This window comes from Citrobacter sp. Awk 4, from assembly GCF_028069725.1.
GTDB lineage: Bacteria > Pseudomonadota > Gammaproteobacteria > Enterobacterales > Enterobacteriaceae > Citrobacter_D.
In genome coordinates, this window is the sequence record NZ_JANEWG010000021.1 from 1 (window position 1) to 57,671 (window position 57,671).

Sequence of the window (57,671 nt, forward strand, 5' to 3'; positions counted from 1 at the left end):
CTTTTCCACCCCGCCTTCATCGCCCCCTTTTGTTTCACAATTTGCTGACATACTATCGAATGGTATGGGCAACCTGTGAACGCATAAGGAGAATAATATGGAGAATCAGGGTAAAGGTCTGACACCCGAACAGGCGCTGGAGCGCCTTAATGAATTATATGATCGCTCAGTAAATGCACTACGGGAAGCCATCTCTCACTATATTGAAAACGGCACGCTACCCGATGCCGCCGCAAGAAATAATGGGCTTTTCGTCTACCCCTCACTCTCAGTAAGCTGGGACGGTACCGCCACTAATCCCCCCAAAACGCGCGCTTTTGGGCGTTTTACCCATGCGGGATGCTACACCACTACCGTAACACGCCCCGAACTGTTTCGCGCTTACCTGCTTGAACAGCTCACGCTTGTCTATCAGGACTACGGCGCACATATCTGTGTCGAACCATCGCACCATGAGATCCCCTATCCTTATGTTATTGACGGTTCCGCATTGACGCTTGATCGCTCAATGAGCGCCGGACTCACGCGCCATTTCCCGACAACAGAACTGGCGCAGATTGGTGATGAAACGGCTGATGGTATTTATCATCCGGTAGAGTTTTCGCCTCTGTCGCATTTTGATGCCCGCCGCGTCGATTTTTCGCTGGCACGGCTGCGCCACTATACTGGTACGCCGGTTGAACATTTTCAGCCCTTTGTGTTGTTTACTAACTACACCCGTTACGTGGATGAATTTGTGCGTTGGGGATGCAGCCAAATACTGGATCCGGACAGCCCTTACATCGCCCTGTCTTGTGCAGGAGGGATCTGGATCACCGCAGAAACCGAAGCGCCGGAAGAAGCTATTTCCGATTTGGCCTGGAAAAAGCATCAAATGCCTGCCTGGCATCTGATCACCGCTGACGGTCAGGGCATTACGCTGGTGAACATCGGTGTCGGCCCTTCTAATGCCAAAACGATTTGCGACCATCTGGCCGTCCTGCGCCCGGATGTCTGGCTGATGATCGGCCACTGTGGCGGATTACGTGAAAGTCAGTCCATTGGTGATTACGTACTGGCTCACGCCTATTTGCGCGACGATCACGTGCTGGATGCCGTACTGCCGCCCGATATCCCCATCCCCAGCATTGCCGAAGTACAGCGCGCGCTCTATGACGCTACCAAACAGGTCAGTGGTATGCCGGGCGAAGAGGTTAAACAACGCCTGCGCACCGGAACCGTAGTCACCACAGATGACCGAAACTGGGAATTGCGTTATTCGGCCTCAGCATTGCGCTTTAACCTCAGTCGCGCCGTGGCGATTGATATGGAAAGCGCCACCATTGCTGCGCAGGGCTATCGTTTCCGCGTTCCTTACGGCACGCTGCTGTGTGTTTCCGATAAGCCATTGCACGGCGAAATTAAGCTACCGGGCCAGGCTAACCGTTTTTATGAGGGTGCAATTTCCGAGCACCTGCAGATTGGTATCCGGGCGATCGACCTGCTGCGCGCAGAAGGTGATCGTCTGCATTCCCGTAAATTACGTACGTTCAACGAACCGCCGTTCCGTTAAGACCAGAAGGTATCTATGCAAAATTCAACACCCCTTTCCGCTCTGCGCAACTTACTGATAACGCAAGGGCTGGATGGCATGATTGTCCCGCGCGCCGACGCCCATCAGAGCGAAGATTGTACGCCGCATGACAATAAACTGGCCTGGTTGACCGGGTTTAGCGGCTCCGCTGGACTGGCGCTGGTGCTCCGCGACCGGGCGCTAATCTTCGTCGACGGGCGATACCAGGTGCAGGTGCGCGCTGAAGTCGATCTCAACGATTTTGAGATTCATCATTTGCATGACGAACCACTGGCAGACTATCTGCAGGCGCATGTCCCGTCTGGGGCGCGTATCGCATTCGAGCCTCTATTGATGGCTAACAGCCAGTTCGAAGCACTCTCGACGACGCACTGCGAACTGGTCGCCTTAGAGAGCGATCCTTTCGACACCGTATGGCATGACCGTCCCGCACCACCTTGCGGACTGATAAGGGAAATGCCGATTGAAATCAGCGGAGAAAGCAGCGCGCAAAAACGCACGCGGATTATCGACGCGATGTCAAAACACCAGGCGGATATTCTCGCTATCACCTTGCCGGACAACATTGCCTGGCTGCTGAATGTCCGCGGCTCAGACCTGAATATGGTGCCGGTGCCTTTCTCTTTTGCTCTGTTGCACCGCACGGGTGAGCTGGAGTGGTTCGTCGATAGCCGAAAAACCACATCACTACCGGATGCATTGCTGGAGACGTTGACGCTCTCAGCACAGAGCGATTTCCTGTCTCGCTGCCAACAACTTGCCCCCGGAAAACGCGTTCTGGTCGATAAAGATTACGCGCCGGTTGCGCTACGTTTTGCCATTGAACAGCACGGCGGCGAAGTCATTTGGTCGCCCGATCCCATTACCTTTATCAAAGCGCATAAAAACGAAACAGAGCTGGCAGGTTACCGGGAATGCCACCAGCAGGATGGTGCCGCCTGGGTTAACTTTTTGGCATGGCTGGCACATGAGGTTCCCCTGCGCGAAGCGGCGGGCAATCCCGTGACCGAACTGGAGGCCCAGGCAAAACAGCTGTTCTACCGTCAACAGCAACCGGGGTTTATTGAACAAAGTTTTGGCACGATTTCGGCCTCCGCAAGCAACGCCGCCATGTGCCATTATCACTCAAGTGAACAAACCAATACGCCGATCACATCGCAAGCGATGTACCTGAACGATTCCGGCGGTCAGTATCACAATGGAACCACCGATACCACCCGTACGATGGCGTTTGGTCCTCAGAATGCGCAGCGGAAGCTACATTACACAGCTGTACTGAAGGGTTTCCTGTCACTGATCACCCTGCAGTTCCCCAGCGAAACTCAGGGCCACCAGCTTGATGCGTTTGCCCGCAGGGCGCTTTGGGAACTCGGCCTCGATTACGATCATGGCACCGGTCACGGCGTCGGTCATCAGTTGTTGATCCACGAGCAGCCCCACCGCCTGGCTAAAAAAGTGAATCCGTGGCCGCTGGTTGCAGGCAATATCATGACCATTGAGCCGGGTTATTACCTCGCCGGGCAGTATGGTATCCGTATTGAAAATCAGGTTGAAATCGTAGAAAGTCGCCCTGGATTCTGCAAGTTTTCCACGCTGACACTGGTACCCATCGATTTGAATCTTGTGGAATTACATCTGCTGAGTGATGCTGAAAAACAATGGATCGATGACTACCATCTGCAGGTCAGAGAGACCTTGTCTGGGCGGGTGGACAGCGAAGCGCGTCCGTGGCTATTTGCTGCAACGGCCCCCATTCGGGTACAGGCAAATTAAGCCTGCCGAAGAAAGCAAAGTACCCACAGGCGCAATACCGATCCGTTAACGATCCGTTAACCGCGCCTTTATCTGCGGCTCGATGACGGCTTCCATAACAGGGAGCCGTTTTTTTTATGCCGCTTCTTGATGTCCTGCTCGACCTCTGTAATACCCCTTTAGCCCTATTCTTCCCAGGAATATCATGTTCTGAGAGCCAGCCTGATTTGTGACGGGCGCTCCATTCCCCCTTTTAAACCAGATTGTTCCCCCGGAAATAAGGCAGAACGCACAGATATAAAGGTATTTTGGAATGTCCTTTCCAGGACTATTACACCCGAAACACGGGTAATGATTGTCACGGATGCAGGCTTTCAGAATACCGGTTTTCGCTCTATGAAATATCTGGGATGGGATTTTGCCGGGTGGCTCAGGGGGAATACTCAGTTTCAGTTAAAGGAAATTTACTTTGCCACGACAGCCGGGATAAACAGTTATTCTCTGGCAACAAAACGGAAAGTCAGGTGCTGATTTATGATCGTAAGACGAAAATCACGCCGACACTGGATCTGCCGATGGTCGCAACGAACTGAAAAAAATGATGTTCGAGGGGGTTAATCTTCTGATTGAAGCGCGCTGATCGAGCTGAAATATACCAATAGAATATACCAACAGCCCAAAACAACAAGGGGTTACCTTTCGGTAACCCCTTGTTTAATTTGGCGGAAGCGTAGAGATTCGAACTCTAGAACCCTTTCGGGTCGCCGGTTTTCAAGACCGGTGCCTTCAACCGCTCGGCCACGCTTCCAATGAGGCGCACTATAAACATCCCGAACTGACCTGTAAAGCACCAAAGCGTTCGTTTGCCTGAAAAACAGTCAAAATGCTGTTAATAGCCTGAAATAACAGCAGATTGACCATTTATTCAGCACATAAAGCATCAATGCTTTTTGATGTACATATCTTTGCTGTAGTAATTTCCCAGGCTGTCGGAGACAAATCCGCCCACCCACGGTTTCACCAGGTGGGTGCGAACGTAGTGATAAACTGGAATTGCCGGTACATCTTGCCCAAGCAAGTCCTCAGCCTGCTGGTAATACTTGCCTCGCTCCGCGACCGTTGCTGCTTTCGCAGCGTTCCGTAACGCCTCGTCATACGCAGGATTACTGTACTTGCTCGTGTTCTCACTGTCGCCAGTACGGTATGTATTCAGGAAACTTGCCGCATCATCGTAATCCGCGATCCATGCATAACGAACCGCATCAAAATTACCGGTATGCATGGTATCGAGCATCGTTTTCCATTCCTGATTCTGTAATTTCGCCTCTACGCCGAGGTTCTTCTTCCACATCGAACTCGCCGCAATGGCAATACGTTGGTGCGTTTCCGAGGTGTTATAAAGCAAATTGAACGAAAGCGGATGTTCCGGGCCAAATCCCGCTTCGGCTAACAGTTTTTTCGCCTCTGCGATGCGTTTGTCCCGTGGCCAGGAAGCATAATCAGGAGCACGCAGTGTCACGCCGCCAATATCAGGCTGGCTAATAACCCAGGCTTCGCGCTGCCCCTGCCCCATGACTTTCTGCGCGATAATGTCCTTATCCAGCGCCATATTCAGCGCACGGCGAACTCGCGGATCATTGAACGGCGCGCGGGTGGTATTGAACTGATAGTAATAGGTTGACAGTTGGGGGGCGACACGTAGCTCTTCGCCCATGGTTTTTTTCAATTGCGCGAACTGGTTTACCGGCACGGTATAAACAATATCTATCTCCCCTGCTTTGTAGCGATTAACGTCCGCCGCTTCAGAGCTGATGGGCAGCCAGGTGACTTTATTGATAACCGTATGCTTATCATCCCAGTAGTGAGGGTTACGCTCCGTCACGATCCGTTCGTTCACCACCCATTGCGAAAGCGTGTATGCTCCGCTGCTGACGAAATGTTCGGGTTTTGTCCATTTATCACCAAAACGGCCAATCAGGACTTTATCCAGCGGCACCAGAGAGGGATGGGCCAGCATTGCGAGAAAGGCAGCGGTTGGCTGCGTTAGGGTGATTTCCAGGGTTCTGTCATTGACAGCTTTGACCCCCAACGTATCAGGCGCCTTGTTGCCTTGCGCAATCTCTGCGGCATTCAGAACATGCATATTCCCCAGATAGGTCGCATACGGAGAGGCCGTTTTGGGTGAAACTAAACGCTGCCAGCTCCAGACGATATCCTGCGCCGTGATAGCCGAGCCATCTGACCAGGTGATCCCAGGGCGTAAATGGAACGTCCAGACCGTATTGGCTTTATTTTCCCATGAAACGGCAAGTCGCGGTTCAATCGCCCCTTCCGGAGTGACGGCAACCAGTCCATCGAACATATCGCTGATTAAACCAAACTCGACATTGCTTTCCACTTTATGCGGGTCCAGCGATGCCGGTTCGCTACCGTTGTTTCTGACCAGTTCCTGATTTTCTGCCAATACCGTTCCAGCGGGAACATTCGCCGCCCATGCTGCACTGGTTATCGGCATCAGACTGACGGCTAACAGCGTAAACGTAAACACCCTCGGGTTGAGTTGAACCATTCCCTTACCTTATTGATATGTTGATGAGGACATCACCACTCATAATGGGCGTCATGTTATAAAGCAATAATTTTCAGTCACCTATACGACGCCGATCGCTCTGAAACGTATAATTGGTGTGTTAAACTGGTTTGCCTGATTTTTCTGAAATAAAATGCTTATCCTGTGGAAGATCAAATGCGTAAAGATGGGTAAAACCGCTGTGTCCTCGCCAGCGATTTCTTTATCCTCCATCATTAATTACATCTGTCATAAGAGAGTGACTCATGGATCGTATAATTACTTCATCGCGCGACCGTACATCGCTACTCAGCACTCACAAAGTGCTGAGAAACACCTATTTTCTGCTGAGTCTGACGCTGGCGTTTTCAGCGATCACCGCCACGGCAAGCACCGTATTAATGCTGCCGTCTCCGGGTTTGATCCTGACGCTGGTGGGTATGTATGGCCTGATGTTCCTGACCTATAAAACAGCGAACAAACCGACCGGCATCCTCGCGGCTTTCGCATTTACTGGCTTCCTGGGCTACATTCTCGGCCCGATGCTTAATGCCTATCTGTCCGCAGGTATGGGTGATGTTATCGCGATGGCGTTGGGTGGTACTGCGCTGGTCTTTTTCTGCTGCTCTGCCTACGTTCTGACCACGCGCAAAGACATGTCTTTCCTCGGCGGTATGCTGATGGCAGGTGTGGTTGTCGTACTGATTGGTATGGTGGCGAACATCTTCCTGCAACTGCCTGCACTGCATCTTGCTATTAGCGCAGTGTTTATTCTGATCTCTTCCGGCGCCATCCTGTTTGAGACCAGCAACATTATCCGTGGTGGTGAGACCAACTACATCCGTGCGACGGTCAGCCTGTACGTCTCGCTCTACAACATCTTTGTCAGCCTGCTGAGCATTCTGGGTTTCGCCAGCCGCGACTAAGCGACAAAATGTGTCATCCGGCCCCGCTTATGCGGGGCTTTGTTTTTTGGTAAACTGACGACCGTTTTACTCACGCTGTGAAGAATTATGTTGATCTTTGAAGGGAAAGAAATCGATACCGATAGCGAAGGCTATCTGAAAGAGACGGCGCAATGGAGCGAGCCTCTGGCGGTGGTTATTGCACAAAACGAAGGTATAACCCTCTCGGCGGAACACTGGGAAGTGGTACGCTTTGTCCGTGATTTTTACCTGGAATTTAATACCTCGCCCGCGATCCGTATGCTGGTAAAAGCCATGGCCAATAAGCTGGGTGAAGAGAAAGGCAACAGTCGCTACCTGTATCGTCTGTTCCCGAAAGGACCGGCTAAACAGGCCACCAAAATTGCAGGCCTGCCCAAGCCGGTGAAGTGTATTTAGTAGCGAATACTAAAGCCCTTTAACTCGTCGCCAGGGCGATGTGGTTCACTGAGAACCCGGTCAACCCTGGCGCTTCGGGGCCCCCCATCCTTCAGCCACTTAAGCAATTTTTCAACCTGTTCCGCTTCGCCGCAGGCCACCACTTCGACGCTACCGTCATCCAAATTTTTCGCGTACCCGGTTAATCCCAGCCGTTGCGCTTCATGTTGTGTGCTATAGCGAAAACCAACACCCTGAACGCGCCCATGCACCCAGGCGATTATGCAGATTTTTGACATTGCTGTGCTCCTTATCATCGCGGGGCGCGTTGCAAATCCTCGCAAAACTCAGGACAATGGCGCCCATTTCTTTGATTCGACAGAATAGTAAATTATGAGTGTACGTTTAGTGTTAGCCAAAGGGCGCGAAAAATCTTTACTTCGCCGCCATCCGTGGGTCTTTTCCGGTGCGGTTGCTCGCATGGAAGGCAAAGCCAACCTCGGTGAAACCATCGATATTGTTGACCATCAGGGCAAATGGTTAGCACGCGGCGCGTATTCGCCTGCGTCGCAGATTCGTGCACGCGTCTGGACGTTCGATAAAACGGAATCCATCGACATCGCCTTCTTCACCCGTCGTCTGCAGCAGGCACAGCAGTGGCGTGAGTGGCTGGCGAAGAAAGACGGGCTGGACAGCTATCGGCTGATTGCCGGTGAGTCTGATGGTCTGCCCGGCGTGACCATCGACCGTTTCGGCAACTTCCTTGTGCTGCAGCTGTTGAGCGCCGGTGCGGAATATCAGCGTGCCGCCTTGATAAGCGCACTGCAGACACTGTATCCCGAATGCGCCATTTATGACCGCAGCGATGTTGCGGTGCGTAAAAAAGAAGGCATGGAGCTAACCCAGGGACCTGTGACAGGTGAATTGCCTCCTGCCCTGCTTCCCATTGAAGAACACGGCATGAAGTTGCTGGTGGATATTCAGGGCGGACATAAAACCGGTTACTACCTTGATCAACGCGACAGCCGCCTGGCGACCCGTCGCTACGTAGAAAACCAACGCGTCCTGAACTGCTTCTCCTATACAGGGGGGTTCGCAGTATCGGCGTTGATGGGCGGATGTCGCCAGGTCGTGAGTGTCGACACTTCTCAGGAAGCGCTGGACATTGCGAAGCAAAACGTTGAACTGAACAAGCTGGATCTCAGCAAAGCCGAATTTGTGCGTGATGATGTTTTCAAACTGCTGCGCACCTACCGCGATCGTGGCGAGAAATTTGACGTGATCGTGATGGATCCGCCGAAATTTGTCGAAAATAAAAGTCAGTTGATGGGCGCATGCCGCGGCTATAAAGACATCAATATGCTGGCAATCCAGCTGCTGAACCCTGGCGGCGTGTTGCTGACATTCTCCTGTTCCGGGTTGATGACAACCGATTTATTTCAGAAAATCATCGCCGATGCCGCAATAGATGCTGGTCGTGATATACAATTTATAGAGCAGTTCCGTCAGGCTGCCGATCATCCGGTGATCGCTACCTACCCGGAAGGGCTGTATCTGAAAGGGTTTGCCTGTCGCGTCATGTAACTTGAAAAGTGGAATTTTACCCTCAAATAGAGAGTAATAATTTCCCGGGAGGTGACTATGATTGCCAGCAAATTCGGTATTGGCCAGCAGGTCCGCCATTCCCTATTAGGTTATCTCGGAGTGGTCGTGGATATCGACCCGGTATATTCGCTCGAGGAACCGTCACCTGATGAGCTGGCGGTTAACGACGAACTTCGCGCTGCTCCCTGGTATCACGTGGTGATGGAAGACGATAATGGTCAGCCTGTACATACTTATCTGGCTGAAGCGCAGTTGAGTAGCGAAACACAGGACGAACATCCTGAGCAGCCTTCAATGGATGAACTGGCGCGCACGATTCGTAAACAACTCCAGGCGCCACGCCTTCGCAATTGATTTTAGTCCGTGCCCGATGGCGCTTCGCTTATCGGGCCTACGCGTCTTATCCGGCCATGAACGGTAGGCCGGATAAGCAACGCGCCATCCGGCAACCGAACAGACTTACTTTGCCAGTCCCAGACGTGGGATCTCAATCGCCGGACAGCGATCCATCACAACGGCCAGACCCGCATTTCGCGCCAGTACCGCAGCTTGCTCATTAATCACGCCCAACTGCATCCACAGCGTTTTCGCGCCGATAGCAATCGCCTCCTGTGCGACGCCCCACGCAGCTTCTGAATTACGAAAAACATCTACCATATCGACGTGTTCCGGAACATCAGCCAGAGTCGCGTAGCCTTTCTGCCCTAACAGCGTCGTCCCGGCCACCTTTGGTGAAACAGGAATCACATGATAGCCCTGGTCGAGCAGATATTTCATCACGCGATAGCTCGGGCGATCGGGTTTATCACTCGCCCCCACCAGCGCAATAGTACGGGTGGACGTCAAAATGCCAGCAATGTCGGTCTCTTTCATCATCTTTCTCCAGGCTGTTTTGCAAAGTGTACGACAAACCCGACATCCCAACCATTCGCCCCATACGAATGTATGAGAGCAAAAGTTAAAAATATGTCTATATGTTAGTAAAGATGATTACCGTAAAATTTTGATACATTATTCATTATGCGGTCTTTGACCAGGAGAATCCTATGAAAGCCGGCATTGTGACAACCTTCATTGTATTGATTTTGCCGGCCACCGTTTTCGCCACCACCTTACGTCTCTCCAGTGATGTAGATCTTCTTGTTTTAGATGGCAAAAAAGTCTCCAGTTCGTTGTTACGGGGGGCCGACAGCCTTGAACTGGATAACGGTCCGCATCAGCTGGTTTTTCGTGTGGAGAAGACTATTCGCCTCTCCAGCCATGAAGAGCGACTCTATATCTCACCGCCGTTGGTGGTGAGCTTCGATACTCAACTCATCAGCCAGGTCAATTTTCATCTCCCACGGCTGGAGAACGAGCGTGAAACAGCGCATTTTGATGCCACGCCACGCCTTGAACTACTGGATGGCGACGCTATGCCAATCCCGGTAAAGCTTGATATTCTGGCCATCACATCGACGGCCAAAGTCATTGATTATGAACTTGAAACCGAACGCTATAATAAAGCGTCTAAACACGCCTCGTTGCCGCAGTTTGCAACGATGATGGCCGATGACAGTACTCTGCTTTCGGGGATCTCGGAGCTGGATGCCATTCCGCCACAATCTCAGACGCTCACCGAGCAACGACTCAAATACTGGTTTAAACAAGCCGACCCGCAAACCCGAAATAACTTCCTGAAGTGGGCAGAAAAACAGCCTTCTTCATAACGTTTTGGCATCAGTACGCTTTTTTTACGTCTTTCTCTTGCAGCGTCAATAGCTTCCAGTACTCTGTAGCAAGGTTAACTACGGAATTGAACTATGGAACTGACGACTCGCACGTTGCCGGCGCGCAAACATATTGCGCTGGTTGCCCACGATCACTGCAAACAGATGTTGATGAACTGGGTTGAACGCCACCAGCCATTACTGGAAAAGCACGAACTTTACGCTACCGGAACAACAGGAAACTTAATTCAACGCGCGACAGGTATGGACGTGAACGCCATGCTGAGCGGCCCGATGGGCGGCGACCAGCAAGTTGGCGCACTGATCTCTGAAGGGAAAATTGATGTCCTGATTTTCTTTTGGGATCCGCTCAATGCGGTGCCGCACGATCCGGATGTCAAAGCGCTGCTGCGTCTGGCAACCGTGTGGAATATCCCGGTTGCCACCAACGTTTCTACCGCCGATTTTATTATCCAGTCGCCGAATTTCAGCGATGCGGTGGAGATTTTGATCCCGGATTACGACCGCTACCTGGCCGAGCGCCTCAAGTCATAAGTCTACAGGCGGCGCTTGCCGCCTGTTTCTCAAGGTTTCCTCGCTACCGGCACATCCAGGTGCTTCAGATCGTCGACAAAACAAGACGGACTTTCTTTGCTAAATAACACCCACACACGATGCCGGGCACGTGTCAATGCCACATACAGCAATCTCCGCTCTTCTGCATTCGGGAAATCTTCCACCTGCGGCAGCAAAGCCTCTTCCATGATCGACTCGCGCGCCGGCGCCGGAAAACCATCGCTTCCCTCCTGCAATCCGACGATAATCGCATAGTCTGCCTGCTGGCCTTTACTGGCATGAATGGTCATGAAATCCAGCTGTAGTTTTGGCCAGCGCGTCGCAGCCTTTTCCAGACAGGCGGGTTTCAAATGATGGTAGCGCGCCAGCACCAGAATACGCTCATCCTCTTTTGCATAACCAGAAAGCTTATCCAGCAAAGCATCCAGCTGACTTTCTTCCAGCAACGTGACCGCCTTTTTATCTCCTGCCGTCAGACTGTTGAGCGGTTTTGCGAGTTGGTGCGGATTCTGTTGGATAAATCGGTTAGCAATTTCACCGATCCGGCTGTTGAAGCGATATGTAGTATCGAGATCACAGCGATCACCCTCGCCAAACGTTTGATGAAACGCCGTCGTGAGCGAAAGCTGCGCCCCACTGAAACGATAAATGGCCTGCCAGTCATCCCCTACAGCAAACAATGTGCTATGTGGGTTTTGCCGGCGCAACGCGGCCAGCAATGCCGCACGTTGCGGGGAGATATCCTGAAATTCGTCAACCAGAATATGCTTCCACGGGCTGATAAAGCGCCCTTTTTCAAGGCAAACAATCGCCTGATGAATAAGCCCGGAGAAATCGACAGCATCTTCCTCCTTCAGCGCGCTTTTCCATGCTTTCAGTAACGGCGCCATCAATTTGATGCGTTTACCGAACAGGTCGCGGATCTCTTCCGGCGCGCTGGCGATCATCTCGGCCTGTGTGCCGCCATGCATCCGCATCAGACTCACCCAACGATCCAGTCGTGGTGCCAGTCGACGTCGCAGCTTTTCATCATCCCAGAAATTGCCTTCCGGCACGCTCCACTGCATTTCGTCTTCCAGCCATTGCCGCCAGCCTTTTGCCTGTGCCTTTTTCTCACTGCACTGCTGTCGCCATGCAGAAATAAAAAGCTGATGTCTCGCGTCAGTGTCGTTTTCAAGTTTACTGATCGTGGGGACTTTTTTGCTCCCTTGCTGGATGATATGCAGAGCAAGCGCATGGAACGTTCGCGCGGCGATCTCTTCAGTATGCAACCGCTCGCGAATACGTTCGTCCATCTCTTCGGCAGCTTTACGGCCAAAAGCCAACAGCAGGATTTGTTCAGCCGCTGCCTCTCCTCGGGTCAAAAGCCAACCTGCACGAGCGACCAACACCGACGTTTTGCCACTGCCAGCACCGGCAAGAACCAGCAGCGAATGCTCACCGTTTACAACCGCTCTGGCCTGTGCGGGATTCAATGGCGACGATTCTATCTGTTCAAAAAACGCCGCATATTTTGTCAGCATGACATCGGTATAAGCCTGATTATGCGCCAGCCGACAACCTTCGATATCTTTTAGCCATGCCAGGCACTTACGCCATGCATCACGACAATTTTCAAAGGATTCCAGCCGGTTGACAGGCAACGGCAGCGCCGCAAACGCGTGACGAATTTGCTGCTGAATTCCTGACGTTTGCTCACGGGTCAACCATGTGTTTTCCCCCGTTCTCTGCGCAATAAGGTCTAATTGCTCCTGCAACACCCGCGCAGCGACTTCGCTCATCTCCTGGCTCCAGCGTTGCCAGTGCGTTTCCAGGTGATGGTGAAACCGTTGTGTTTCGCTCCATTCTGTACCGTGCAAACGCACCACTTTATCATCCGGGAGGACGAACTCCAGTTCTCCCCAGACCAGGCCGCGCTTGCAATGGATCGCCAGTAACTGATTGAATGGAATAAGGTATTCATGGCGATCGCCAGAGACTTTGATACCGGCATTAAGAATAACAGCCCGATCGTAAGGGTGTTGCGCCAGACGTTTTCCAAGAGAAGTTGCTTTCAGTTCCATGACTCAGTGGATCCACACGAGAGGTTTACTTCTCAGTGTAACCGCCAGAGAAAACGTGCTCCAGCCCAAAAAAACGTTACAATTGCCTGGAATCATAGAAAACCAGATTTGACCGAGGCTTTATGCGTACCGTTCTGAATATCCTAAATTTTGTGTTGGGGGGTTTTGCGACCACCCTGGCCTGGTTACTGGCGACGCTCGTCAGTATCGTTCTGATTTTTACATTACCTCTGACGCGTTCGTGCTGGGAGATAACCAAACTCTCTCTGTTTCCTTACGGCAACGAAGCGATTCATGTGGATGAACTCAATCCAGCGGGTAAAAATGCGCTGATGAACACGGGCGGTACATTACTCAATGTATTCTGGCTAATTCTGTTCGGCTGGTGGTTATGCCTGATGCATATTGCTGCCGGTATTACCCAATGCATTACGATAATCGGGATCCCTGTCGGCATTGCGAACTTCAAAATTGCCGCCATTGCACTCTGGCCGGTTGGCCGCCGTGTGGTCACTGTTGAAACCGCTCAGGCCGCGCGCGAAGCGAATGCGCGTCGCCGTTTTGAATAATCAGGACTGATGGCCTTTATGTTGAGTCCCCTGCTTAGGCGGTACACCTGGAACAGTACCTGGTTATATTATGTGCGCATTTTTATCGCACTGTGCGGCACTACGGCCCTGCCCTGGTGGCTGGGTGATGTCAAACTGACCATCCCGCTAACGCTGGGTATGGTGGCCGCGGCGTTGACCGATCTGGATGATCGCCTTGCTGGACGCCTGCGCAATTTGATTATCACACTGATCTGTTTTTTCATCGCCTCCGCCTCCGTGGAATTATTGTTTCCATGGCCCTGGCTTTTCGCCATAGGCCTGACGTTATCGACCAGCGGATTTATTTTGCTCGGCGGCCTCGGGCAGCGCTACGCGACCATTGCTTTTGGCGCATTGCTGATCGCCATCTACACCATGCTTGGCGCATCGCTGTACGAGCAGTGGTACCAACAGCCATTGCTCCTGTTGGCAGGGGCTGTATGGTATAACCTGCTTACGCTGACCGGGCATCTGTTGTTCCCTATCCGCCCACTGCAAGATAATCTGGCGCGCAGCTATGAGCAGCTCGCGCATTATCTGGAATTAAAATCCCGATTATATGATCCGGATATTGAAGATGAGAGCCAGGCGCCTTTATACGATTTAGCACTGGCCAACGGGCAACTGATGGCAACGCTGAACCAGACAAAAATTTCCCTGCTCACTCGTCTGCGTGGCGACCGTGGGCAGCGTGGTACGCGCCGGACGCTACACTACTATTTTGTTGCGCAGGATATTCATGAACGAGCCAGCTCGTCGCATATCCAGTATCAAACGCTACGCGATCATTTCCGTCACAGCGACGTGATGTTCCGCTTTCAGCGTTTGATGTCGATGCAAGGGCAGGCCTGTATGCATCTGTCGCGCTGTATTTTACTGCGCACGCCCTATCAACATGATCCGCATTTTGAACGTGCATTCACGCACCTTGACGCGGCGCTCGAACGCATGCGTGCCGGAGGCGCTTCAGCAGACTTACTGAAAACGCTGGGCTTTTTACTCGCAAATTTACGCGCAATAGATGCACAACTCGCCACGATCGAGTCTGAGCAGGCGCAGGCGGCGCCCCGCAATGAATCAGAGAATCAGCTGGCGGACGATAGTCCGCACGGATTCAGCGATACCTGGTTACGGTTGAGCCGCAATTTCACGCCAGAGTCCGCCCTGTTTCGTCACGCAGTAAGAATGTCGTTAGTGCTCTGCCTGGGCTATACCTTGATCCAAATTACCGGAATGGATCACGGTTACTGGATCCTGCTTACCAGTCTGTTCGTGTGTCAGCCAAACTATAATGCTACCCGACATCGTCTGGCGTTGAGGATTATCGGCACGTTGGTGGGTGTCGCCATTGGTTTGCCGATATTGTGGTTCGTTCCCTCCCTTGAAGGGCAATTGATCCTGCTGGTGATTACAGGCGTGCTGTTTTTCGCGTTTCGCAATGTGCAGTATGCCCATGCCACGATGTTCATTACCTTACTGGTATTGCTGTGCTTTAACTTGCTGGGAGAAGGTTTTGAGGTCGCTCTGCCGCGCGTCATTGATACGCTCATTGGCTGCGCCATCGCGTGGGCTGCCGTCAGCTTTATCTGGCCAGACTGGCGTTTTCGCAACCTTCCGCGTGTTCTGGAACGCGCAACAGATGCAAACTGCCGCTATCTGGATGCGATCCTCGAACAATATCACCAGGGACGTGATAATCGACTTACCTACCGTATTGCCCGCCGGGATGCACACAATCGCGATGCTGAGCTGGCATCAGTGGTGTCAAATATGTCGAGCGAGCCCGATGTCACCGCAGAAACCCGTGAGGCGGCGTTTCGGTTACTCTGCCTCAATCATACTTTTACCAGCTATATTTCTGCGCTAGGTGCTCACCGTGAACAGTTAACCAATCAGGAGGTTCTGACCCTGCTGGACGATGCGGTATGTTACGTTGATGATGCACTTCATCATCAACCCGCAGACGAACAACGGGTACATCAGGCGCTGGAGGGGCTAAAACAGCGGATTCAGCATCTGGAACCTCTCCCGGACAGCAAAGAACCGCTTGTCGTACAGCAGATTGGCCTGCTGATCGCGCTGCTCCCTGAGATCGGGCGTCTGCAACGACAAATTACGCAATTGCCGTCGAATACCCCTGTTATGTCGTAAGTGACTGAACCCAGTCTGCAAGCTCCTGGCGGCGTGTCGCCGGGAGCGCGGCTTCATGAACCCCGAGAATCGCCCCCTCCAGAGAATAGAGAACTTTCACCGTCAGAGACTTATTTAGATGACGAAGCCTCAGCCAGCTCATTTTCGCCCCCAGATTCCGTAATGTGCTCTCATCTTTAATCCCTGCCTCGTTCAGGAGGATCTCCAGATGAAAGGTCATATTGGGTAAATCCTTCAAACGATGTTGTGAAAAACGGGTATGTTTTTCCTTTACTGCCGCATCCAGTGAATACTGTGATAAACGTACCAGTTGTTGCTGGTCACACCACAGGCTTTCATCCACCCGATAATAATGGAGCATAACCTGACGTCCGCGCTTCATAAATGTCAGCCAGACAGGCGGGTGTTTCACACAATACTGTGCGCTTTGCTCACAGGCACGAAGGTATAGTTCACCATTAGCGACCATCGCAAAGACAGTATCCCCAATACTCAAACTGTAACTGCCAAACAACGAGCGATAGCCAATCGTGCCCAGTGAAGCCAGGTATTCTTGAGATTTATAGATTCGACTATAAGAAAGTGTTCTCATAAAAATCCTTTTAAATCATAAACTAAATGAATAATTTGCAGTAGCAGCTCCGTTAATGACGAAAATAGGCAACTTATTCTCAAGGGGCAAGATGAATTTTGTTTTTACAGCGACAATGAATAAAAATTGCGAGTCTGTTTCCGAAAATAAGGTTGATCTTTGCTGGTTACAGGGTTACTGTACATCCATACAGTAACTCACAGGGCTGGATTGATTATGTACACATCAGGTTATGCAAATCGTTCTTCGGCGCTCTCTTCCACTTCCGGTCGAATTGCGCGAGTCTCTTCGGAGAATGCTACCGCAGGGCTTATCAGTGAAGTGGTCTATCGCGAAGACCAGCCCATGATGACCCAATTACTCCTTTTACCCCTTCTGCAACAATTGGGGCAGCAATCGCGCTGGCAACTCTGGCTGACGCCACAGCAAAAACTCAGCCGGGAATGGGTGCAGTCAGCAGGACTTCCCCTCACTAAGGTGATGCAAATAAACCAGCTTTCGCCGTGCCATACTTTAGAATCAATGATTCGGGCATTGCGCACAGGCAATTACAGTGTCGTGATCGGTTGGTTGTCGGACGAATTGACAGAAGAAGAGCATGCGCAACTGGTAAAAGCTGCCGATGAGGGGAATGCAATGGGATTTATTATGCGTCCGGTACGAGCCCACTCCTTAGCCCCGAGACAGCAATCCGGACTAAAAATTCACTCTAATTTGTATCATTAAGTAAAATTAGGATTAATCCTGGATTTTTTTTTCATGCTTTGCCGATGAATTGAAGCCTAAGGCTTTTTTGGTGCGAACGCTTGCCAGAAGCGGTTTCAGCGAATTTTGCTGCTCAATTTCTCATCTCTAAATGTTAAATAATGTGTATACAAGCCTTTTTTTTTCATATGCCTGACGGAGTTCACACTTGTAAGTTTTCCACTACGTTGTAGACTTTACATCGCCAGGGGTGTTCGGCCTAAGCCGCAGATTCGGTAGAGTAACTATTGAGCAGGTCCCCCGGTGAAGGATTTAACCGTGTTATCTCGTTGGAGATATTCATGGCATATTTTGGATGATAACGAGGCGCAAAAAATGAAAAAGACAGCTATCGCGATTGCAGTGGCACTGGCTGGTTTCGCTACCGTAGCGCAGGCCGCTCCGAAAGATAACACCTGGTATACCGGTGCTAAACTGGGCTGGTCTCAGTTCCATGACATTGGCAACAACCAAATCAACAACAACGGTTCAACTGAAGAAAGCCAGCTGGGCGCAGGCGCGTTCGGTGGTTATCAGGTTAACCCGTACGTTGGTTTCGAAATGGGTTATGACTGGTTAGGTCGTATGCCGTACAAAGGCAACACTCAGACCGGCGCTTTCAAAGCTCAGGGCGTTCAGCTGACCGCTAAACTGGGTTACCCAATCACTGACGATCTGGACATCTATACTCGTCTGGGTGGTATGGTTTGGCGTGCAGACGCTAAAAACAACACTGGCTTCAAAGACCACGACACTGGCGTATCCCCAGTATTCGCAGGTGGTGTTGAGTACGCAATTACTCCTGAAATCGCTACCCGTCTGGAATACCAGTGGACCAACAACATCGGTGACGCTAACACCGTTGGTGGTCGTCCGGACAACGGCCTGCTGAGCGTAGGTGTTTCTTACCGTTTCGGCCAGGGCGAACCAGCTCCGGTTGTAGCTCCGGCTCCGGCTCCGGCTCCAGAAGTACAGACCAAACACTTCACTCTGAAGTCTGACGTTCTGTTCAACTTCAACAAAGCAACTCTGAAACCAGAAGGCCAGCAGGCTCTGGATCAGATGTACAGCCAGCTGAGCAACCTGGATCCGAAAGACGGTTCCGTTGTTGTTCTGGGCTTCACTGACCGCATCGGTTCTGACGCTTACAACCAGGGTCTGTCCGAGAAACGTGCTCAGTCCGTTGTTGATTACCTGATCTCCAAAGGTATTCCTTCTGACAAAATCTCTGCACGTGGCATGGGCGAATCCAACCCGGTTACTGGCAACACCTGTGACAACGTGAAAGCTCGCGCTGCACTGATCGACTGCCTGGCTCCGGATCGTCGTGTTGAGATCGAAGTTAAAGGTATCAAAGACGTTGTAACTCAGCCTCAGGCTTAAGTTTCCGTCTAATAAAAAACCCCGCTTTGCGGGGTTTTTTTTCGCCATGCGACTGTATTCAGAACACCCTGTCAGGGTCACACACTATTCTTTACCCAATAAGGCCTGCAGATCCTGCTTCAGCGTAGACATCTTACTGGCGTACTTCTCTTTATGTTCCGCATCTTCAATCAACTGTACTATCGTCTCTGAAAGCGTTTTACCGCGGCGCTGCGCAAGACCAGCCAGACGTTGCCAGACGATAAATTCTAAATCGATTGATTTCTTACGCGTATGCTGATGTTCAGCATTGAAGTGTCGTTTGCGTCGCGCCCGTATCGTCTGTTTCATACGATTTAACAGCGCAGGATTCATATGCTCTTCAATCCAGGTATTAACCCGAACCGGTTCATTCTCGAGGGTTAGCAACAAATCGACGGCCTCTTTGGCAGCGCTGGCCTCCACGTAACGGGTAATCAACTCCCCTTCACGGTGCTTTTTCACCAGATACTTCCACTTCCAGCCGCTTTCAAGATTTTCAAGTTGTTGATATTTCATTGCGATCTCAATGTTACCGTGTAACTCTTATCAGAATATCAGCTTTTCAAGCTTCTGAAGAAAAGAATATCCAGCCTGTGAACTGTCGCGCGTCATACTGCGTGTTTCCGTTCGCTTTCCACGTGTGCAGTGTTGCCTGTTACGGTATAATCGCATTTTTTACAACAGACTAAAAAACCTCAACTTTGACCATTACGAAACTTGCATGGCGTGATCTGGTTCCTGATACCGACAGTTATCAGGCGATATTTGCACAGCCACACTTTACTGACGAAAACGATACCTTACTCAGTGATACTCAGCCGCGATTGCAATTTGGTCTGGAGCAACTGCTCCAGCCACGTGCTTCGTCATCTTTTATGCTGGCAAAGGCCCCGGAAGAGCTTGAGTATATCAATCTCCTGGCCAGTGCCGTCCGAACGCTGCACACCGACGCCGGTAAGTTGACCGGCGGTCATTACGAGATTTCAGGTCATCACATTCGTTTTCGCGAAGCGGAAAAAGCAGAAGACAATTTTGCGACGTTAACTCAGGTGGTCAGTGCCGACTGGGTTGAAGCCGAACAACTGTTTGGCTGCCTGCGTCAGTTTAACGGAGAAATTACCCTGCAACCCGGCCTGGTGCATCAGGCTAATGGCGGCATTCTGGTTATTTCTCTGCGCACGCTTCTGGCCCAGCCTTTGTTATGGATGCGCCTGAAGGCCATCGTGAGCCGCGAAAAGTTTGACTGGGTCGCATTCGATGAGTCTCGTCCTTTGCCTGTTTCCGTGCCCTCTATGCCGCTCAAAATGAAAGTGGTGCTGGTGGGTGACCGAGAATCATTAGCGGACTTCCAGGAAATGGAGCCGGAACTTGCAGAGCAGGCTATCTATAGCGAATTTGAAGACAATCTGCAGATAGTGGATGAAGAGTCCATGACGCAGTGGTGTCAGTGGGTGACCCAAGTCTCCAGAAGCAATAATCTGCCCTATCCCGGCCCTGATGGGTGGCAGGTTCTGATTCGTGAAGCAGTACGCTATACCGGCGAGCAGGATACATTGCCGCTCTGTCCTCTATGGATTGCCCGTCAGTTCAAAGAAGTTGCCCCGCTATGTGATGGGGAGACCTGTAATGCAGAACAACTTAGTCTGATGCTCGCTCAGCGCGAATGGCGCGAAGGTTTCCTTGCAGAGCGAATGCAGGATGAAATCCTCCAGGAACAGATCCTGATCGAAACTGAAGGTGAACGCATTGGCCAAATCAACGCGCTCTCGGTGATTGAGTTTCCTGGCCACCCTCGCGCATTTGGCGAACCGTCACGTATTAGCTGCGTGGTGCATATTGGCGATGGTGAATTCACTGATATTGAGCGAAAAGCGGAACTTGGCGGGAATATCCATGCCAAAGGAATGATGATCATGCAGGCCTTCCTGATGTCTGAGCTACAGCTTGAGCAGCAGATCCCATTCTCCGCCTCACTGACCTTCGAACAGTCCTACAGCGAAGTTGATGGCGACAGTGCATCAATGGCTGAATTATGCGCGTTGATCAGTGCGCTGGCTGATGTTCCGGTTAATCAGAGTATTGCCATTACCGGTTCTGTTGATCAATTCGGTCGGGCGCAACCGGTCGGCGGTTTAAACGAGAAAATTGAAGGCTTCTTTACGATTTGTCAGCAGCGAGAATTATCAGGCAAGCAAGGCGTGATTATTCCCGCGGCCAATGTCAGACATCTTAGTCTACAACCTGCGCTGCTACAGGCTGTTGAAGAAGAGAAATTCAGTATCTGGGCGGTGGATGACGTCACAGACGCTCTGCCGCTTCTGTTAAATCTGGTGTGGGACGGTGAAGGTCAGACAACGCTGATGCAAACTATCCAGGAGCGTATTGCGGCAGCAACGCAACTGGAAGGTCGTCATCGTTTTCCCTGGCCGCTGCGTTGGCTGAATTGGTTTGTTCCGAACTGATCGGACTTGTTCAGCGTACACGTGTTAGCTATCCTGCGTGCTTCAATAAAATAAGGCTTACAGAGAACATGGTAGATAAACGCGAATCCTATACAAAAGAAGACCTTCTTGCCTCTGGTCGCGGTGAACTGTTTGGCGCTAAAGGCCCACAACTGCCAGCACCAAGCATGTTGATGATGGACCGTGTCGTCAAGATGACTGAAACCGGTGGTAACTTTGACAAAGGTTATGTCGAAGCTGAACTGGATATCAATCCGGATCTTTGGTTCTTCGGATGTCACTTTATCGGCGATCCGGTCATGCCGGGTTGTTTAGGTCTGGACGCAATGTGGCAGCTGGTTGGATTTTATCTCGGCTGGTTGGGTGGCGAAGGTAAAGGCCGCGCTCTGGGCGTAGGCGAAGTGAAATTTACCGGTCAGGTTCTGCCGACCGCGAAAAAAGTCACCTACCGTATCCACTTCAAGCGTATTGTTAACCGTCGCCTGATCATGGGCCTGGCGGATGGTGAAGTTCTGGTCGACGGCCGTTTGATCTACACCGCTAATGACCTGAAAGTGGGCCTGTTCCAGGACACTTCCGCGTTCTAATCCTGACATTTTACAGCCAGAAATTTTTGCTGGCTGGATGATAAAAGGCGAAACCTCCGCAATGCGGAGGTTTCTTTTTTCTAAAGAGACAGAATCAGGCCATTACTACCCTGTCCGCCATGGCTTCTCGCCAGCCTCCCAGCCAGTATGACCTCTGATTCAGCGTCTGATAGGGACACATTTCTTTTGAGCGTCCGGCAATGCCGGCCTGATATCCACGTTGATGTGCCCGTTCCAGGCGATCTCGTTTTTGTCTCTTCATGCCTCGTTTCCCTCATCTTTTATCTGGTGGAAAAGAAAACAGTGATTACGAAGTGTGCAATCACACTAAAACGAATACCGCGAAACATTGGTTCCGTCAATGCGCAAAATTCACGCCAGTGTCATATTTGTGAGCTACCCGCTAATTCATTTGTACAAGAAATGTGAGCCAGAACAGCTATTTTTGCAGAATATAAATGAAAAAAAACCGCCTCAGGGGTTAGCCTGAGGCGGTTTAATTTACAATTGTTTAAACTTTAAGGAAGGCGTTTTATCTCCTGGGCGATAGACGCGGCCTCCTGACTCCATGCCGTCGCCAGCACTTTGACCATCTCATCATAGCCATCCTGCTGCTGCACCGCCTCAAGATGGAATGGACGTTTAATCAGCTGCCCCTGGTGGTTCAGAAGCCACTCTCCACTCACGATAACCTTACCATCATAGCGACCGTGGAATCCGGTCACCGTGACATTTAGCGTGTCCTGAGTGCTCCCCAGCGGCTGAGAGGCGACAACCCAGCCCGGAAGCTGGGTATTCAGACTGGCCACCAGCGTATTACGCAACTGCTGATCCAGCGGACTGGCCCAGAGGTTGTTGTTCGCAATCACGTACTTCACATCGCTGGTCTGATAGACCACGCCGTTACCTGCCAGGTAATCAGGTACCGAAACCTGTTCCACCCACAGCAGACGGTTTCCCTGATTCGCGCTACTTTGCACGCCCCCCTGCGCAATGGGCAGTTGGTAATAGCTTTTACTTTCTCCACCGGAGCTGCATGCCGTCAGCCAGACCGACATCATCACCACTAGCCACTTTTTCATTGTTTCGCCCTCTTCGGCTCTGGATCTTTCTTGTCCTTCGCTTCGAACACCAGCGCATTGCTCTTATCGTTGAGCGTTTTCAGAACCGGCTGCAGTTCACGGAGTACCTGATCAAGACGCTGCATATCCGCCACCATCTTGTTATACGCGGCAGAACCAGGCTGGAAGCCCTGCATGCTGCGATTCAGTTCGCGTAGCGTATTTTGCATATCCGCTGGAAGCTGCTGCATCGACTCACTGGACGTAATCTTGTTCATGTTGTCCAGCGTGGTTTGCAGATGCTTCATCGTACGCTGGCTTTCAGTAAGCGTATTTGTCGCCTGCTCAATCATCGGATTCAACGGCAGATTGTTGATTTTATCCAACGCTTCCATCAGTCGTTGCTGGATCTGCGCCAGACCGCCGCTCACTGTTGGGATGATCTGATAGCCGCTAAACTCACGGATGCCCTTAAGCGGTGGTTCCTTCGGATAGAAATCGAGGTCGACATACAGTGCGCCGGTCACCAGGTTCCCCGTTTTTAACGATGCGCGTAAGCCACGGTTCAACAACTCCTGCAGATGCGCGCCCACATCCGTATTTTCGCCTAACTGCGCTTTCAGACGCTCAGGTTCGATACGGATCAGTACCGGAATACGGAAGTCATTGTTAAATACCTGACGCATATTTGGCACAAAGAACGGCACTTTGCTGACTGTTCCCAGACGAATGCCACGGAATTCCAGCGGCGCGCCAGGTTGTAATCCACGAACCGAATCTTTAAAGAACACCAGATAGTCAATATGGTCGGTAAACAACGAATCCTGAATGCTCTTCTGATCGTCATAGAGAACAAACGCTGACTTTTCCGCGACCGGTTGGCCCTGATCAAGCCCTTCCGGGACGTCAAAACTGACACCGCCGCCAAACAAGGTGGTCAGCGAGCCCATCTCTACCCGCATCCCCGCAGAGGTGAGATCGACCGCGATACCGCTGTCTTTCCAGAAACGCACATTACTGGTGACCAGACGGTCATTCGGCGCATTAATAAAGAGCTGATAACTCATGCTGCGTTTTTGCGCATCAAACGTGCTGGCTTCAACTGAGCCGACACGATAACCGCGGAACAGCACCGGATCGCCCGGACTTAGCTGCCCGGCTTTTTTGCTGTCCAGGATCACGCGGATCCCTTTCGCATCCGGCGGTGCCAGCGGCGGTGAGTCCAACAGATCGTATTTATTGAGTTGGCTACCTTTATTACCTGGCTGCAGTTCGATATAGGCACCAGACAGCAGCGTACCTAAGCCGCTGATCCCTTCGCGCCCTACCTGCGGCTTAACGACCCAGAAGACAGAATCTTTATGCAGCAACTTTTCCATACCGGAATTGAGGCGTGCTTTGATTTCTACATGGGTTAAGTCATCGGTCAGCGTCGCGCTTTCGACCACGCCGACATCCACACTACGGCTCTTTATGGTGGTTTTACCGCCCTCAATGCCTTCCGCATTGGTGGTAATCAGGGTGACTTCTGGCCCCTGATGACTGTAGTGGTAAAACAGAACCCATGCCCCAATAAGCGCAGTGACGATGGGGAATATCCACACGGGAGACCAGTTCTTTACCTTCTGCACTTTGGCTTCCCCACTTTTAGATTCCATGCTGTCAGGACTCCTCATGGTCTGGTTCTGGTTTACGGTCCCACGACAGACGAGGATCAAACGTCATCGCAGAAAACATTGTCATAATGACGACTAAAGCAAACATCAAAGCACCCATTGCAGGATAAATGTTCATCAACCCTCCCATGCGCACCAGCGCAGAGAGTACGGCAATAACAAAAACATCGATCATTGACCAACGACCGACAAATTCCACGACTTCGTAAATCAAATGCATTCTTTCGCTGTCACGATTTCCATGCCCTTTGGCGTCCCAACATAACCATGCAATCGCAATCATTTTTAACGTTGGCACCATAATACTGGCGATAAATATGACAGCTGCAACCGGATAAGATCCCTCACTCCACAGTAACACCACCCCGGCAATAATGGTTGATGGCAATTTTGAACCCAGCAAATCAGTAATCATGATCGGCATGATATTGGCTGGAAGGTAAAGCATGATTGACGTGAACAACAATGCCATTGTCCACTGCAGACTATTTTTACGTCGCACATGCCCTTTAGTATTACAACGGGGACACACCAGTTCATCGGCAGGCAGTATCGCTGTGCAACAAGAACAGGAGCGTAACCCTTGTTGAATTCCCGTCGTTCCCACTTTTAGCGGCTGCGCAATTTGCGGCGCGGGTGCGATGTCATCCCACAACCAGCGACGATCGACACACTGAAATGTGCGGAGCTGCAAAATACAAAACAGACACCACGGAATGAAACTGCTGCCTACGCCAATATCGCCGTAAGCCATCAGTTTGACAAAACTCACCAAAATCCCGGCGAGGAATATTTCAGCCATACCCCAGGATTTTAACTGGAACAAAACGCGCGCCAGCCTGGCCTGGAGTTTTTCCGGCATGGCGACACGATTAACGAGAAGTAATATCGTGATCAGGCAAAAAGCGGGAACCACCTGAACAAATAATAAAAAGAAAGTGCCGAGACTGGCGTAATCTTCAGAAAATAAAACGCCCGGAATCTCCAGAAATGAAACTTCGCTGCTGACCCCCGCCACATTCATACTCACAAACGGGAATAGATTGGAGAGTACCAGCATGAATAAAGCAACGATTGCATACGCGGTGGGACGCTGCCTTGGCGCGTCCCACTCGATTGTTAATGTTGTGCCACATCGTGGGCATGCCGCTTTTTGACCATGCTCTAACGGGGGTAATGCCACCAGCATGTCACATTGCGAGCACAATATATGCTTCGCAGCATGGTGATGTTCGCACATATGTGCTCCTTTAATTATGCGCCATTCTTCAAGGCTTCAAGATACTCCCAGCGCTCAAAGGCTTGCTCAAGTTCTTGTTCCGCGTCACTCAGGTCAGCCAGAACCTTTTGTGTATGCTCATGCGGCTGACTAAAAAAGGCGGCGTCAGCAACTTGCGCCTGCAGCGTTTCCAGTTTAGCTTCCAGCTCTTCAAGCTGCTGAGGTAGCTGTTCCAGTTCGCGCTGTAGTTTATAGCTTAGTTTGCCGCTCGCTCGTTTTACAATTTCTGCTTTAGGTGCAACAGATTCCTCATTTTTTTTCACAACGGGCTGTTTAAACGCCAGATGTTGTACCTGTTGTCCACGAGCGTCATGATAACCGCCGACATAACGACCAATTTTGCCGTCGCCTTCGAAGATCCAGCACTCCGTCACGGTGTTGTCAACAAACTGGCGATCGTGGCTCACCAGTAAGACTGTCCCCTGATAGCCATCAATCAGTTCTTCTAACAGCTCGAGGGTTTCGACGTCGAGATCGTTGGTTGGTTCATCGAGAATTAAAAGATTGCTGGGTTTGAGGAATAATCGCGCCAGCAGCAGACGATTACGCTCGCCCCCAGACAATGCACGAACCGGCGTCATGGCACGTTTAGGGTGAAACAAAAAGTCTTGCAGGTAGCCCAGCACATGGCGTGGTTTACCGTTAACCATGACCTCTTGTTTGCCTTCCGCGAGGTTGTCCATCACCGTCTTATCGGGATCCAGTTCGGCACGATGCTGATCAAAATAGGCCACTTCGAGCTTTGTCCCGACGTGTATACGGCCGCTGTCAGCCTGGAGCTGACCCAGCATCAGTTTCAGCAACGTCGTTTTACCGCAGCCGTTTGGCCCAATCAGCGCAATTTTGTCACTGCGCTGTACCTGCGCGGAGAAATCTTTCACCAGTTGTTTGCCATCAACCTGGTAATCGACGTTTTCCATTTCGAAGACGATTTTGCCCGAGCGCGTCGCTTCTTCGACCTGCATCTTCGCAGTACCCATCACTTCGCGGCGTTCGCCACGTTCGCGACGCATGGCTTTCAATGCGCGCACACGGCCTTCGTTACGCGTACGACGCGCCTTAATCCCCTGACGGATCCACACTTCTTCCTGCGCCAATTTGCGATCAAACTCCGCATTCTGTAACTCTTCGACCCGCAGCGCCTCTTCTTTCTCCAGCAGATACTGATCGTAATCGCCCGGATAAGAGACCAGCTTCCCGCGATCCAGATCGACAATACGGGTCGCCATATTGCGAATGAACGAACGGTCGTGAGAGATAAAAATGATCGTGCCATTGAAGGATTTCAGGAATCCTTCCAGCCAGTCGATGGCTTCAATATCCAGGTGGTTAGTCGGTTCGTCCAGCAGCAATACGCGCGGATTGCTCACCAATGCTCTGCCCAGCGCAGCTTTACGCAGCCATCCACCCGAAAGAGAAGAGAGCGCCGCGTTAGGATCAAGCCCTAATTGCGCCAACACTTCATTAATACGGCTTTCGAGCTGCCACAGGTTATGATGGTCGAGCTGTTCCTGTACCCGCGCCATTTCATTGAGGTTCTTATCGCTGGGATCCGTCATCACCAGACGAGAAATATCGTGATAACGTTTCAGATACTCCGCCTGTTCCTCAATGCCCTCGGCGACAAAATCATACACGCTGCCCGCAACGTTTCGCGGGGGATCCTGTTGCAAACGCGCGACGACCAGATCCTGTTCATAGATGATGCGCCCATCATCCAGACCTTGTTCGCGGTTGAGGATCTTCATCAGGGTCGATTTTCCGGCGCCGTTACGGCCAACCAGACAGACGCGTTCGTTATCTTCGATATGCAATTCTGCATTATCAAGAAGCGGCGCATCGCTAAACGACAGCCATGCGCCATGCATACTGATTAATGACATTTACTTTTCCTTTCAGGCCGAGGTAATCAGCCAGCAGTTGTGGATCTGGCGGTTACGGGCAAAATCCTGGGATTGCGTTTTCTGCGTGATTTCTTGTGCTTTTAGTCCCAGTGCCGCCAGTCCGTCAAGATCCATACGGAATCCACGTTTGTTGTTAGAGAACATGATGGTGCCGCCCTTACGCAGCAGACGCTTCAGATCCTTCATCAGCGCCAGATGATCGCGCTGCACATCAAACGAATCTTCCATACGTTTTGAGTTAGAAAACGTCGGTGGATCGATGAAAATAAGATCGAATTGCTCATTTGCCTCACGCAACCAGCCCAGACAATCGGCCTGAATTAAGCGATGCGCACGGCCGCTCAGGCCATTCAGACGCAAGTTGCGCTCCGCCCACTCCAGATAGGTGCGCGACATATCTACTGTGGTGGTACTGCGGGCGCCACCCAAACCAGCATGTACGCTGGCGCTACCGGTATAGGAGAAAAGGTTAAGGAAATCTTTTCCACTGCTCATTTGACCCAGCATACGGCGCGCAATACGGTGATCAAGGAACAGACCCGTGTCCAGATAGTCGGTCAGGTTGACCCACAGGCGCGCGTTATATTCGCTCACTTCGATGAACTCGCCCTTCTCGTTCATCTTCTGGTACTGATTTTTCCCTTTCTGACGCTCACGCGTTTTCAGCACCAGCTTGTTCGGTGCTATCTCCAACACGGAGAGAGTCGCCGCAATAATATCGAACAGACGCTGGCGCGCTTTCTGCGCATCGACCGTTTTCGGCGGCGCATATTCCTGGATAACCACCCACTCGCCGTAGCGGTCAACCGCGACGTTGTATTCCGGGAGGTCGGCATCATAAAGGCGATAACATTCAATCCCTTCCTGACGTGCCCACTTCTCCAGCTTCTTAATATTTTTACGCAGTCGGTTGGCGTAATCTTCCGCCACTGTGGCAGGTTTGCTTTCGGAGGTGGTTTCTGCGACGTGGTAGTTTTTCTGCACGCAATCCAGCGGGCCGTTTTTCGCCTTGAATTGTTTATCGGCGCGCAATTGCAGACTGCTGAGCAGGTCCGGAGACGCGCTGAACAATGACAAATTCCAGCCGCCGAACTGGTTTTTCATGTTACGACCGAGCAGGCTATGCAACGCGATAAGCGCTGGCTCACTGTCCAGACGTTCACCGTACGGCGGGTTACTGATAACCGTCCCGTACGGACCTGCGGGCAGCGGATTGCTCAGTTGTGCAACATCTTTCACTTCGAAAGTGATGAGATCGCCAATGCCTGCGCGGCGGGCGTTACTGCGCGCACGTTCAATTACGCGCGCATCGCTGTCTGAACCATAAAAGTGCGAGCTGTAATCGGCCAGACCTTTGCGGGCACGAACCTGCGCCTCGGCTTTCACTTCCTGCCAGAGTGCATCATCATGCTGCGCCCAACCGCTGAAGCCCCAGTATCCACGATGCAAGCCAGGGGCACGATCGGTCGCCCACATTGCCGCTTCAATTAACAGCGTACCCGAACCGCACATTGGATCGAGCAGTGGCGTGCCCGGCTGCCAGCCAGAACGCATCACAATCGCCGCCGCCAGCGTTTCCTTGATCGGTGCCTGACCGGTACGATCGCGATACCCACGCTGATGCAGACCGTCACCGCTCAGATCAAGAGCAATACTGGCGGTGTCTTTATTCAGCCAGACATTTATACGTAAATCCGGGGATTCACGATCCACATTCGGGCGCGGCAGATTCTTGCGGGTGAAGGCATCCACAATGGCATCCTTCACTTTCATTGCGCCATACTGACTGTTGCGAATGGTGTCATTCAGGCCGCTGAAGTGCACGGCAAACGTAGCGCCGGGATTAAAAATCTCTGTCCAGTCGATTGCCTGAACGCCGAGATACAGGTCCAGATCGCTATAGACCTTGCATTCCCCCATCGGCAATATGATGCGAGAGGCCAGACGGCTCCACATCAGGCTCTGGTAAACAAGCCGTGTGTCGCCCTTAAAATGGACCCCACCCTGAACGACCTGGCACTCTTCGGCGCCCAGGTTTTCCAGTTCAGTTTTTAACAGCTCTTCCAGCCCACGGGCCGTACTGGCAAACAGAGAATTCATATCGTCACTTTTACTCCGGGAAAATTGCTGCGCATTATAGCTAATATGGGCTGTATGTCATAAAGTTGAGGGCTTATTTTCATTCGAGGGCTGTACTGTGGTGACGCTAACCCGGCTTTTTGTCCATCCGGTTAAATCAATGCGCGGCATTGGCCTGACACACGCGCTGGCTGACGCCAGCGGTCTGGCGTTTGATCGTATTTTTATGATAACCGCGCCCGATGGAACCTTCATCACTGCCCGCCAGTTTCCGCAAATGGTTCGTTTTACCCCTTCCCTATTGCACGATGGGTTGCATCTTACGGCCCCGGACGGCAGCAGCGCGCTGGTGCGGTTCGCTGATTTCGCCGAACAAGATGCCCCAACGGAAGTCTGGGGAAACCATTTTACCGCCCGCATCGCACCCGATGCTGTCAATCGGTGGCTGAGCGGCTTCTTTTCCCGCGAGGTGCAATTACGGTGGGTCGGGCCAAACCTGACGCGACGCGTTAAACAGCACAGCGGCGTACCGCTCTCCTTCGCGGATGGTTTCCCCTACCTGCTGACCAGTGAAGCCTCTCTGCGTGACTTACAACAGCGCTGCCCGGCCAGCGTGAAAATGGAACAGTTTCGCCCTAACCTGGTGGTGAGCGGCGCTGTCGCCTGGGAAGAGGACAGCTGGAAAGTGATCCGCATTGGCGACGTTATTTTTGACGTGGTAAAGCCATGTAGTCGCTGTATTTTCACCACCGTCAGCCCGGAAAAAGGCCAAAAACATCCCTCTGGAGAACCGTTAGCGACGTTGCAGCGTTTTCGTACAGCGCTGGATAATGGCGATGTTGATTTTGGTCAGAATCTGATTGCGCGCAACAGTGGCGTGATTCGCACGGGCGATGAGGTCGAAATCCTGGCTACAGGGCCCGCAAAAGCTTACGGCGCCGCGGTACCCGACGATACCCTCAGCGCAGAACAACACCCGGATGCAGCGGTGAGTATCGACTGGCATGGACAGACTTTCCGTGGCAACAACCAACAGGTGTTGTTAGAACAACTCGAGAACCAGGGAATTCGGGTTCCCTATTCGTGTCGGGCGGGGATCTGTGGTTGCTGTCGGGTACGGTTGCTGGAAGGCGAAGTCAGCCCGCTGAAAAAATCAGCGATAGGCGAGGATGGCACGATTCTTTGCTGTAGTTGTGTGCCGAAAACGGCGCTCAGACTGGAAAGTTAAACGGCTTGCTCAAGGCTGAAACTGTCAATAATGGCTTGCGGTTTCAGTCTGTCATTCATGATCTTTATCGCATCACCCAACTGCATCGTCCGGCCCGCGACCACAATACCTGGCTGAGCAAGCAGACAAAGCGCCGCATTTTCACCCGGCTCCACCACCAGTAAATTGACTTGCTCTTCGGTATCGCTCAAATAAACGCAGGCCGCGTCGCCAGAGACGGGTGACCAGTTTTCGGTATGCGCAATAAAGTGCCAGCTTTTTGGCATCTGGGGTTTGAGGTAGCGAATAGCCACCAGCGCATTAAGCACCAGTTCCGCTTTTTGTTCTTTCGATAATTCGAGGTCGCGGCATTTTTCTTCAAAAGAAAAATACAGCGCTGCATCTTCAACGCAAAAACCAGCGGGTGAAAAAGCATCAGGAGTGAGCATTTTGCGAGCAAAACGCGAGCGAAATAACATGCCATTGGCCAGATCGAGCATCATTCGGTCATGCTCTTCATCATAATACCAGCGCCAGTTATCGTCAGGTTTAATTCGCATTCGTTTATCTCCTGGGCTTAACATCCTGTTGTAAGATTGTCCTGATTGCCGCTTCGTTAATTGACTTAATAAGAAAAGACTAAAATGTATAAATAAGCAACAGTGAAGGAATATAAAACAACCAGGGCTGGAAATAAAGCCCTGGTTGTCCGATTAAGGGAAAAGGTTAGAGATGGGTAACGATTTCTTTAATCAGCGGTGGGCCTTTAAAAATAAAGCCGGAATAAATTTGCACCAGTGAGGCACCGGCCGCCATTTTTTCACGCGCTGCTATCACTGAGTCAATACCACCGACACCAATAATTGGTAACTGTCCGTTTAATTCCTGCGACAGACGTCGAATAATTTCTGTGCTTTTTAATTGTAATGGTCGCCCACTCAAACCACCCATTTCGTCACAGTTTTTCATTCCCTGAACCAAAGAACGATCCAACGTTGTATTGGTAGCAATAACACCATCAATATTATGACGGACTAAACTGTCGGCCACCTGGATCAGTTCTTCCTCAGAAAGATCCGGCGCGATCTTTACTGCCACCGGCACATATTTTTGATGGACCGCCTGCAGATCGTTTTGCTTATTTTTAATTGCCGTCAATAAATCGTCCAGCGCATCGCCGTATTGCAGCGTGCGTAATCCAGGTGTATTCGGTGAAGAGATATTGATCGCGATGTAACCCGCATAAGCATAGACTTTTTCCATACAAATCAGATAGTCATCTTTACCCTGCTCAACCGGCGTATCTTTATTTTTACCAATATTAATCCCCAGGATGCCGTCAAAATGTGATTTTTTGACGTTCTCCACCAGATTATCAACACCGTGGTTATTGAAGCCCATTCGGTTGATCAACCCTTCTGCGTCGACCAGACGGAAAAGACGGGGTTTATCATTACCAGGCTGAGGACGTGGCGTTACGGTACCGATCTCTATCGAACCAAACCCCATTGCGCCCAGCGCATCAATGCACTCCCCATCTTTATCCAGACCTGCTGCCAGACCAAGCGGGTTCTTAAAAGTCAGCCCCATACAGGTAACAGGTTTTGCTGGCACTTTCTGGCGCACAAGCGCTTCCAGCGGCGTACCTGTGACACGGCGTAATTGTTGAAATGTTAATTCATGAGCGCGCTCTGGATCGAGCTGAAAAAGGGCTTTACGAACGAAGGGGTAGTACATGAACTCTCCTGGATTCCCGGTGTGCAAACCGGGGGCGTATTATGTGCGATGTTGAAGCAAAAGGGAATTGACCTGCGGCAATAAATGACGATGTCCACGCAATCGTTTTCTTCCTCCCTCGCGCAATTATGCGTTTTTCAGATTTTCTCTGCCGGATAAATCATTTCGATTCACAAAATCTCTCTGTCAGACTGCACAAATTGTTATCAATGTTAGTAAAAAGCAAATAATTAGTTATAAGGAGAGATTGAGAATATGCGCATCATCACTCTGGCGGGAAGTCCGCGTTTTCCCTCTCGTTCCAGTGCGTTACTGGAATATGCCCGTGAAAAACTCAGTGCGCTGGATGTCGAGGTAGGCCACTGGAACCTCCACAACTTCGCGCCTGAAGATCTTTTATATGCGCGATTCGACAGCCCCGCGCTGAAAACCCTGGTCGCCCAGTTAAAAGAAGCTGATGGACTGATTGTCGCCACGCCCGTTTATAAAGCGGCCTATTCCGGGGCGTTAAAGACGTTGCTTGATCTGCTGCCTGAACGAGCGCTCGAGGGGAAAGTGGTGTTGCCTTTCGCGACCGGCGGTACCGTCGCACATTTACTGGCCGTTGACTATGCACTCAAACCGGTATTAAGCGCGCTTAAAGCGCAGGAAATTCTGCATGGCGTGTTTGCTGATGACTCTCAGGTTATTGATTATCAGCATAAACCGCACTTTACACCGAATCTACAACTGCGCCTGGACAATGCGCTGGAGACGTTCTGGCAGGCGCTGCATCGTCGGGATGTGCAGGTTCCCACCTTTCACCCATCGCAGGGGATCGCCCATGCTTAATCTTTTCAAACGTTATTCACACGGGCTGGCGCTGACCGGCCTGCTGTCCCTTTCAGCCCTGTCTCACGCAGCGACCGCCGCGCCAGAGACGTTGCGTATCGGTTATCAGAAAGGCAGCGTCAGTATGGTGCTGGCAAAAAGCCACCAACTTCTGGAAACACGCTATCCGCAAACGAAAATTTCCTGGGTCGAATTCCCGGCGGGACCGCAGATGCTTGAAGCGCTGAATGTCGGCAGTATCGATCTGGGCAGCACTGGCGATATTCCACCGATCTTCGCGCAGGCTGCCGGAGCAGACCTGTTGTATGTCGGCGTCGAACCGCCGAAACCGAAGGCGGAAGTGATTCTGGTACCTGAAAACAGCCCCATTAAAAGCGTGGCGGATTTAAAAGGGCGCAAGGTCGCTTTCCAGAAAGGTTCCAGTTCACATAATCTGCTGCTCCGTGCTTTGCAGCAGGCCGGGTTAAAATTTACCGATATTCAACCGACCTTTCTGACCCCGGCGGACGCGCGTGCAGCCTTCCTGCAGGGTAACGTCGATGCCTGGGCTATCTGGGATCCCTACTATTCAGCAGCCTTGCTGCAAGGCGGCGTGCGCGTACTGAAGGACGGTTCTGATTTAAAACAAACCGGATCGTTCTATCTGGCGGCGCGCCCGTATGCTGAAAAAAATGGCGCCTTTATTCAGGGCGTGCTCAACACCTTCAGTCAGGCCGATGCGCTGACGCTTAGCCAGCGCGAACACAGTATTGCGTTGCTTGCCAAAACGATGGGATTACCCGCGCCGGTGATCGCCAGCTATCTGGATCACCGCCCTCCGACCACGATCACCCCGGTTAACGCCACGGTTGCCGCACTGCAGCAACAAACCGCCGATCTGTTTTACGACAACCGCCTGGTGCCGAAAAAAATCGATATCCGTGACCGCATCTGGCAACCCACTCAGCAGGAAGGAGCACAATTATGAGCCTGAATATGTTCTGGTTTTTACCTACACACGGTGACGGGCACTATCTGGGAACCGAAGAAGGTTCGCGCCCGGTCAATCACGGTTATCTGCAGCAAATCGCGCAAACCGCAGACCGTCTGGGCTTTACCGGCGTACTGATCCCCACCGGGCGCTCCTGTGAAGATGCGTGGCTGGTTGCCGCGTCAATGATCCCGGTAACGCAACGGCTTAAGTTCCTCGTGGCATTGCGCCCCAGCGTGACGTCACCCACGGTCGCCGCGCGCCAGGCCGCAACGCTCGACAGACTCTCCAATGGCCGCGCGCTCTTTAATCTGGTCACGGGTAGCGATCCACAAGAACTGGCAGGCGACGGCGTTTTCCTCGATCACAGCGAACGCTATGCCGCCTCTTCTGAATTTACCCAGGTCTGGCGGCGGTTATTGCAAGGAGAAACCGTCGATTTTCACGGCAAACATATTCACGTTCGTGGGGCAAAACTGTTTTTCCCGCCAATACAGCAGCCGTACCCTCCACTCTACTTTGGCGGCTCTTCCGACGTGGCGCAGGATCTGGCCGCCGAACAGGTTGATCTTTATCTCACCTGGGGCGAACCGCCAGAACAGGTAAGAGAAAAGATCGAACAGGTACGCGCCAAAGCCGCCGCGCGCGGGCGCAAGATCCGTTTTGGCATTCGCTTGCATGTGATTGTTCGCGAAACCAATGAGGAAGCCTGGCAGGCCGCAGATCGGCTGATTGCGCATCTGGACGATGACACCATTGCCAAAGCGCAGGCGGCTTTCGCCAGAACCGACTCCGTCGGTCAGCATCGTATGGCGGCGCTGCATAACGGTAAGCGGGACAAGCTTGAGATCAGCCCAAACCTGTGGGCAGGCGTCGGGCTGGTGCGTGGCGGCGCAGGAACCGCGCTGGTGGGAGATGGCCCAACGGTGGCGGCACGCATTAATGAGTATGCAGCGCTCGGTATCGACAGTTTTGTCCTCTCCGGTTATCCGCATCTCGAAGAAGCGTACAAAGTGGGCGAGCTGTTGTTCCCGCATCTTGATGTCGCCATACCGGAAATTACGCAACCGCAGCCGCTGCATCAGCAGGGTGAAGCGGTAGCCAATGAATTTATCCCGCGTAACATCGCGCAACGTTAAGGAATACATTCATGGCAACGCGAACACATAAAGGGTTACTGCGCGTTGCCCCCTGGTTTTTACCGGTGGGCATCGTTGCACTCTGGCAGCTTGCATCCTCAATCGGCTGGCTCTCCGGTCGCATATTGCCTTCGCCAGAAGGCGTGGTTGAAGCGTTCTGGACACTCTGGGCCAGTGGTGAACTGTGGCAGCATCTGGCGATCAGCGCCTGTCGCGCGCTGATCGGTTTCTCAATCGGTGGATCGATTGGTCTGACGCTGGGGCTTATCAGCGGTCTTTCTCGCTGGGGGGAACGCCTGCTGGATACCTCGATCCAGATGCTGCGTAACGTACCGCATCTGGCGCTGATCCCGCTGGTTATCCTGTGGTTCGGTATTGATGAGTCCGCGAAGATCTTTCTGGTCGCGCTGGGGACACTGTTTCCTCTGTATATCAACACCTGGCATGGGATCCGCAATATTGATCGCGGATTAGTGGAGATGGCGCGCAGCTACGGCTTGTCGGGTTTTCCACTGTTTATCCATGTGATCCTTCCCGGCGCCCTCCCCTCGATTATGGTTGGCGTACGCTTTGCGCTTGGGCTGATGTGGCTAACGTTAATTGTGGCCGAAACGATATCGGCGAACTCCGGGATCGGTTATCTGGCGATGAATGCCCGCGAATTTCTGCAAACGGATGTGGTCGTGGTCGCCATCATTCTCTACGCCCTGCTCGGTAAACTCGCCGATGTCAGCGCACAACTTCTGGAGCGCGTCTGGCTACGCTGGAACCCGGCATATTACGTGAAGGAGACAACCGTATGAACACCAAACGCCTTAATCAGGGCACCCCTTTGCTGCTCAAAGCGGTCACCCAACGTTATGCCAGCAATACCGTGCTCAACCAGTTGGATCTGCATATTCCGGCAGGCCAGTTTGTCGCCGTGGTCGGGCGAAGCGGCGGGGGTAAAAGTACCCTGTTACGCCTGCTGGCCGGGCTGGAAACCCCGACAGCAGGCGAACTGCTCGCCGGAACCACCCCGCTGACCGAAATTCAGGACGATACGCGAATGATGTTTCAGGATGCGCGACTGCTCCCGTGGAAGTCCGTTATCGATAATGTGGGTCTGGGGCTGAAAGGTCACTGGCAGGATGCAGCTCGCAAAGCGCTGGCGGCCGTCGGCCTGGAAAATCGCGCAACGGAATGGCCTGCCGCGCTCTCCGGAGGGCAAAAACAGCGGGTGGCGCTGGCGCGCGCCTTGATTCATCGACCCGGCCTGTTGCTATTGGATGAGCCGCTCGGCGCACTGGATGCCTTAACTCGTCTGGAAATGCAGGCGTTGATCGTCTCGCTGTGGCAGGAGCATGGTTTTACCGTGCTGTTGGTTACTCATGACGTGAGTGAAGCGGTGGCCATGGCCGACCGTGTGTTGCTGATTGAGAATGGGAAAATCGGTCTGGATCTGACGGTGGATATCCCGCGCCCGCTCCGACGGGGTTCGGTACGTTTAGCAGAGCTGGAAGCAGAAGTGTTAAATCGGGTGATGCAACGAGGGGAGACTGAGCAACCGATTCTTCGGCACGGTTGATAATGCCTTCTGTTGTAGGCCCGGTAAGCGCGAACGCCACCGGGCATTTTTTTGCCGGATAGCGGCGTCACGCCTTATCCGGCCTACACGTATCAGACTATGTATCAGGCTAACGCCTTACTGATTTTCTCGAACAGATCGCCGGAGAGATTCTCCAGACCTTTTAACTGTTCCAGCGCCGCACGCATCTTCGCCTGCCGTTTGGCGTCATAACGTTTCAGTCGGATCAGCGGCTCGATCAGCCGTGAAGCCACCTGTGGGTTGCGACTGTTGAGTTCGGTCAGCATTTCGACCAGGAACTGATAACCGCTGCCGTCTTCGGCGTGGAACGCCGCCGGGTTGCTACCGGCAAACGCGCCAATCAATGAACGAATACGGTTCGGGTTGCTCAATGTGAAGGAGCGGTGTTTCAGCAGGCCACGTACCGTCTCCAGCACGTTGTCAGCCGGACTGGTGGATTGCAGGATGAACCATTTATCCATCACCAGTCCATCCTGGTGCCACTTATCGTCGTACTCTTGCATCAGGGCGTCACGACACGGCAGTTGCGCCGCCACCGCCGCAGAAAGCGCCGCCAGCGCGTCTGTCATATTGTTGGCGTTCTGGTACTGTCGGCTCACCAGGGTATTGGCGAGTTCGGTTTCACCAAAGGCCAGGAATCGCAGACAGGCGTTGCGCAGCGTACGCTTGCCAATATCGGCGTGCTCAACCCGATATTCATCCAGATGGTTAGCGTTATAAATCGCCAGTAACTCATCGGCCAGTTCCGTCGCCAGCGTACGGGTTAATGCTTCGCGCACGGCGGCGATCGCCAGCGGATCGATAATCTCAAACAGTTCGGCCATTTCATTGGCTGAAGGCAGCGTCAGGATCTCAGCCGCCAGCGCGGGATCAATCTTCTCGTCCAGAAGTACCGCGCGGAAGGCGTCAGCGACATGGACCGGCAGAGAGAGCGGTTGTCCCTGCTGATGACGCGCAACGTTCAGCTTGATATACGTCGCCAGCAGACTTTGCGCCGCATCCCAGCGGGAGAAATCATTACGCGCATGACGCATCAGGAAGGTCAGTTGCTGATCGCTCCATTTATACTCCAGCTTCACCGGCGCGGAGAATTCGCAAAGCAGCGCGGGTACAGGCTGGAAGTAGACGTTATCGAAGACAAACGTCTGTTCAGACTGCGTCACATTGAGCACGGAATTAACCGGATGACCGCCCTTTTGTAATGGAATAACTTTACCTTTGTTATCATACAGTTCGATAGCAAACGGGATATGCAGCGGTTTCTTCTCCGCCTGATCCGGCGTTGCAGGCGTACGCTGACTGATGGTCAGGGTGTACTGCTCGGTTTCCGGGTTGTAGTCGTCTTTTACGGTGACCACAGGCGTACCAGACTGGCTGTACCAGCGACGGAAATGGGAGAGATCGATGTTTGACGCATCTTCCATTGCCTGCACGAAATCATCGCAGGTTGCCGCGCTGCCATCGTGGCGCTCAAAGTAAAGCTGCATCCCCTTCTGGAAATTCGCTTCGCCCAACAGGGTATGGATCATGCGAATAACTTCTGAACCCTTTTCGTAAACGGTCAGGGTATAGAAGTTGTTCATCTCGATGACCATATCCGGGCGGATGGGATGCGCCATCGGGCTGGCATCTTCAGCAAACTGTAAACCGCGCATTGTGCGCACATTACTGATGCGGTTAACCGCTCGGGAGCCGAGATCGGAGCTGAACTCCTGATCGCGGAACACCGTTAACCCCTCTTTCAGACTCAACTGGAACCAGTCGCGGCAGGTCACGCGGTTACCGGTCCAGTTGTGGAAATATTCGTGTCCGATGACGCGCTCAATGTCGAGGTAATCTTTATCAGTGGCGGTATCGGTACGCGCCAGCACGTATTTGGAGTTAAAGATGTTAAGCCCTTTATTCTCCATCGCGCCCATATTAAAGAAGTCGACGGCGACAATCATATAGATGTCGAGGTCATATTCGAGACCGAAGCGCTCTTCATCCCACTTCATGGAGTTTTTCAGCGACGTCATCGCCCACGGCGCGCGATCCAGATTGCCGCGATCAACGTACAACTCCAGCGCCACTTTACGCCCGGAGCGGGTGGTGAAGGTATCGCTCAGTACGTCGAAATCACCGGCGACCAGCGCAAAGAGATAGCAGGGTTTTGGGAAGGGATCCTGCCACTGTACCCAGTGGCGTCCGTTTTCCAGTTCGCCCTGCGCGACACGGTTACCGTTGGAGAGCAGGAACGGATATTTGCTTTTATCAGCAATGATTTTGGTGGTAAAACGCGCCAGTACGTCCGGGCGGTCAAGATACCAGGTAATATGACGGAAGCCTTCGGCTTCACACTGCGTACATAACGCATCGCCAGACTGGTATAGCCCTTCCAGCGCGGTATTTGCCACTGGGCTGATTTCATTGACAATGCGCAGGGTAAAACGCTCTGGCAAGTCGCTGAGGATTAGCGCGCCCTCTTCTTCTTTATACGCTGTCCACGGCAGAGAGTTCACGTGGATTGACACCAGCGTCAGGTCTTCGCCGTCGAGGCGAAGTGAGGCATCCGATGCACCATGACGAACAACCTGGCTCACGGCAGTGACCACGGTTTTTTCAGCATCCAGGTCAAAGGTCAAATCAATATCAGTAATCTGGTAATCCGGTGCACGATAGTCGTGACGGTATTTGGCTTGTGGCTGTTGTGTCATAAAAAAACCTTTAGCATCTTCTATAGAGTCTCGACTCCAGTCTATTCCTGTTGTGTAAATCACGCTACGCAGAATGTTCATCTTTTCAGTCACAAACACCCTTTTCGCTACATTTTTATAACACGAGGCACGAAATGTACTCGACCCCAAAGAGCGCTTATGTTGTGATCGGGGTTCAATAAATCGCTAAACAAGGTATACTCCAGCGGTTTTCTTAGTTGTTTATTGTACTAAACGCTCCCGTGAGAGGATGCTACTGCGCACCTATGACACAATTCGCTTCTCCTGTTCTGCATTCGCTGCTGGATACAGATGCTTATAAGTTGCATATGCAGCAAGCCGTTTTTCACCACTACTACGATGTTCACGTAGCGGCGGAGTTTCGTTGCCGTGGCGACGACCTGCTGGGTATTTATGCAGATGCAATTCGCGAGCAGGTGGATGCGATGCAGCACCTGCAACTTCAGGAGGAGGAGTTTACATGGCTCTCCAACCTGCCCTTCTTTAATGCTGATTACCTTAACTGGTTACGGGATTTCCGCTACAACCCTGAACAGGTGAGCGTCACCAATGATAACGGTAAGCTGAATATCCGCTTAACCGGCCCGTGGCGTGAAGTCATCATGTGGGAAGTCCCGCTGTTGGCAGTGATCAGTGAACTGGTACACCGGTATCGTACGCCAGAAGCTGGCGTGGCGCAGGCGCTTGATGCGCTGGAAAGTAAGCTAGTCGATTTCGCTGGTTTAACGGCCGATCTCGATATGTCCCGCTTCCATCTGATGGATTTTGGCACGCGACGCCGTTTCTCACGCGAGGTACAGCAAGCGATCGTTGAACGCCTTCAGCGGGAACCGTGGTTTGTCGGTACCAGTAACTACGACCTCGCTCGCCGGTTGTCCCTCACCCCGATGGGCACGCAGGCGCACGAGTGGTTTCAGGCGCACCAGCAAATTAGTCCCGATCTGGCGACCAGTCAGCGCGCTGCTCTCGCCGCCTGGCTGAATGAATATCCTGACCAGCTTGGCATCGCACTCACCGACTGCATTACTATGGACGCGTTTTTGCGTGATTTCGGTATGGAGTTTGCGACCCGCTATCAGGGGCTGCGCCATGACTCGGGCGATCCTGTCGAATGGGGCGAAAAGGCGATCGCGCATTATGAAAAGCTGGGCATTGATCCGTTAACCAAAACTCTGGTGTTCTCAGACAATCTTGATCTGAAAAAAGCGATTGATCTTTATCGTCACTTCGCACCGCGCGTTCAGCTCAGTTTTGGCATTGGCACACGTCTGACTTGCGACCTACCGCAAGTGAAGCCGCTGAATATTGTCATTAAGCTGGTGGAATGCAACGGTAAACCCGTGGCGAAATTGTCGGACAGCCCTGGTAAAACCATCTGTCATGACAAAGCGTTTGTGCGCGCACTGCGTAAAGCGTTTGACCTTCCGCATATCAAAAAAGCCAGTTAATCACTCCAGGGAGCCATTTGGGCTCCCTTTATTTATTGTTTATTTCCGAAATCTTTCACTTTGCCTGTGAATTCTGCTTGTCTGATTGCAGATGCCAGGTAACATAGGTATCCCCCCAATCAGGGTGGACAAGTGTTTATTTTTTCCGACTATTAACAGAGAGAATATTATGAGCGTTGCGCCTGTTGCCGACGTACTCCAGGGCCGTGTAGCCGTTGACAGCGAAGTCACCGTGCGCGGATGGGTACGTACCCGCCGAGATTCAAAAGCTGGCATCTCCTTCCTCGCCGTTTATGACGGTTCCTGCTTTGATCCTGTACAGGCTGTCATCAATAATTCTCTGCCCAATTACAATGAAGACGTTTTACGTCTGACGACCGGTTGCTCGGTGGTTGTAACGGGCCATGTCGTTGCGTCGCCTGGTCAGGGACAAAGTTTTGAAATTCAGGCTACCAAAGTCGAAGTGACCGGTTGGGTTGAAGATCCAGACACCTATCCGATGGCGGCAAAACGTCACAGCATTGAATACCTGCGTGAAGTCGCGCATATGCGTCCGCGTACTAACATGATTGGTGCGGTAGCGCGTGTACGTCATACCCTGGCGCAAGCGCTGCATCGCTTCTTTGACGAGCAGGGTTTCTTCTGGGTTTCTACGCCGCTGATCACCGCCTCTGATACCGAAGGTGCCGGTGAAATGTTCCGCGTATCCACGCTGGATCTGGAAAACCTGCCGCGTAACGATCAAGGCAAAGTCGATTTCGACAAAGACTTCTTTGGTAAAGAAGCGTTCCTGACCGTTTCCGGTCAGTTAAACGGTGAAACATATGCCTGTGCGCTGTCCAAAATCTATACCTTTGGACCGACTTTCCGTGCGGAAAACTCCAACACCAGCCGCCATCTGGCGGAGTTCTGGATGCTGGAGCCGGAAGTGGCGTTTGCCAACCTGAACGATGTTGCCGGTCTGGCGGAAGCGATGCTGAAGTATGTGTTTAAGGCCGTCCTTGAAGAACGTGCAGATGATATGAAGTTCTTCGCTGAACGCGTCGACAAAGATGCCGTTTCCCGTCTGGAACGTTTCATCGACGCTGATTTTGCTCAGGTTGATTACACCGATGCGGTGACCATTCTGGAAAACTGCGGTAAGAAATTTGAAAACCCGGTGTTCTGGGGTGTGGACCTGTCTTCCGAGCATGAACGTTACCTTGCTGAAGAACACTTTAAAGCCCCTGTGGTCGTTAAAAACTATCCGAAAGACATTAAGGCGTTCTATATGCGCCTTAACGAAGACGGTAAAACCGTGGCCGCAATGGATGTGTTGGCACCAGGTATCGGCGAAATTATTGGTGGTTCTCAGCGTGAAGAGCGTCTGGATGTGCTGGATGCTCGTATGGCAGAAATGGGCCTGAACAAAGAAGATTACTGGTGGTATCGCGATCTGCGTCGCTACGGTACTGTACCGCATTCAGGTTTCGGTCTGGGCTTCGAACGTCTTATCGCGTATGTCACGGGTGTGCAAAACGTCCGTGATGTGATTCCGTTCCCGCGTACACCTCGTAACGCCAGCTTCTAATCACCTGTCGCTTTTAAAGGCCAGCTTTGCTGGCCTTTTTTCTCTGTGTAATTGTCAAGTTTTGTGAGCAAGAAGTAATCAAATCTAATAGCAACCCCTCAAAACCCACATTCTTGTTACGTCATATTTCCCTGTAATATTTATGAATAAAATATATGCAAATTTATGTTGAAGATGAGTTTCTTCTTAGCTTATAGCACATTTTTTGACCTTCAACTCAGAAGTCCAGATGTCCACAAATGAAATGCAACTCACCTTGCCAGCGGCTCCATCACGTGAAAACGCCTATCCTTATCTAAATTAAACATAAGAAAATCATATAAATAGAATTAAAAATGGTGTTTCAGAACGAGAAAATGCGCTGAAATTTGACGGCGTTCACAAAGTTCATCAAATTTAATTTTTTGTTACACATTTTTTCTCTTAGAAACAAAATCTTTATCTTTGTAGCATTTTCGCTGTAGCGAAACGGTAGTTTGAATGGAAAGATGCCTGTCAGACACATAAAGACACCAAACTCTCATCAATAGTTCCGTAAATTATTATTGACAGAATTTATTGACGGCAGTGGCAGGTGTCATAAAAAAACCAATGAGGGTAATAAATAATGATGAAGCGCAACATTCTGGCAGTGGTTATCCCTGCACTGCTGGCAGCAGGTACCGCAAACGCAGCAGAAATCTACAACAAAGATGCCAATAAGCTGGACCTGTACGGTAAAGCAGTAGGTTTACGTTATTTTTCTAAAGACAACGGCAAAAACAGTTACGGCGGCAACGGCGACGAAACTTATGCCCGTCTTGGTTTCAAAGGGGAAACACAGATCAACTCCGATCTGACCGGTTACGGTCAGTGGGAATATAACTTTGCCGGTAACAACTCCGAAGGCGGTAGCGACGCACAAGACGGTAACAAAACCCGTCTGGCCTTCGCAGGTCTGAAATACGGCGACTTTGGTTCTTTCGACTACGGTCGTAACTATGGCGTGGTTTACGATGCTCTGGGTTACACCGATATGCTGCCAGAGTTTGGTGGTGATACCGCCGCATCTGACATGTTCTTCGCTCAGCGTAACGGCGGTCTGGCGACCTACCGTAACGCCAACTTCTTCGGTCTGGTTGACGGCCTGAACTTCGCTGTACAGTACCTGGGTAAAAACGAGCGTGACAGCGATGTTCGTCGCTCTAACGGTGATGGTGTTGGCGGTTCAATCAGCTATGAGTACGAAGGTTTCGGTATCGTCGGTGCCTATGGCGCGGCTGACCGCACCAACGCTCAGGAAGATCTGGCTTACGCTAACGGTGGCGCGAAAGCTGAACAGTGGGCTGCTGGCGTGAAGTATGATGCGAACAACATCTACCTGGCGGCTAACTACAGCGAAACCCATAACGCTACCCGTATTTCTAACGGTATCAATGGCCTTAATGGCTACGCAAACAAAACTGAAGACGTCCTGCTGGTTGCTCAGTATCAGTTCGACTTCGGTCTGCGTCCGTCCATCGCTTACACCAAATCTAAAGGTAAAGATATCGAAGGTATCGGCGATGTTGATCTCGTAAACTACGTTGAATTGGGCGCAACCTACTACTTCAACAAAAACATGTCCACCTACGTCGACTACATCATCAACCAGATCGATTCTGACAACGAACTGGGTGTAGGTTCAGACGACACCGTTGCAGTCGGTATCGTTTACCAGTTCTAATAGCAGACCTCTTTGTTAAATGCCTAAAAAACAGGACTTCGGTCCTGTTTTTTTATGTCTGCCAGCAAATTCTCGCGTCCTGGGAAAAACAGTCAGGCTTTTTGTCACTAACAGTTGGCATTTTGTAAATCTACCGTTAACCTGATTACGGATTTCCCTTCTGTAACTACAATGGAACCTCGTCATGTTTGAGAACATTACCGCCGCTCCTGCCGACCCCATTCTGGGTCTGGCCGATTTGTTTCGTGCCGATGACCGTCCTGGGAAAATTAACCTGGGTATCGGTGTCTATAAAGATGAGACTGGCAAAACGCCGGTGCTAACCAGCGTTAAAAAAGCCGAGCAATATTTACTCGAAAATGAAACGACGAAAAACTACCTCGGCATTGACGGTATTCCGGAGTTTGGTCGTTGCACTCAGGAACTGTTATTTGGCAAAGGTAACGCCCTGATTAACGACAAACGTGCCCGCACTGCGCAAACGCCTGGTGGTACAGGCGCTCTGCGTGTTGCTGCGGATTTCCTGGCAAAAAACACTGCCGTCAAACGCGTATGGGTGAGCAATCCGAGCTGGCCGAACCATAAGAGCGTATTTAATTCCGCAGGCCTGGAAGTGCGTGAATACGCGTATTACGACGCTGAAAACCATTGCCTGGACTTTGACGCACTGTTGAGCAGTCTGAGCGACGCTCAGGCGGGCGATGTCGTTCTGTTCCACGGCTGCTGCCACAACCCAACCGGTATTGATCCTACGCTTGAACAATGGCAAACGCTGGCGCAGCTTTCCGTTGAGAAAGGCTGGCTGCCGCTGTTTGACTTCGCCTACCAGGGTTTTGCCCGTGGTCTGGAAGAAGATGCGGAAGGTCTGCGTGCTTTCGCCGGGCTGCATAAAGAGCTGATCGTCGCGAGTTCTTATTCCAAAAACTTTGGCCTGTATAACGAACGCGTCGGTGCCTGCACGCTGGTGGCAGCGGATGCTGATACCGTTGACCGTGCCTTCAGCCAGATGAAGTCCGTTATTCGCGCGAACTACTCCAACCCGCCGGCGCACGGTGCATCGGTAGTGGCGACCATTCTGAGCAACGACGCTCTGCGTGCTATCTGGGAACAAGAACTGACCGATATGCGCCAGCGTATTCAGCGTATGCGTCTGTTGTTTGTGAATACCCTGCAAGAGAAAGGCGCAAACCGCGACTTCAGCTTTATCATCAAACAAAACGGCATGTTCTCGTTCAGCGGCCTGACCAAAGAACAGGTACTGCGTCTGCGTGAAGAGTTTGGTGTCTACGCGGTGGCTTCTGGTCGTGTTAACGTGGCAGGCATGACGCCAGATAACATGGCGCCGCTGTGCGAAGCCATCGTTGCTGTGCTGTAAAACAGACTGAAAAAACAAAGCCCGCAATTGCGGGCTTTTTTATTTGTTTACCAGACAGGCATTTCGTCCTGCAGGAACGGATTATGCAACCGTTCGTTGCCCAGCGTGGAAAGCGGACCGTGTCCGGGGATAAATGTCACATCGTCGCCTAATGGCAACAATTTACGTTTAATCGAATCGATCAGCTGATTGTGATCCCCACGCGGGAAATCGCTACGCCCAACGCCGCCTTTGAAAATGACATCACCCGCAAGCAGTAACTGCGATTGTTCATCGAAGAAGACGACGTGACCTGGCGTGTGTCCCGGGCAATGCAACACCTGTAAAGTCACATTCCCTACGCTCACACGATCTCCTTCATTCAGCCAACGGTCAGGCGTCAATGGCTGACACTCTCCGAGGCCAAACATGCGACTTTGCGCCGGTAAACCCTGCAGCCAGAACTCATCTTCTTTTTCCGGGCCGATCACAGGCACGCCATAATGCTCAGCCAGTTCACCCGCCGCACCAACATGATCAAGATGACCATGCGTAAGCAGAATCTGCGTGAGCGTAACGCCACTGGCCTCCACTTCACGTTTGATTTTCTCTGCATCGCCGCCGGGATCAACCAGCGCGGCCAGACGGGTTTGCTCACACCAGATCAATGAACAATTCTGGGCGAATGCGGTGACCGGAATAATACGATAGTTCATACTGCTCCTGTTTCGTTAAGCCTGTGGATCACCAGTGCCGTGCCGGACCGGTGTCAATATGCACAAAGTTACTGCGTGGGTAGTATCCTACACCACCTGCGCGCATAGATAACGCAGCTTTGCGAATATTACTCAATGAAACGCCTTCAATATGGAAATCCATTGCCTGCCCTTTCGTGTGATAGCTTTTTTTCGCTACACCACGGCTGCGCGAACGTAATTCGTTATTGGTATCAACCGAACGATAACCCGAGATCAGCTGTACGGGATTACGGGTTCCTAAGAGCCCCTGAAGGCGAAATAGCTGGTCAAACAATCCTGGGTCGATGGACTTCACTTTATTCGCGCGAAAATCACGGAAAAAATGATTAAGTTTTGCTAATTCATCCTGAATATAGGCTCTGCCATCGAAAAACTCCGCTTTTATCGACTCTCCGGTATGGAGATTATTGAGTGTCAGAATACGCGGACGAGGGGTAGAGAGGGTTGCAAACGTAGGCGTGGGCAAGATGGCTGCACCGAGGGCAACACCACCTAACGCCAGCAATTTGCGGCGATTAGCGTTGAATTTGTCCATGATAATCAGGTCTACAGGTAAATGTTATCGTTAATATGCACTTCTGGCGCACGAAGGGCACCTTAACTGGCAAAAAAGCCGACGTCAAGATAGCCCATCCCCAGCAACGACGGGGCCTGCAGCCAATCGGCCCCGTTGCGGCTAAGTATTACGACAACACATTAAGCAGAACGTCTTCATTTACCTGATTAATTGTTCTGCTTTTGACATGATCTGTGCACTGGATCGCGCAGTCTGATCATAATTGTAAATATCTGTACGATACTGGGTGCGCCCATCAGCACCGACGAACGCCGTCAGGTAATAGAGGTTAACCGGTATATTTTGGCGAATGTTGACATACCGTGTATCACCTTGCTTCAGAGCATCAGAAATGCGGGTATCATTCCAGCCCGCATCCTGCAGTAGCATATTCGCCAACTCCGACGCTTTATTCACACGGACACACCCGGAACTGAGCGCTCGTGTGTCCTTCTGGAACAAATTGTGGTTTGGCGTATCGTGCAGATAAATCGCTTCAGAACTGGGCATATTGAATTTATAGCGCCCCAATGAATTGCGCGCGCCCGGTGCCTGCTGGAAGCGGAACGGAAGATTTGACGCGGTAATCGTCCCCCAGTCGACCTGCCAGGGGTCGATGGCCTGTTTGCTGTTCCAGCCACGCATCACGGTATAACCATGACGTTCCAGATAACCGGGGTCATTCCATAATTTCGGCAGGATGTCTTTCCGCGCCAGCGTTGGCGGGACATTCCACGGCGGGTTAACGACCACATTATTCAATGCGCTGCTCATCATCGGCGTTTTGCGATCGGGACGCCCAACAATAACGCGCGACGCTAAGACCTGGTTTCCGTTCTGGTAATACACCAGTGAATAGGCCGGAATATTCACCATAATACCGGTGGATAATTCACCCGGCAGTAACCGCAGACGCTGAATATTCAGCGCCAGGACACCCGCACGTTGAGCAGGTGTCACGTTTAACCAGTCACGGGTTGCCGGCCCCACGGAACCATCCGCCCCCAGCCCCTGCCATGCCTGAAAACGTTTGACGGCCTCGACCAGTTCACGATCGTAAACGCCACGAACGGCCGGAGCAGATTTGCGCTGCGGCTTAGTTTGGGGCGCCACCGGTTTCGTGGTAGAGCCTTCAACGGCAACAGCGGAAGGACTGACCGCCGCATTGGCCGACGTTTCATCGCCAGGCAAGGCGATTTTTGGTCCCCCTTCCAGCATACCTGTCCGCTGTAAAATCTCCCGCAGCGCAGGGACGTCATTACTCCATTGACCGGGTCGCAGTGTGGCGGTGCTGCTCAACTGCGGCCACGGGCGAGAATCCCCCACCAGTTTCAGCAAATCGCTATGCATTTCCGCATACTGAGGGTGCTGAGGTGCCAGACTCGCCACAAACGGGGTGAGTTGGCCATTTTCCAGCGCAACCTGCCACTGATTGATGACCGAAATGGGTGGTGTCGTCAGCGCATAGGGTTTATCGCTATACAGCCAGCGCGTGCCTTTCACGGGGATGTTGGCAATAAAATGGAGATACCCCATCATCGCGTCGGAAAGAACGGTATCCCGTGCCAGCCCCGTCACCGTAGGTTCGGTCAGCAATGCGACCCAGGTGGTAAACTGCGGCTGAAATCCTGCAATCGCGACCTCAGCCAGTTGCTGTTGGAACGCTTTTACCGCCTCGCGGTTCTCCCACATCGGTTTCATCTCTCGCGCCGCGTACAGAAGCTCGAGCTGATTCATGTAGACCGGTGTATACCCGGACGGTAATTGCGCTTGTATTTCGGCGCGGGCTTTAGCTGCTGCGCCTTCTGGAAGCGGTTGAATCCCGGCCATCATCGCAGTGACGGGCGACTGGGCCTGCGGCTGCGACAACGCGGTAGGCTGTTCGCTGAGCGTGGCGGAACTGTCGCCTGGAATCATTTCAGGCTCGTCGGCCTGCACACTAAACAGTGGAGCAAATATTACGACCAGGCATAAACTGATTGCCGAGAGTCGACGACCATATATTTTATTAAGCAACATCCCTTGCCCCCTGTTTTCTTAATCATACTTTACATTGCAAAACCGTCTGCTTAACGCCAATACACACGGAAGTATGACGAGCAAGCCTGCTTACTCGTCAGGCTTACCTTCAGTATATAAACATCAAAAAGTTTTTGCCTGACCTAATGTAAAGAAGTTTAAAGGTATTTCATTCAACATTGCGGTTTTCCAAAAAGGAAAAGGCGGCCTTTCAGCCGCCCTTTTCATCTAGCTTGCCTGCGATGAGGCGTCTTCTGTGCCTGGTAGAAGCTCGGGTAATTGCGGGGCAAAACCACGCAACCCGACCACATGAACGTGTTCCGTATTATGGAAGACCTTACGCACCAGTTTGTAAGTGGTGCCTTTCTCCGGGCTGATGTTTTCTGGCGCCGCGATGATAAGTTGCATCTGCAAGCGTTCGCACAGTTCGAACAGCGTCGCAATGGAACGCGCATCCAGACGGGCCGCTTCATCAAGGAACAGCAGACGGCATGGGGAGATGTCTTTTCCACGCAGTCGGCGTCCTTCATCTTCCCAGCTTTGTACCACCATCACCAGAATAGACATCCCGGTACCGATCGCTTCACCGGTAGACAAGGCGCCGGATTCTGCTCGCAACCAGCCGTCAGACCCACGGTTAACTTCAACTTCCATTTCCAGATAGTTACGGTAATCCAGGAGCTCCTCGCCAATCGTCTGCGGCGTACGTTGCCCCATATCGATCTGCGGATTCAGACGCTGATACAATTTCGCCAACGCTTCTGAGAAGGTCAGGCGGTTACTGTTAAACAGATCCTGATGCTGTTCATGCTGCTCAGAAAGGACATCCAGCAACGTTGCATGGGTTTCGCGGACATTGACGTTCAGACGCACGCTGTTGACCTGACCAAAGGAAACGCTCTGCAATCCCTGGTTCAGCATACGAATACGGTTCTGCTCGCGCTGGATGGTCTTGCGAATAATGTTCGCCACACTGCGTGAGCTGATCGCCAGTTTCTGTTCGCGGGAGGTCAACTCTTCCGTCAGACGACTCAGTTCGATCTCCATTTGTTCAATGGCTTCAACCGGATCGTCAGTACGGATGATATCCTGGCGGATACGTTCACGCAGATGTTGATAGACCGCCACGAAGAACTGAATTTTACGCTCAGGACGTTTCGGATCTTCAGACATCCGCAGCACATCGCGCAGATGTTCGTTATCCGCCACGGCCAGGCGCAGCGCACCTAACGCCTTATCCGACATCGAACGGAGTTCATCCGCCGACAGATAGGCCAGTTCGCGACGATGAAGTCGACGCTCAACGCCGTTGTCTTTCACCATCCGCATCACGGCGCACCAGCCCGCTTTCGCGGTCACCACCTGCTCACGCATTTCATGGTAATCACGCTCAAGCTTGCGCAGTTTGCGGGTCAGGTTATCCATTTCCGCTTCGCAGAAGGTCAACGCTTTTTCTAACTGGTTACGACGGGCGCGGTTGTTGCTCAGTTGCGCATGCAGTTCATCACGACGAATGCGGGCACGCTCTTCCGCACCGCTGTCCGCACGAACGCCGATATCCTGTAATTCGCGCTGCAGATCGTTAAGCAGCTCTTTTTTGGTGTCGTACGAACTTTTCAACGACGCCAGAACCTGGTTGTACTGACCCAGTTGCGCGGCGTGCCCACGCAATGCTTCGCGAGCACGGGTTCGCTCAGCTTCAGCATGCTCCAGACGCTCACGCAGTTTCTCGTTCAGGTCGCTGTTGCCGCTGAGCATTTCCGCCGAGTCGGAGTAGCTAAAGTGCGCGCGACGCTGTACCACTTCAGTCAGCGCAAATGCCTGCTGGCGAGCATCACGCTGCACCTGCTGAGAATACGCATAATCCTCTTTCAACTGCTCAAACTGTTCCGGATCGCTCTGCAGAACAGAAACTATCGGTTCCAGTTTTGCCAACTGGTTACCGTGCTGCTGCACAAAACGCGCGGCTTCCTGAGCTTCATCCAGACGCTCCTGAATTTCATCAACGCGATCCGCCAGCGTTTCATCACTCAGCAGATTCAGGCGCGGTAGCAAGCGGTTCAGAGCGGAAACGCCCTCTTTGGCCTGCTCAAACTGGACACGTTGCTGCTGGTTCTCATTTTCATGATTGGTCAGCGCGCGTTCCAGTTCAACACGGCGACCATTCAACTGGCGAATTTCCGCTTCAGGATCGGCGTCAAAGGCAACGCTTAAGTGACTACCGATAAAACGGCTGAACGCCTGGTGCAGACGCTGGGTTTTCTGTACATCGAAAGAGAGCGTCGCGAAACGTTCGGAAAGCCCTTCGCGCTCGGCGTGCAGGTTTTCAATACGGTTTTCACGCGCCGCGCGCCCGAAAATAGGGACTTCCGGGAAGCGGGAGTAGCGCCACTGGCGCTCGGCCGTTTTCACCACCACCGCTTTTTCCAGTTCGTCGACGCTAAAGACGCTGTCATCAAACGACTGCGGGTCACCTTCGATAAAATAGAGATCTTCAGGACAATCCTTCAGCCCTTCCAGCTGTTCGCTGATGAGAGACAAATCCGGCACCACGATCGCATGACGCGAAGGGCCGTACAACGCGGAGAAGTACGGCGCATCTTCCAGGCTGACGTCATCATAAATTTCTGACAACAGCACGCCGCCAAAGCGCTCAGCCAGTGCATTAAGACGCTGATCTTCCGAGCCGCCCGGCTGACTTAAGCGTTCAATCTCTTCATCTACCGCATTCTTACGCGCGCCCACTTCGTCGCGCTCAACAATCGCTTCGCGTTCACGTTCCAGCAATTGTTGCAGATACTCGGTCACATCCTGGCTGGAGGTAAACTCTTCGCCGCTCTGCTCGCACAACTGGTTCAGGCTATTTTGCGCTGCCAGCCAGACAGGGGCTCGCTGCATCAAATGCTGAATGCGCGACTCAACCTGTTCCTGTTCCTGACGCAGGGTCATTCGCTGTTCACGTGCATTCGACACGCTGTCTGAAAGATCGGCGATGCGTGCTTCCAGCTCCTGATGCAGAGCTTCCAGTTCGTCGATATCGAAATGCTTACCCTGGCGCTTACAAAACTCAGCCAGCAGGCGTTCAGCTTCCTGTTGTTCACGCAGACGCTGTTCCAGTTCGTTCAGACGCATACGCAATGGCTGAACCTGTTCCGCCAGATGACGCTGGTTGACGCCGTCGCGCAGCAGTTCGCGCGCGACATCCCACGCCTCACCACGCGCCAGCGGACCATTGATCGCCGCCACCAGCTGATACGCCTGCTCAAACTGACTGTGCGCGGTTTGCGCCACACTCATTTTCTGTTCCAGCGAGAGCAGTTTTTCCGTTGCTTCCTGCTCTTTGGCCTGGAAAGTTTCCAGCCACTGCGCCGCACTGTCTGCCGTTAAATCCGGCAGATGACAAATTTCTTTAGCCCGGGCAAGCGCCTGAATCGCCTGGTTGTATTGAATGGCGCGCGTTTGCTGTACATCCAACGCCTGCTGATAATCGGCGAGCTGACTTTTCAGCTCATCCACTTCCAGCTCCGCAGCTTCGGCGCGGGCTTCATTCTCTTCCTGACGATCGGCCGCTTCGGCGACCACTTCATTTTGTTCTTCAAGGCGGATCTGTAACTCATCCAGATCCGCCTCGTAACGTTCAATTTTTTCTTGCTGACGCAGGGCCGTTTGCACCAGATTCAGGTGATCGCTCGCCGCCTGATAGTCGGCTTCCAGATCGCCCTCGGCACCGTTGTGCTCGCCCAGTTCACGCGCCATTTCTACATGCTTGTACTGCTCCGCCACCAGTTGCTTACGTGACGTGTACAATTCACGGCGATACTCAAGGGCTTTATCCAGATGGATCCGCCGCTCGTTAGCATGACGCATATAGTCAGCCGCCACATAGTTGGTGGCTTCGCTGATCAGATGCTTAAACAGGTCGCGATCAGACTGGGTTACGCGAATCGCTTCCAGCGTCATACGGTTTTCACGCAGCGCGGCTTCCATATCCTGGAACGCTTTACGTACACCGCTGTTTTCCGGCAGCAGATAGTCACGCAGCGAGCGCGTAATCGCGCTGGAGATACCACCGTAAAGTGACGCTTCGATCAGGCGATAGAACTTGCTGCGGTCTGACGCGGAGCGAAGACGGCGAGCAATAATTCCCAGATCGAACATCAGCGAGTGATAGTCGGTAATCGAGTTGAACTGCTTAAACTGCACGCCTTCCATCTCGTCGAGCTTTTCTTTCAGCTCCGCAAGCGTCAGCACGCGAGCCTGGCGTTCGTTGAGGGTTTCGGTGACCAGTTGCGTCGGCTGTACCGACATCGGCAGCCCCTGAATAGCGAACGGCTTGATGTCGACTTTACGATCACGCCCGGCAACCTGCTGCAAACGTACGCCCACGACCACACGTTGATGGCGTGAGTTGAGGACATCCAGCATTGAGTAACAGACGCCCGCTTTCAGCTTACCGTGCAGGCCTTTGTCTCGCGATCCGCTGGTCGCTCCCGCCTCGGTGGTGTTACGAAAGTGCAGCAGGGTCAAATCCGGGATAAGCGCCGTAACGAACGCCGCCATTGTGGTGGATTTCCCGGCCCCGTTCCCCCCGGATAACGTGGTGACCAGTTCATCGAGATCAAACGTTCGGGCGAAGAAACCGTTCCAGTTAATCAGCGTTAGTGAGCGAAATTTACCGCGTTCAATCATTATTCTTCCTCTCCACTGTCCGCCTGATTCTCTTCGGGCTCATCATTGAGCTGTAGATGGTTTTCGACTGGCATCGCTTCACCATCACGAATTAAGCGACGCTGCGCTTCACGAGGATCGTCGCCGCTACGGACATCCGCCCCGAAGCGGAATACCGACTCGGTGATGCGGAATTTGCTGCTGTCATGGCCCATAAACCACACCATTCCCAGGCGACGCAGACGGTTTAACGATGAACGTACCTTTTCTTGCAGTTTCTGACGGTCAACGTCCGAACCGGTCGAGCGGTTGTTCACCAGCTTCAACAGTTTGGCTTCGTCAGCCAGCGTCAGCAGTTCGTCGTACAACTCTTGCTGGGTAAAAATCCCTTCATTCGCCAGACGTTCCGGGCTGAGATAGAGATAGCACAGGATTTTACCGACCATCATGTCCAGTTCAGACAGCACGGAACGCGGAATAATCGTTGTGGAACGCGGGCGAAGATAGAAGAAACCTTCCGGCGCACGAATTAACTCAACGTTATAGCGACTGTAAAACTCTTCCAGATATTCCTGAAAATCCATCAGGAAGGCATGGTTATCCAGTTCATCCAGACCAATATGTCTGCCCGAGCGTAATGCGCTATCCAGCGCCGGAAATAACGGGTTTGCCAGCGCCTGCGCCAGCTTAACCGGCATCACTTGTTCAATATTTGTCAATGACATGCGCCTGTACCTTGGCTCCGTAATCATTAATCGGCTGCCATTTAGGCGGCAGTCCGGTGAAATCTGCTTGCGCTACGCCAAGACGTACCGCTTGATCAATAACAATACGCGCGACGTCAAAATGGCGCGCACGCGGGTATTGCGCCAGATACTCGCGCACCACCAGACCAAGATCCAGTGGCGTTTGTCTGGATTTGTAGACAGCCAGCTGTTCTTCGATGATCGCCGCCAGCTGTTCCCGAATCTCGTTAAATTCTTCATACTCCAGATCCGGCGGCAGCTCCCCGGTCACCTCTTCGTCGCGCAGGGCCATCTCTTCGTCACGCATGTCCAGCAGGCGGTCTGCATTGGCATAGGTTAGCGCCCACGGATCGTCAAAATAGGTCTGAACAGACTGACGTAGACGTTGAGCAAAGACGCGGTTTTTATCCATATCGATCGCAGTACGGATAAATTTATGCACGTGTCGGTCATAGCCAATCCACAAGTCGATGGACTGCTGACCCCAGCTAATAATGCGATCCAGTTTGCTCTGGAGATCGAAGACCAGTTTGTCGACGAAATGCAGATCGTCGCGCGTCATAATTGCGTCCTGAATGCGCAACAAATTGGCTTGCAACTTATCGCCCGCGGCTTCCAGTGTATCCTGGAGCTCGCGCAACGTACCGGACGTTTCAGACAGCAGCATTTCGCAACTCGAAATTGCGGCGCGCCAGTCTTTGTTCAGCAACTGGGCAATGTCGTCTTTCACCTGCTGCTGTTGCTCGTCCATGATGCGCTGCGTCAGATCGATACTGTCGAAAATTTCCGCCACGGAATATTTCAACGGCGCATAGACATTTCGATGCCAGTGGAATTCATCGCCGCCCTCACTCGCCGCATCTGCGGCCCGCTTCAATTCCCCCGCCACAATGGACAGCTGCATTGAGAGGCGCAGCGTAGAAAACTCGCGCTGACGAATATAGTAGTCGGTAATGCCTATCCCTAGCGGCGTCAGACGGTATATGGCATTCCCTTCCGCCTGCTCACTGGTAAAGCGGTTCAGCAGACGTTGACGAACCATATCGTTGATCGCGTTGTTGGCGCGCACGCCGATGGTTTCGCTGGTTTGCTCAAACGCATCACTGACATGGCGGAATGCATCCACCAGTTCTCCTTCACTCATCTCACCGTCCAGACGCTCGCCGTTGAGCGTGGCCACCGCCAGCAGGAACGAAAGTCTGTCTACCGGCAGCGAGATGGAGAAGTCGTTTTTTCTGGCCCAGGCAACCAGTTCGGGGACTGTCTGGGAAAATTCACTCATAAGTTATCCTTGCATCTGCGGTTTGCGAGCGGTGACATGAATGTAACGGCCAAGGCTTATGTAAGGCTCCTGGCGACAGTAGCGCGTTTCTAATTCGACTAACATTTCATAACAGTCACGCTGTTGATGCTTCTCACGCAGATAATCATGAAACACACGTACACCCGTTTTGCCGGTAATCTGCCAGCCAATCTCTTCCAGCCATTGGTAAACCTGCCCCGGTTCACGCGGATAGTCTGGCGAAAGCGTACGTTTTTTACGTTTTGGCATCCCTACCTGCACGTAGTCAAAGTTCCCTGCCACCATGTTGTGCATCAACAGGCCGTTAGCATTGTAGAACATTAACGACAGTACGCCGCCGGGACGTAACACAGACCAAAGCGTTTGCAACATGCTGACGGGGTCAGCGACCCACTCAAGCACAGCATGAAACAATATCAGATCAACCGGGCTTTCCAAATGCGAAGCAACATCCTGAGCGGCACATTGTATAAAATGCATGTTTTCGCTGACGCCTTTCGCCTCTGCCGCCAGTTGCGCGCGCGCGATCATTTCGCCGGACAGATCGCATAGCGTGACCCGATGACCCCGTTCAGCCATTTTGATCGCGGTTTGCCCTTCACCACCGCCAGCATCCAGGATGTGCAGCTTTTGCTCACCCATTTCCGCCAGCACACGGTCAAGGTCTTGCCACAAAATGGCCTGCCGCAGTTGCCCTTTAGTGGTTCCGTAAATGTTACGGGAAAACTTTTCTGCAATGTCATCAAAATTGCGATCCCGCATCGGGCTCTCCACAGGCTAACAAAGGGGTTCTCTGATAAAACCGCTATTTTGTCACAGCCACGCCGAGAATGAACCTGTCTGGTGTAATATCCCTGCAGATCCCCTGCTGTATGGTTAAAAAAGGAACCAAAAAGGATGCTTTTTACACTGAAGAAAGTGATTGGCGGTATGATGCTGCCACTGCCGCTCATGCTCTTGATCATGGGGTTGGGGCTGGCGCTGGTGTGGTTTAGTCGCTTTCAAAAAACCGGGAAGGTGTGTCTGAGTCTGGGCTGGCTCGCATTATTGCTGTTAAGCCTGCAACCGGTTGCCGATCGCTTACTGAAACCGCTCGAAGATCAGTATCCCACCTGGCAAAACAGGCAAAAAGTCGAGTATGTCGTGGTGCTGGGTGGCGGTTATACCTGGAATCCGCAGTGGGCACCAAGCTCTAACTTGATCAGCAACAGCCTGCCGCGTCTCAATGAAGGCGTGCGGCTTTGGCTGGCCAATCCGGGATCAAAACTGATTTTTACCGGCGCAAGAGCAAAAACGAATAATGTCAGTACTGCGGAAGCCGGCGCCAGAGTCGCGCAGTCACTCGGTGTGCCGCTAAGCGATATCATCACCCTGGATAGCCCTAAAGACACTGAAGAGGAAGCGGCTGCCGTTAAACAGGCCATCGGCGATGCACCGTTCCTGCTGGTCACCTCGGCGTCGCATTTACCGCGCGCCATGATTTTCTTCCAGCAGGCGGGGCTTCACCCGCTCCCGGCCCCGGCAAATCAGCTGGCGATTGATTCGCCGCTCAATCCGTGGGAACGCGCGATCCCTTCCCCCGTCTGGTTGATGCACAGCGATCGCGTCGGATATGAAACATTAGGGCGAATCTGGCAGTGGCTTAAAGGAGCGTCAG

Annotated in this window: 48 protein-coding genes, 1 tRNA gene and 1 pseudogene (2 of these 50 only partly in view); 26 read left to right on the plus strand and 24 right to left on the minus strand. The window is 52.2% G+C overall.

Features of this window, described 5'->3' with window-relative positions:
- The first annotated feature begins 97 nt into the window (after positions 1 to 97).
- The 3 genes and pseudogenes from NNO04_RS10805 to NNO04_RS10815 all read left to right on the plus strand — a co-directional run.
- Entirely contained in the window at positions 98 to 1,552 is a 1,455-nt protein-coding gene (locus tag NNO04_RS10805; RefSeq protein WP_271444659.1) for an AMP nucleosidase, read from the plus strand.
- 15 nt (positions 1,553 to 1,567) lie between these two features.
- Complete coding sequence (locus NNO04_RS10810; RefSeq protein ID WP_271444660.1) at positions 1,568 to 3,346, plus strand: aminopeptidase P family protein; 1,779 nt, start codon at positions 1,568 to 1,570, stop codon at positions 3,344 to 3,346.
- 458 nt (positions 3,347 to 3,804) lie between these two features.
- Positions 3,805 to 3,918, plus strand: a pseudogene (locus tag NNO04_RS10815) (integrase); the annotation flags it as partial.
- A 127-nt stretch (positions 3,919 to 4,045) separates the two neighbouring features.
- Here the strand turns inward: NNO04_RS10815 and NNO04_RS10820 are convergent.
- Together NNO04_RS10820 and NNO04_RS10825 are read right to left on the minus strand one after the other, a co-directional pair.
- Positions 4,046 to 4,133 (minus strand) — tRNA-Ser (locus NNO04_RS10820).
- Between the two features lie 132 nt (positions 4,134 to 4,265).
- The gene (locus tag NNO04_RS10825) at positions 4,266 to 5,894 is read right to left on the minus strand and encodes an ABC transporter substrate-binding protein (RefSeq protein ID WP_271444661.1); all 1,629 of its coding nucleotides are present in this window, start codon (positions 5,892 to 5,894) and stop codon (positions 4,266 to 4,268) included.
- A gap of 266 nt (positions 5,895 to 6,160) precedes the next feature.
- Here NNO04_RS10825 and yccA point away from each other — a divergent pair, with 266 nt between their 5' ends.
- Both yccA and tusE read left to right on the plus strand, forming a co-directional pair.
- Positions 6,161 to 6,820: an FtsH protease modulator YccA gene (yccA, locus tag NNO04_RS10830; protein WP_162383894.1), complete on the plus strand. Its 660-nt coding sequence runs from the start codon at positions 6,161 to 6,163 to the stop codon at positions 6,818 to 6,820.
- Positions 6,821 to 6,907: 87 nt separating this feature from the next.
- Positions 6,908 to 7,237, plus strand: a complete 330-nt coding sequence (gene tusE, locus NNO04_RS10835; protein WP_162382777.1) for a sulfurtransferase TusE — start codon at positions 6,908 to 6,910, stop codon at positions 7,235 to 7,237.
- On the opposite strand, the gene yccX is transcribed toward tusE, so the two are convergent.
- A complete protein-coding gene (gene yccX / locus NNO04_RS10840) occupies positions 7,234 to 7,515 on the minus strand; it encodes an acylphosphatase (RefSeq protein WP_271444662.1) in 282 nt (93 codons plus the stop codon). The genes tusE and yccX overlap by 4 nt on opposite strands.
- A gap of 94 nt (positions 7,516 to 7,609) precedes the next feature.
- On the opposite strand from yccX, the gene rlmI reads away from it, so the two are divergent.
- Positions 7,610 to 8,800, plus strand: a complete 1,191-nt coding sequence (gene rlmI / locus NNO04_RS10845; protein ID WP_271444663.1) for a 23S rRNA (cytosine(1962)-C(5))-methyltransferase RlmI — start codon at positions 7,610 to 7,612, stop codon at positions 8,798 to 8,800.
- Between the two features lie 57 nt (positions 8,801 to 8,857).
- A complete protein-coding gene (gene hspQ / locus NNO04_RS10850) occupies positions 8,858 to 9,175 on the plus strand; it encodes a heat shock protein HspQ (RefSeq protein ID WP_162382774.1) in 318 nt (105 codons plus the stop codon).
- A 105-nt stretch (positions 9,176 to 9,280) separates the two neighbouring features.
- Here hspQ and NNO04_RS10855 read toward each other — a convergent pair whose 3' ends face one another.
- Entirely contained in the window at positions 9,281 to 9,694 is a 414-nt protein-coding gene (locus tag NNO04_RS10855) for a CoA-binding protein (RefSeq protein WP_271444707.1), read from the minus strand.
- A gap of 173 nt (positions 9,695 to 9,867) precedes the next feature.
- On the opposite strand from NNO04_RS10855, the gene csgI reads away from it, so the two are divergent.
- Both csgI and mgsA read left to right on the plus strand, forming a co-directional pair.
- Positions 9,868 to 10,530, plus strand: a complete 663-nt coding sequence (gene csgI / locus NNO04_RS10860; protein ID WP_271444664.1) for a curli synthesis inhibitor — start codon at positions 9,868 to 9,870, stop codon at positions 10,528 to 10,530.
- A 93-nt stretch (positions 10,531 to 10,623) separates the two neighbouring features.
- Positions 10,624 to 11,085, plus strand: a complete 462-nt coding sequence (gene mgsA / locus NNO04_RS10865) for a methylglyoxal synthase (RefSeq protein ID WP_271444665.1) — start codon at positions 10,624 to 10,626, stop codon at positions 11,083 to 11,085.
- Between the two features lie 29 nt (positions 11,086 to 11,114).
- On the opposite strand, the gene helD is transcribed toward mgsA, so the two are convergent.
- Positions 11,115 to 13,169, minus strand: a complete 2,055-nt coding sequence (helD, locus tag NNO04_RS10870; protein ID WP_271444666.1) for a DNA helicase IV — start codon at positions 13,167 to 13,169, stop codon at positions 11,115 to 11,117.
- Between the two features lie 122 nt (positions 13,170 to 13,291).
- Here helD and NNO04_RS10875 point away from each other — a divergent pair, with 122 nt between their 5' ends.
- Entirely contained in the window at positions 13,292 to 13,738 is a 447-nt protein-coding gene (locus tag NNO04_RS10875; RefSeq protein WP_271444667.1) for a YccF domain-containing protein, read from the plus strand.
- 18 nt (positions 13,739 to 13,756) lie between these two features.
- Complete coding sequence (yccS, locus tag NNO04_RS10880; RefSeq protein ID WP_271444668.1) at positions 13,757 to 15,910, plus strand: YccS family putative transporter; 2,154 nt, start codon at positions 13,757 to 13,759, stop codon at positions 15,908 to 15,910.
- On the opposite strand, the gene NNO04_RS10885 is transcribed toward yccS, so the two are convergent.
- Positions 15,900 to 16,502, minus strand: coding sequence for a TfoX/Sxy family DNA transformation protein (locus NNO04_RS10885; RefSeq protein WP_271444669.1), 603 nt, complete (start codon positions 16,500 to 16,502; stop codon positions 15,900 to 15,902). The two genes, yccS and NNO04_RS10885, sit on opposite strands and share 11 nt — an antisense overlap.
- Positions 16,503 to 16,718: 216 nt before the next feature.
- Between NNO04_RS10885 and sulA the strand changes: the two genes are divergently transcribed.
- Positions 16,719 to 17,228 carry an SOS-induced cell division inhibitor SulA gene (gene sulA / locus NNO04_RS10890; protein WP_271444670.1) on the plus strand — a complete coding sequence of 170 codons (510 nt, stop codon included), beginning with the start codon at positions 16,719 to 16,721 and terminating at the stop codon, positions 17,226 to 17,228.
- 354 nt (positions 17,229 to 17,582) lie between these two features.
- A complete protein-coding gene (ompA, locus tag NNO04_RS10895) occupies positions 17,583 to 18,629 on the plus strand; it encodes a porin OmpA (protein ID WP_192611803.1) in 1,047 nt (348 codons plus the stop codon).
- An 84-nt stretch (positions 18,630 to 18,713) separates the two neighbouring features.
- On the opposite strand, the gene matP is transcribed toward ompA, so the two are convergent.
- On the minus strand, positions 18,714 to 19,166 hold the full coding sequence (gene matP, locus NNO04_RS10900) for a macrodomain Ter protein MatP (RefSeq protein ID WP_162380029.1): 453 nt from the start codon (positions 19,164 to 19,166) through the stop codon (positions 18,714 to 18,716).
- Positions 19,167 to 19,351: 185 nt separating this feature from the next.
- On the opposite strand from matP, the gene NNO04_RS10905 reads away from it, so the two are divergent.
- A complete protein-coding gene (locus NNO04_RS10905) occupies positions 19,352 to 21,112 on the plus strand; it encodes a Lon protease family protein (protein ID WP_271444671.1) in 1,761 nt (586 codons plus the stop codon).
- A 68-nt stretch (positions 21,113 to 21,180) separates the two neighbouring features.
- On the plus strand, positions 21,181 to 21,699 hold the full coding sequence (fabA, locus tag NNO04_RS10910) for a bifunctional 3-hydroxydecanoyl-ACP dehydratase/trans-2-decenoyl-ACP isomerase (protein ID WP_010429339.1): 519 nt from the start codon (positions 21,181 to 21,183) through the stop codon (positions 21,697 to 21,699).
- 94 nt (positions 21,700 to 21,793) lie between these two features.
- Here the strand turns inward: fabA and rmf are convergent, their stop codons facing one another.
- The 6 genes from rmf to rlmKL form a co-directional block, all read right to left on the minus strand.
- On the minus strand, positions 21,794 to 21,961 hold the full coding sequence (gene rmf / locus NNO04_RS10915) for a ribosome modulation factor (RefSeq protein WP_042320000.1): 168 nt from the start codon (positions 21,959 to 21,961) through the stop codon (positions 21,794 to 21,796).
- A 256-nt stretch (positions 21,962 to 22,217) separates the two neighbouring features.
- Positions 22,218 to 22,781 carry a membrane integrity-associated transporter subunit PqiC gene (gene pqiC / locus NNO04_RS10920; RefSeq protein WP_271444672.1) on the minus strand — a complete coding sequence of 188 codons (564 nt, stop codon included), beginning with the start codon at positions 22,779 to 22,781 and terminating at the stop codon, positions 22,218 to 22,220.
- Positions 22,778 to 24,418, minus strand: coding sequence for an intermembrane transport protein PqiB (pqiB, locus tag NNO04_RS10925; protein WP_271444673.1), 1,641 nt, complete (start codon positions 24,416 to 24,418; stop codon positions 22,778 to 22,780). Before pqiB ends, pqiC begins: the two co-directional genes overlap by 4 nt.
- Positions 24,419 to 24,422: 4 nt before the next feature.
- On the minus strand, positions 24,423 to 25,676 hold the full coding sequence (pqiA, locus tag NNO04_RS10930) for a membrane integrity-associated transporter subunit PqiA (RefSeq protein WP_271444674.1): 1,254 nt from the start codon (positions 25,674 to 25,676) through the stop codon (positions 24,423 to 24,425).
- A 14-nt stretch (positions 25,677 to 25,690) separates the two neighbouring features.
- Positions 25,691 to 27,598, minus strand: a complete 1,908-nt coding sequence (locus NNO04_RS10935; protein ID WP_271444675.1) for an ABC transporter ATP-binding protein — start codon at positions 27,596 to 27,598, stop codon at positions 25,691 to 25,693.
- A 12-nt stretch (positions 27,599 to 27,610) separates the two neighbouring features.
- On the minus strand, positions 27,611 to 29,719 hold the full coding sequence (rlmKL, locus tag NNO04_RS10940; RefSeq protein ID WP_271444676.1) for a bifunctional 23S rRNA (guanine(2069)-N(7))-methyltransferase RlmK/23S rRNA (guanine(2445)-N(2))-methyltransferase RlmL: 2,109 nt from the start codon (positions 29,717 to 29,719) through the stop codon (positions 27,611 to 27,613).
- Positions 29,720 to 29,816: 97 nt separating this feature from the next.
- On the opposite strand from rlmKL, the gene NNO04_RS10945 reads away from it, so the two are divergent.
- Positions 29,817 to 30,926: a YcbX family protein gene (locus NNO04_RS10945; protein ID WP_271444677.1), complete on the plus strand. Its 1,110-nt coding sequence runs from the start codon at positions 29,817 to 29,819 to the stop codon at positions 30,924 to 30,926.
- Here NNO04_RS10945 and zapC read toward each other — a convergent pair.
- Together zapC and pyrD are read right to left on the minus strand one after the other, a co-directional pair.
- Positions 30,923 to 31,465 carry a cell division protein ZapC gene (gene zapC, locus NNO04_RS10950; protein ID WP_271444678.1) on the minus strand — a complete coding sequence of 181 codons (543 nt, stop codon included), beginning with the start codon at positions 31,463 to 31,465 and terminating at the stop codon, positions 30,923 to 30,925. The two genes, NNO04_RS10945 and zapC, sit on opposite strands and share 4 nt — an antisense overlap.
- A 166-nt stretch (positions 31,466 to 31,631) precedes the next feature.
- Positions 31,632 to 32,642 (minus strand): quinone-dependent dihydroorotate dehydrogenase, encoded by a 1,011-nt coding sequence (gene pyrD, locus NNO04_RS10955; protein WP_271444679.1) that lies wholly within the window; start codon positions 32,640 to 32,642, stop codon positions 31,632 to 31,634.
- Positions 32,643 to 32,897: 255 nt separating this feature from the next.
- On the opposite strand from pyrD, the gene ssuE reads away from it, so the two are divergent.
- The 5 genes from ssuE to ssuB are packed head-to-tail and all read left to right on the plus strand — an operon-like array spanning position 32,898 to position 37,149.
- Positions 32,898 to 33,473 carry an NADPH-dependent FMN reductase gene (gene ssuE, locus NNO04_RS10960; RefSeq protein ID WP_271444680.1) on the plus strand — a complete coding sequence of 192 codons (576 nt, stop codon included), beginning with the start codon at positions 32,898 to 32,900 and terminating at the stop codon, positions 33,471 to 33,473.
- A complete protein-coding gene (locus NNO04_RS10965) occupies positions 33,466 to 34,440 on the plus strand; it encodes a sulfonate ABC transporter substrate-binding protein (protein ID WP_271444681.1) in 975 nt (324 codons plus the stop codon). The genes ssuE and NNO04_RS10965 overlap by 8 nt, the downstream gene beginning before the upstream one ends.
- Positions 34,437 to 35,582, plus strand: coding sequence for an FMNH2-dependent alkanesulfonate monooxygenase (gene ssuD / locus NNO04_RS10970; RefSeq protein ID WP_271444682.1), 1,146 nt, complete (start codon positions 34,437 to 34,439; stop codon positions 35,580 to 35,582). The genes NNO04_RS10965 and ssuD overlap by 4 nt, the downstream gene beginning before the upstream one ends.
- A gap of 11 nt (positions 35,583 to 35,593) precedes the next feature.
- Positions 35,594 to 36,385: an aliphatic sulfonate ABC transporter permease SsuC gene (ssuC, locus tag NNO04_RS10975; RefSeq protein ID WP_271444683.1), complete on the plus strand. Its 792-nt coding sequence runs from the start codon at positions 35,594 to 35,596 to the stop codon at positions 36,383 to 36,385.
- On the plus strand, positions 36,382 to 37,149 hold the full coding sequence (gene ssuB, locus NNO04_RS10980; RefSeq protein ID WP_271444684.1) for an aliphatic sulfonates ABC transporter ATP-binding protein: 768 nt from the start codon (positions 36,382 to 36,384) through the stop codon (positions 37,147 to 37,149). The genes ssuC and ssuB overlap by 4 nt, the downstream gene beginning before the upstream one ends.
- Before the next feature lie 104 nt (positions 37,150 to 37,253).
- On the opposite strand, the gene pepN is transcribed toward ssuB, so the two are convergent.
- On the minus strand, positions 37,254 to 39,866 hold the full coding sequence (pepN, locus tag NNO04_RS10985; protein WP_271444685.1) for an aminopeptidase N: 2,613 nt from the start codon (positions 39,864 to 39,866) through the stop codon (positions 37,254 to 37,256).
- A 266-nt stretch (positions 39,867 to 40,132) separates the two neighbouring features.
- Between pepN and pncB the strand changes: the two genes are divergently transcribed.
- From pncB to aspC, 4 genes are all read left to right on the plus strand, one after another.
- Entirely contained in the window at positions 40,133 to 41,335 is a 1,203-nt protein-coding gene (gene pncB / locus NNO04_RS10990; protein WP_271444686.1) for a nicotinate phosphoribosyltransferase, read from the plus strand.
- Between the two features lie 169 nt (positions 41,336 to 41,504).
- The gene (asnS, locus tag NNO04_RS10995; protein WP_271444687.1) at positions 41,505 to 42,905 is read left to right on the plus strand and encodes an asparagine--tRNA ligase; all 1,401 of its coding nucleotides are present in this window, start codon (positions 41,505 to 41,507) and stop codon (positions 42,903 to 42,905) included.
- 607 nt (positions 42,906 to 43,512) lie between these two features.
- Entirely contained in the window at positions 43,513 to 44,610 is a 1,098-nt protein-coding gene (gene ompF / locus NNO04_RS11000) for a porin OmpF (RefSeq protein WP_271444688.1), read from the plus strand.
- A gap of 184 nt (positions 44,611 to 44,794) precedes the next feature.
- A complete protein-coding gene (gene aspC / locus NNO04_RS11005; RefSeq protein ID WP_162380047.1) occupies positions 44,795 to 45,985 on the plus strand; it encodes an aspartate transaminase in 1,191 nt (396 codons plus the stop codon).
- A gap of 47 nt (positions 45,986 to 46,032) precedes the next feature.
- Here the strand turns inward: aspC and NNO04_RS11010 are convergent, their stop codons facing one another.
- The 7 genes from NNO04_RS11010 to cmoM all read right to left on the minus strand — a co-directional run bounded on the left by NNO04_RS11010 (position 46,033) and on the right by cmoM (position 56,776).
- On the minus strand, positions 46,033 to 46,680 hold the full coding sequence (locus tag NNO04_RS11010) for an MBL fold metallo-hydrolase (protein ID WP_271444689.1): 648 nt from the start codon (positions 46,678 to 46,680) through the stop codon (positions 46,033 to 46,035).
- Positions 46,681 to 46,708: 28 nt separating this feature from the next.
- Positions 46,709 to 47,257 (minus strand): YcbK family protein, encoded by a 549-nt coding sequence (locus NNO04_RS11015; RefSeq protein WP_271444690.1) that lies wholly within the window; start codon positions 47,255 to 47,257, stop codon positions 46,709 to 46,711.
- Between the two features lie 180 nt (positions 47,258 to 47,437).
- Positions 47,438 to 49,297 carry a L,D-transpeptidase gene (ldtD, locus tag NNO04_RS11020; RefSeq protein WP_271444691.1) on the minus strand — a complete coding sequence of 620 codons (1,860 nt, stop codon included), beginning with the start codon at positions 49,295 to 49,297 and terminating at the stop codon, positions 47,438 to 47,440.
- A gap of 228 nt (positions 49,298 to 49,525) precedes the next feature.
- Positions 49,526 to 53,986, minus strand: a complete 4,461-nt coding sequence (mukB, locus tag NNO04_RS11025) for a chromosome partition protein MukB (protein ID WP_271444692.1) — start codon at positions 53,984 to 53,986, stop codon at positions 49,526 to 49,528.
- On the minus strand, positions 53,986 to 54,690 hold the full coding sequence (gene mukE / locus NNO04_RS11030) for a chromosome partition protein MukE (protein WP_162380051.1): 705 nt from the start codon (positions 54,688 to 54,690) through the stop codon (positions 53,986 to 53,988). The genes mukB and mukE overlap by 1 nt, the downstream gene beginning before the upstream one ends.
- Positions 54,671 to 55,993 carry a chromosome partition protein MukF gene (mukF, locus tag NNO04_RS11035; protein WP_271444693.1) on the minus strand — a complete coding sequence of 441 codons (1,323 nt, stop codon included), beginning with the start codon at positions 55,991 to 55,993 and terminating at the stop codon, positions 54,671 to 54,673. Before mukF ends, mukE begins: the two co-directional genes overlap by 20 nt.
- A gap of 3 nt (positions 55,994 to 55,996) precedes the next feature.
- Positions 55,997 to 56,776 carry a tRNA uridine 5-oxyacetic acid(34) methyltransferase CmoM gene (gene cmoM, locus NNO04_RS11040; protein ID WP_271444694.1) on the minus strand — a complete coding sequence of 260 codons (780 nt, stop codon included), beginning with the start codon at positions 56,774 to 56,776 and terminating at the stop codon, positions 55,997 to 55,999.
- Between the two features lie 135 nt (positions 56,777 to 56,911).
- On the opposite strand from cmoM, the gene elyC reads away from it, so the two are divergent.
- Positions 56,912 to 57,671 carry the 5' portion of an envelope biogenesis factor ElyC gene (gene elyC / locus NNO04_RS11045; RefSeq protein ID WP_271444695.1) on the plus strand. The gene runs 20 nt beyond the window's last position, so the window shows 760 of its 780 coding nt (coding positions 1–760); it begins with the start codon at positions 56,912 to 56,914; its stop codon lies beyond the right edge, outside the window.
- Positions 57,668 to 57,671, minus strand: partial view of a YcbJ family phosphotransferase gene (locus NNO04_RS11050; RefSeq protein ID WP_162380055.1) — the 3' portion only. The gene runs 890 nt beyond the window's last position; only the last 4 of its 894 coding nucleotides appear in the window; the start codon falls outside the window, past its right edge; the stop codon is at positions 57,668 to 57,670. The two genes, elyC and NNO04_RS11050, sit on opposite strands and share 24 nt — an antisense overlap.

Bases quoted from the DNA above. Each gene is read 5' to 3' on its own strand.
- cmoM (WP_271444694.1), bottom strand. From the start codon at position 56,776: ATGCGGGATCGCAATTTTGATGACATTGCAGAAAAGTTTTCCCGTAAC.
- ssuD (WP_271444682.1), top strand. From the start codon at position 34,437: ATGAGCCTGAATATGTTCTGGTTTTTACCTACACACGGTGACGGGCAC.
- pncB (WP_271444686.1), top strand. From the start codon at position 40,133: ATGACACAATTCGCTTCTCCTGTTCTGCATTCGCTGCTGGATACAGAT.
- sulA (WP_271444670.1), top strand. From the start codon at position 16,719: ATGTACACATCAGGTTATGCAAATCGTTCTTCGGCGCTCTCTTCCACT.
- NNO04_RS10810 (WP_271444660.1), top strand. From the start codon at position 1,568: ATGCAAAATTCAACACCCCTTTCCGCTCTGCGCAACTTACTGATAACG.
- pqiC (WP_271444672.1), bottom strand. From the start codon at position 22,781: ATGAAAAAGTGGCTAGTGGTGATGATGTCGGTCTGGCTGACGGCATGC.
- yccX (WP_271444662.1), bottom strand. From the start codon at position 7,515: ATGTCAAAAATCTGCATAATCGCCTGGGTGCATGGGCGCGTTCAGGGT.
- csgI (WP_271444664.1), top strand. From the start codon at position 9,868: ATGAAAGCCGGCATTGTGACAACCTTCATTGTATTGATTTTGCCGGCC.
- matP (WP_162380029.1), bottom strand. From the start codon at position 19,166: ATGAAATATCAACAACTTGAAAATCTTGAAAGCGGCTGGAAGTGGAAG.
- pepN (WP_271444685.1), bottom strand. From the start codon at position 39,866: ATGACACAACAGCCACAAGCCAAATACCGTCACGACTATCGTGCACCG.
- mukF (WP_271444693.1), bottom strand. From the start codon at position 55,993: ATGAGTGAATTTTCCCAGACAGTCCCCGAACTGGTTGCCTGGGCCAGA.
- hspQ (WP_162382774.1), top strand. From the start codon at position 8,858: ATGATTGCCAGCAAATTCGGTATTGGCCAGCAGGTCCGCCATTCCCTA.
- ssuC (WP_271444683.1), top strand. From the start codon at position 35,594: ATGGCAACGCGAACACATAAAGGGTTACTGCGCGTTGCCCCCTGGTTT.
- NNO04_RS10855 (WP_271444707.1), bottom strand. From the start codon at position 9,694: ATGAAAGAGACCGACATTGCTGGCATTTTGACGTCCACCCGTACTATT.
- NNO04_RS11015 (WP_271444690.1), bottom strand. From the start codon at position 47,257: ATGGACAAATTCAACGCTAATCGCCGCAAATTGCTGGCGTTAGGTGGT.
- mukB (WP_271444692.1), bottom strand. From the start codon at position 53,986: ATGATTGAACGCGGTAAATTTCGCTCACTAACGCTGATTAACTGGAAC.
- NNO04_RS10825 (WP_271444661.1), bottom strand. From the start codon at position 5,894: ATGGTTCAACTCAACCCGAGGGTGTTTACGTTTACGCTGTTAGCCGTC.
- rlmKL (WP_271444676.1), bottom strand. From the start codon at position 29,719: ATGAATTCTCTGTTTGCCAGTACGGCCCGTGGGCTGGAAGAGCTGTTA.
- ssuB (WP_271444684.1), top strand. From the start codon at position 36,382: ATGAACACCAAACGCCTTAATCAGGGCACCCCTTTGCTGCTCAAAGCG.
- rlmI (WP_271444663.1), top strand. From the start codon at position 7,610: ATGAGTGTACGTTTAGTGTTAGCCAAAGGGCGCGAAAAATCTTTACTT.
- rmf (WP_042320000.1), bottom strand. From the start codon at position 21,961: ATGAAGAGACAAAAACGAGATCGCCTGGAACGGGCACATCAACGTGGA.
- NNO04_RS10805 (WP_271444659.1), top strand. From the start codon at position 98: ATGGAGAATCAGGGTAAAGGTCTGACACCCGAACAGGCGCTGGAGCGC.
- mgsA (WP_271444665.1), top strand. From the start codon at position 10,624: ATGGAACTGACGACTCGCACGTTGCCGGCGCGCAAACATATTGCGCTG.
- pyrD (WP_271444679.1), bottom strand. From the start codon at position 32,642: ATGTACTACCCCTTCGTTCGTAAAGCCCTTTTTCAGCTCGATCCAGAG.
- zapC (WP_271444678.1), bottom strand. From the start codon at position 31,465: ATGCGAATTAAACCTGACGATAACTGGCGCTGGTATTATGATGAAGAG.
- helD (WP_271444666.1), bottom strand. From the start codon at position 13,169: ATGGAACTGAAAGCAACTTCTCTTGGAAAACGTCTGGCGCAACACCCT.
- pqiA (WP_271444674.1), bottom strand. From the start codon at position 25,676: ATGTGCGAACATCACCATGCTGCGAAGCATATATTGTGCTCGCAATGT.
- NNO04_RS11010 (WP_271444689.1), bottom strand. From the start codon at position 46,680: ATGAACTATCGTATTATTCCGGTCACCGCATTCGCCCAGAATTGTTCA.
- NNO04_RS10875 (WP_271444667.1), top strand. From the start codon at position 13,292: ATGCGTACCGTTCTGAATATCCTAAATTTTGTGTTGGGGGGTTTTGCG.
- NNO04_RS10965 (WP_271444681.1), top strand. From the start codon at position 33,466: ATGCTTAATCTTTTCAAACGTTATTCACACGGGCTGGCGCTGACCGGC.
- ldtD (WP_271444691.1), bottom strand. From the start codon at position 49,297: ATGTTGCTTAATAAAATATATGGTCGTCGACTCTCGGCAATCAGTTTA.
- aspC (WP_162380047.1), top strand. From the start codon at position 44,795: ATGTTTGAGAACATTACCGCCGCTCCTGCCGACCCCATTCTGGGTCTG.
- ompF (WP_271444688.1), top strand. From the start codon at position 43,513: ATGATGAAGCGCAACATTCTGGCAGTGGTTATCCCTGCACTGCTGGCA.
- NNO04_RS10935 (WP_271444675.1), bottom strand. From the start codon at position 27,598: ATGTCATTAATCAGTATGCATGGCGCATGGCTGTCGTTTAGCGATGCG.
- yccS (WP_271444668.1), top strand. From the start codon at position 13,757: ATGTTGAGTCCCCTGCTTAGGCGGTACACCTGGAACAGTACCTGGTTA.
- ompA (WP_192611803.1), top strand. From the start codon at position 17,583: ATGAAAAAGACAGCTATCGCGATTGCAGTGGCACTGGCTGGTTTCGCT.
- asnS (WP_271444687.1), top strand. From the start codon at position 41,505: ATGAGCGTTGCGCCTGTTGCCGACGTACTCCAGGGCCGTGTAGCCGTT.
- fabA (WP_010429339.1), top strand. From the start codon at position 21,181: ATGGTAGATAAACGCGAATCCTATACAAAAGAAGACCTTCTTGCCTCT.
- pqiB (WP_271444673.1), bottom strand. From the start codon at position 24,418: ATGGAATCTAAAAGTGGGGAAGCCAAAGTGCAGAAGGTAAAGAACTGG.
- yccA (WP_162383894.1), top strand. From the start codon at position 6,161: ATGGATCGTATAATTACTTCATCGCGCGACCGTACATCGCTACTCAGC.
- tusE (WP_162382777.1), top strand. From the start codon at position 6,908: ATGTTGATCTTTGAAGGGAAAGAAATCGATACCGATAGCGAAGGCTAT.
- mukE (WP_162380051.1), bottom strand. From the start codon at position 54,690: ATGTCATTGACAAATATTGAACAAGTGATGCCGGTTAAGCTGGCGCAG.
- ssuE (WP_271444680.1), top strand. From the start codon at position 32,898: ATGCGCATCATCACTCTGGCGGGAAGTCCGCGTTTTCCCTCTCGTTCC.
- NNO04_RS10885 (WP_271444669.1), bottom strand. From the start codon at position 16,502: ATGAGAACACTTTCTTATAGTCGAATCTATAAATCTCAAGAATACCTG.